Annotated in this window: 38 protein-coding genes and 5 pseudogenes; 21 read left to right on the top strand and 22 right to left on the bottom strand. The window is 69.3% G+C overall.

Annotation, left to right across the window (positions count from 1 at the left end):
- Nucleotides 1–468 (top strand): annotated as a pseudogene (locus ACWCQ1_RS44820) (hypothetical protein); the annotation flags it as partial.
- A 433-nt stretch (nt 469–901) separates the two neighbouring features.
- Here ACWCQ1_RS44820 and ACWCQ1_RS44815 read toward each other — a convergent pair.
- The 7 genes from ACWCQ1_RS44815 to ACWCQ1_RS44785 all read right to left on the bottom strand — a co-directional run bounded on the left by ACWCQ1_RS44815 (nt 902) and on the right by ACWCQ1_RS44785 (nt 7078).
- On the bottom strand, nt 902–1264 hold the full coding sequence (locus ACWCQ1_RS44815) for a DDE-type integrase/transposase/recombinase (protein WP_451029199.1): 363 nt from the start codon (nt 1262–1264) through the stop codon (nt 902–904).
- Nucleotides 1265–1444: 180 nt separating this feature from the next.
- Nucleotides 1445–2590 carry an LLM class flavin-dependent oxidoreductase gene (locus ACWCQ1_RS44810; RefSeq protein WP_451029198.1) on the bottom strand — a complete coding sequence of 382 codons (1146 nt, stop codon included), beginning with the start codon at nt 2588–2590 and terminating at the stop codon, nt 1445–1447.
- Between the two features lie 50 nt (nt 2591–2640).
- Nucleotides 2641–3825 carry an SfnB family sulfur acquisition oxidoreductase gene (locus tag ACWCQ1_RS44805; RefSeq protein ID WP_451029197.1) on the bottom strand — a complete coding sequence of 395 codons (1185 nt, stop codon included), beginning with the start codon at nt 3823–3825 and terminating at the stop codon, nt 2641–2643.
- Between the two features lie 5 nt (nt 3826–3830).
- Complete coding sequence (gene ssuE / locus ACWCQ1_RS44800; protein WP_451029196.1) at nt 3831–4388, bottom strand: NADPH-dependent FMN reductase; 558 nt, start codon at nt 4386–4388, stop codon at nt 3831–3833.
- 67 nt (nt 4389–4455) lie between these two features.
- On the bottom strand, nt 4456–5673 hold the full coding sequence (locus tag ACWCQ1_RS44795) for an acyl-CoA dehydrogenase family protein (RefSeq protein ID WP_451029195.1): 1218 nt from the start codon (nt 5671–5673) through the stop codon (nt 4456–4458).
- Between the two features lie 44 nt (nt 5674–5717).
- Nucleotides 5718–6842: a dimethylsulfone monooxygenase SfnG gene (sfnG, locus tag ACWCQ1_RS44790; protein WP_451029194.1), complete on the bottom strand. Its 1125-nt coding sequence runs from the start codon at nt 6840–6842 to the stop codon at nt 5718–5720.
- 158 nt (nt 6843–7000) lie between these two features.
- Complete coding sequence (locus ACWCQ1_RS44785) at nt 7001–7078, bottom strand: putative leader peptide (RefSeq protein ID WP_356777075.1); 78 nt, start codon at nt 7076–7078, stop codon at nt 7001–7003.
- Nucleotides 7079–7221: 143 nt separating this feature from the next.
- On the opposite strand from ACWCQ1_RS44785, the gene ACWCQ1_RS44780 reads away from it, so the two are divergent.
- Nucleotides 7222–8148, top strand: coding sequence for a LysR family transcriptional regulator (locus tag ACWCQ1_RS44780; protein ID WP_451029193.1), 927 nt, complete (start codon nt 7222–7224; stop codon nt 8146–8148).
- A gap of 287 nt (nt 8149–8435) precedes the next feature.
- Here ACWCQ1_RS44780 and ACWCQ1_RS44775 read toward each other — a convergent pair whose 3' ends face one another.
- The 4 genes from ACWCQ1_RS44775 to ACWCQ1_RS44760 form a co-directional block, all read right to left on the bottom strand.
- The gene (locus tag ACWCQ1_RS44775; protein ID WP_451029192.1) at nt 8436–9962 is read right to left on the bottom strand and encodes a flavin monoamine oxidase family protein; all 1527 of its coding nucleotides are present in this window, start codon (nt 9960–9962) and stop codon (nt 8436–8438) included.
- 520 nt (nt 9963–10482) lie between these two features.
- Nucleotides 10483–11484 carry a helix-turn-helix domain-containing protein gene (locus ACWCQ1_RS44770; protein WP_451029191.1) on the bottom strand — a complete coding sequence of 334 codons (1002 nt, stop codon included), beginning with the start codon at nt 11482–11484 and terminating at the stop codon, nt 10483–10485.
- 149 nt (nt 11485–11633) lie between these two features.
- Entirely contained in the window at nt 11634–15497 is a 3864-nt protein-coding gene (locus tag ACWCQ1_RS44765; RefSeq protein ID WP_451029190.1) for a S8 family peptidase, read from the bottom strand.
- A gap of 448 nt (nt 15498–15945) precedes the next feature.
- Nucleotides 15946–17901 (bottom strand): protein kinase domain-containing protein, encoded by a 1956-nt coding sequence (locus ACWCQ1_RS44760; RefSeq protein ID WP_451029189.1) that lies wholly within the window; start codon nt 17899–17901, stop codon nt 15946–15948.
- Between the two features lie 238 nt (nt 17902–18139).
- Between ACWCQ1_RS44760 and ACWCQ1_RS44755 the strand changes: the two are divergent.
- Nucleotides 18140–18364: pseudogene (locus ACWCQ1_RS44755) on the top strand (IS5/IS1182 family transposase); the annotation flags it as partial.
- A gap of 39 nt (nt 18365–18403) precedes the next feature.
- Here the strand turns inward: ACWCQ1_RS44755 and ACWCQ1_RS44750 are convergent.
- The 5 genes and pseudogenes from ACWCQ1_RS44750 to ACWCQ1_RS44730 all read right to left on the bottom strand — a co-directional run.
- Nucleotides 18404–18859: pseudogene (locus ACWCQ1_RS44750) on the bottom strand (carbohydrate ABC transporter permease); the annotation flags it as partial.
- A complete protein-coding gene (locus ACWCQ1_RS44745) occupies nt 18799–20082 on the bottom strand; it encodes an RNA-guided endonuclease InsQ/TnpB family protein (protein ID WP_451029188.1) in 1284 nt (427 codons plus the stop codon). The pseudogene ACWCQ1_RS44750 and the gene ACWCQ1_RS44745, both read right to left, overlap by 61 nt.
- Before the next feature lie 13 nt (nt 20083–20095).
- Nucleotides 20096–20602, bottom strand: coding sequence for a hypothetical protein (locus tag ACWCQ1_RS44740; protein ID WP_451029187.1), 507 nt, complete (start codon nt 20600–20602; stop codon nt 20096–20098).
- Nucleotides 20599–21546, bottom strand: a complete 948-nt coding sequence (locus tag ACWCQ1_RS44735; RefSeq protein WP_451029186.1) for a carbohydrate ABC transporter permease — start codon at nt 21544–21546, stop codon at nt 20599–20601. The genes ACWCQ1_RS44740 and ACWCQ1_RS44735 overlap by 4 nt, the downstream gene beginning before the upstream one ends.
- A gap of 467 nt (nt 21547–22013) precedes the next feature.
- Nucleotides 22014–22322, bottom strand: a pseudogene (locus tag ACWCQ1_RS44730) (IS5/IS1182 family transposase); the annotation flags it as partial.
- A 254-nt stretch (nt 22323–22576) separates the two neighbouring features.
- Between ACWCQ1_RS44730 and ACWCQ1_RS44725 the strand changes: the two are divergent.
- The 14 genes from ACWCQ1_RS44725 to ACWCQ1_RS44660 all read left to right on the top strand — a co-directional run bounded on the left by ACWCQ1_RS44725 (nt 22577) and on the right by ACWCQ1_RS44660 (nt 36191).
- Nucleotides 22577–23584, top strand: coding sequence for a lytic murein transglycosylase (locus ACWCQ1_RS44725; RefSeq protein WP_451029185.1), 1008 nt, complete (start codon nt 22577–22579; stop codon nt 23582–23584).
- Between the two features lie 114 nt (nt 23585–23698).
- Nucleotides 23699–24718, top strand: coding sequence for a sigma-70 family RNA polymerase sigma factor (locus ACWCQ1_RS44720; protein ID WP_451029184.1), 1020 nt, complete (start codon nt 23699–23701; stop codon nt 24716–24718).
- A gap of 306 nt (nt 24719–25024) precedes the next feature.
- Entirely contained in the window at nt 25025–25966 is a 942-nt protein-coding gene (locus ACWCQ1_RS44715; protein WP_133042204.1) for an ABC transporter ATP-binding protein, read from the top strand.
- Nucleotides 25963–26733 (top strand): MlaE family ABC transporter permease, encoded by a 771-nt coding sequence (locus ACWCQ1_RS44710; protein ID WP_133042205.1) that lies wholly within the window; start codon nt 25963–25965, stop codon nt 26731–26733. Before ACWCQ1_RS44715 ends, ACWCQ1_RS44710 begins: the two co-directional genes overlap by 4 nt.
- Nucleotides 26734–26736: 3 nt before the next feature.
- Complete coding sequence (locus ACWCQ1_RS44705; RefSeq protein WP_133042206.1) at nt 26737–27540, top strand: ABC transporter permease; 804 nt, start codon at nt 26737–26739, stop codon at nt 27538–27540.
- Nucleotides 27541–27545: 5 nt separating this feature from the next.
- A complete protein-coding gene (locus tag ACWCQ1_RS44700) occupies nt 27546–28778 on the top strand; it encodes an MCE family protein (RefSeq protein WP_133042207.1) in 1233 nt (410 codons plus the stop codon).
- On the top strand, nt 28775–29812 hold the full coding sequence (locus ACWCQ1_RS44695) for an MlaD family protein (RefSeq protein ID WP_133042208.1): 1038 nt from the start codon (nt 28775–28777) through the stop codon (nt 29810–29812). The genes ACWCQ1_RS44700 and ACWCQ1_RS44695 overlap by 4 nt, the downstream gene beginning before the upstream one ends.
- Before the next feature lie 263 nt (nt 29813–30075).
- Nucleotides 30076–31056 carry an MCE family protein gene (locus tag ACWCQ1_RS44690; RefSeq protein WP_451029202.1) on the top strand — a complete coding sequence of 327 codons (981 nt, stop codon included), beginning with the start codon at nt 30076–30078 and terminating at the stop codon, nt 31054–31056.
- Between the two features lie 8 nt (nt 31057–31064).
- On the top strand, nt 31065–32171 hold the full coding sequence (locus ACWCQ1_RS44685; RefSeq protein WP_451029201.1) for an MCE family protein: 1107 nt from the start codon (nt 31065–31067) through the stop codon (nt 32169–32171).
- Nucleotides 32168–33445 carry an MCE family protein gene (locus ACWCQ1_RS44680; protein WP_451029183.1) on the top strand — a complete coding sequence of 426 codons (1278 nt, stop codon included), beginning with the start codon at nt 32168–32170 and terminating at the stop codon, nt 33443–33445. Before ACWCQ1_RS44685 ends, ACWCQ1_RS44680 begins: the two co-directional genes overlap by 4 nt.
- The gene (locus ACWCQ1_RS44675; protein ID WP_451029182.1) at nt 33442–34719 is read left to right on the top strand and encodes an MCE family protein; all 1278 of its coding nucleotides are present in this window, start codon (nt 33442–33444) and stop codon (nt 34717–34719) included. The genes ACWCQ1_RS44680 and ACWCQ1_RS44675 overlap by 4 nt, the downstream gene beginning before the upstream one ends.
- Nucleotides 34692–35216 (top strand): hypothetical protein, encoded by a 525-nt coding sequence (locus ACWCQ1_RS44670; protein ID WP_451029181.1) that lies wholly within the window; start codon nt 34692–34694, stop codon nt 35214–35216. Before ACWCQ1_RS44675 ends, ACWCQ1_RS44670 begins: the two co-directional genes overlap by 28 nt.
- 41 nt (nt 35217–35257) lie before the next feature.
- Nucleotides 35258–35944, top strand: a complete 687-nt coding sequence (locus tag ACWCQ1_RS44665; protein WP_451029180.1) for a hypothetical protein — start codon at nt 35258–35260, stop codon at nt 35942–35944.
- 73 nt (nt 35945–36017) lie between these two features.
- On the top strand, nt 36018–36191 hold the full coding sequence (locus ACWCQ1_RS44660) for a hypothetical protein (protein WP_451029179.1): 174 nt from the start codon (nt 36018–36020) through the stop codon (nt 36189–36191).
- Between the two features lie 81 nt (nt 36192–36272).
- On the opposite strand, the gene ACWCQ1_RS44655 is transcribed toward ACWCQ1_RS44660, so the two are convergent.
- Both ACWCQ1_RS44655 and ACWCQ1_RS44650 read right to left on the bottom strand, forming a co-directional pair.
- Nucleotides 36273–37340 carry a pentapeptide repeat-containing protein gene (locus ACWCQ1_RS44655; RefSeq protein ID WP_451029178.1) on the bottom strand — a complete coding sequence of 356 codons (1068 nt, stop codon included), beginning with the start codon at nt 37338–37340 and terminating at the stop codon, nt 36273–36275.
- A gap of 81 nt (nt 37341–37421) precedes the next feature.
- Nucleotides 37422–37865, bottom strand: coding sequence for a hypothetical protein (locus ACWCQ1_RS44650; RefSeq protein WP_451029177.1), 444 nt, complete (start codon nt 37863–37865; stop codon nt 37422–37424).
- A gap of 930 nt (nt 37866–38795) precedes the next feature.
- Here ACWCQ1_RS44650 and ACWCQ1_RS44645 point away from each other — a divergent pair.
- The 4 genes from ACWCQ1_RS44645 (at nt 38796) to ACWCQ1_RS44630 (ending at nt 42986) form a co-directional block, all read left to right on the top strand.
- Nucleotides 38796–39713 carry an NADP-dependent oxidoreductase gene (locus ACWCQ1_RS44645; RefSeq protein WP_451029176.1) on the top strand — a complete coding sequence of 306 codons (918 nt, stop codon included), beginning with the start codon at nt 38796–38798 and terminating at the stop codon, nt 39711–39713.
- 156 nt (nt 39714–39869) lie between these two features.
- Nucleotides 39870–40100: a hypothetical protein gene (locus tag ACWCQ1_RS44640; protein ID WP_451029175.1), complete on the top strand. Its 231-nt coding sequence runs from the start codon at nt 39870–39872 to the stop codon at nt 40098–40100.
- Nucleotides 40097–40444 carry a DUF1003 domain-containing protein gene (locus tag ACWCQ1_RS44635; protein WP_451029174.1) on the top strand — a complete coding sequence of 116 codons (348 nt, stop codon included), beginning with the start codon at nt 40097–40099 and terminating at the stop codon, nt 40442–40444. The genes ACWCQ1_RS44640 and ACWCQ1_RS44635 overlap by 4 nt, the downstream gene beginning before the upstream one ends.
- A 40-nt stretch (nt 40445–40484) precedes the next feature.
- Nucleotides 40485–42986, top strand: coding sequence for a flippase-like domain-containing protein (locus ACWCQ1_RS44630; protein ID WP_451029173.1), 2502 nt, complete (start codon nt 40485–40487; stop codon nt 42984–42986).
- A 55-nt stretch (nt 42987–43041) separates the two neighbouring features.
- Here ACWCQ1_RS44630 and ACWCQ1_RS44625 read toward each other — a convergent pair whose 3' ends face one another.
- The 4 genes and pseudogenes from ACWCQ1_RS44625 to ACWCQ1_RS44610 all read right to left on the bottom strand — a co-directional run bounded on the left by ACWCQ1_RS44625 (nt 43042) and on the right by ACWCQ1_RS44610 (nt 46619).
- Complete coding sequence (locus ACWCQ1_RS44625) at nt 43042–43440, bottom strand: hypothetical protein (RefSeq protein ID WP_451029172.1); 399 nt, start codon at nt 43438–43440, stop codon at nt 43042–43044.
- Between the two features lie 8 nt (nt 43441–43448).
- Nucleotides 43449–44096, bottom strand: a complete 648-nt coding sequence (locus ACWCQ1_RS44620; protein ID WP_451029171.1) for a TetR/AcrR family transcriptional regulator — start codon at nt 44094–44096, stop codon at nt 43449–43451.
- A pseudogene (locus ACWCQ1_RS44615) lies at nt 44093–45943 on the bottom strand (CocE/NonD family hydrolase); the annotation flags it as partial. The gene ACWCQ1_RS44620 and the pseudogene ACWCQ1_RS44615, both read right to left, overlap by 4 nt.
- On the bottom strand, nt 45852–46619 hold the full coding sequence (locus ACWCQ1_RS44610; RefSeq protein WP_451029200.1) for a SpoIID/LytB domain-containing protein: 768 nt from the start codon (nt 46617–46619) through the stop codon (nt 45852–45854). The pseudogene ACWCQ1_RS44615 and the gene ACWCQ1_RS44610, both read right to left, overlap by 92 nt.
- Nucleotides 46620–47038: the final 419 nt, after the last annotated feature.

Here is a 47038-nt window from a genome sequence, read left to right as displayed (position 1 = left end):
GGCAATTCCAGCCGTTCGCACCGCCCGCAGCCCGATGACCTGCACCTTCAGCCCGCAAGAGCCTCCAAGGCGCTCGAATTACGTCGAACCCGGGACCAGGACCCGAAGGACACCGGTTGCTGGGACAGCTCCGCCTACGTGGCGAATCACGCCGAACTCCTGACCGCGGACAACCGCAGTGTGGGAACCATGCAGAACTGGTACTCGCCCCACTGCGGCACCAACTGGGCCCGGTTCGTACCCAACGGAAACACACCCACCGACGGCACGGCTCTCATGACGGTATCCGTCTGTCTCGGCGTGAACACGAGCAGCCACTGCAGCGACCAGTACAGCGTGTACCGCACAAGGAGCACGCAGCCGCCGTGGTCGAACATGATCTACGCGAAGACGACACCTGCCCAGGCCTACTTCGGGGTGTCCGACAACTACCAAGGATGGGGCTTGGAGGACAGCGTGGTCGCTTGACGCCTTCCGGGCAGGCCTGACAGCAGTAACTCAGCCGAATCGGAAACGTACAGGTCGAGCGGTTCCTTGACGAGTGATCCTCCGTCGGGAGGCGCATGACGGCAGGGCCTCCTGGCGGGTCGCTGACGGGATCCCGTTTCGAGCGTTTCCCAGGACGTGCCGACATGGCTTCGAGGGCGGGGCACACGGTCCGCGGCTACCAACACCGGCAATTGCTGCACGTGATCCGTTACATGGTTGCGGGCGGTGGTCTCGTGGCGGGTGCGGACCGCGGACTCCCCCGCAGGGAGCCGCGTTTCCGCCGTCCCCCGGCGTCGGCGCGAGCAGGGGCTGATCGCCGAGAGTCATGACGGGCTGCGCGGACGGGCACCTGCGCGCGAGGGTGCCCGGCCATCGTCAGCCGGCTAACCGCTGACGCGAGGTGACCCAACGCTCAGAACACGTTGATCGCAAGTGGTGCCCGCTTCGCACGCGTCAGGGCACGCAGCAGGGCCCGTTGGCCATGACGCCGGACGGTAAGCCCGGTCAGCAGCGCAGCCACGGGATCGAGGGACCGCACCCGGCAGATCCCGGCGCGCTGAGGCGTGGTTGGCGCCCTGGATCCGTATTGCGCTCCGTGATCGGAGTGGAATACCGCCCCGGCCAGGCCGCTGCGGGTCGCGGCCGCCATCGGCCGGGCGTCGGCGATCAGGTCCGTGCGCATGCCGTCGGCGAGGGACCAGCCGACGACCTTCCGGCTGAAGCAGTCCAGAACGGTGGCGAGGCGATGAGAAAGGCGATCGTGAACACGTGCCACCGCGGAAAGCGGCTGCCCACCGCCCCAAAGACCAGCGCCCCCGTGAGAGCGTGGATCCCGAATGCTGCGTTCAGCAGACCGAGATCGACGGCACCGTCAAGCTCCACACGGGCATGCACGGGCCGGAGCACCGCCCTACACCACGTCCGTGGACCTGACCACGCTTGGCGGGGTGCGGAATCAACCCGCGAACGGCACTTGAGCCGAAGGCACTTCCTGGTTCCCGGCCGGATGCCGCCACAGGTCCCGTGCGGCGAGCCGAGGCAACACTCCCTCCCCGAACCAGTATGCCTCCTCCAGATGCGGATACCCGGACAGCACGAACTCCTCGATTCCCAGCGCCGCGTACTCCTCGATCCGCTCGGCAACCTCGTCATGACTGCCGACCAGCGCCGTCCCCGCACCACCCCGTACCAGACCGATACCGGCCCACAGATTGGGGTGGATCTCCAGCGCGTCCCGGCTCCCGCCGTCGTGCAGAGCGAGCATCCGCCGCTGCCCTTCGGACTCGCTGCGCGCCAAGCCGGCCTGCACCGACCTCACGGTCTCCGGATCGAAGCCCGCCAGAAGACGGTCCGCTTCTGCCCAAGCCTGCTCGGAGGTGTCGCGTGTGATGACATGGAGCCGGATACCGAAGCGCGGCGTGCGCCCTTCCCTCGTCGCGAGCCCGCGAATCCAGGCGATCTTCTCCGCGACCTGCGTCGGCGGTTCGCCCCAGGTGAGGTAGACGTCGACGTACTTGGCGGCGACCTCGCCGGCGATGGGTGAGGAGCCGCCGAAGTACACCTCCGGTACCGGGTCGGGCACCCGGGCGAGCTTCGCGTCCTCCACCCGAAGGTGCTCTCCGGCCAGGTCGACGGCCTTGCCCTCCCACAACTCCCGTACGATCTGCAGAAACTCACCGGTACGGCGGTACCGGGCGTCCTTGTCGAGGAAGTCCCCGTACGCCCGCTGTTCGTGGCTCTCGCCGCCGGTGACGACGTTGAGCAGGAGCCGTCCGCCGGTCTGCCGCTGGAAGGTGGAGGCCATCTGGGCGGCGAGCGTGGGCGAGACGAAGCCGGGGCGGAAGGCGACCAGGAACTTCAGGCGTTCGCTCGCCTGGGCGACCATCGCGGTGGTCAGCCACGCGTCCTCGCACCAGGCCCCGGTGGGGGTGAGCGCGCCGACGAAGCCGAGATGCTCGGCGGCTCGGGCTATCTGACTCAGGTAGGCGACCGTCGGTGGCCGGTCCCGTCCGGCAGCGGTGGCCGGGGTGCCGTGGCCCCCGCCGACGACGTGCCGGCTGTCGCCGTTGGTGGGCAGGAACCAGTGGAAGGTGAGGGACACGGGGTCTCCATGAGGTGTTGTGTGGCCCGGGAGGCCGTCGCTGATGTCCTTCAGAGCAGGCCGTGGCGGGGCGGTCGGGCGCCGTTGAGTACGTATCTCCCGATGTGCTGGATCTTCCAGCGGGCAGGGTCGTGCAGGGTGTGGGCGCGGGCGTCACGCCAATACCTGTGCAGATTGAGGGCGTTGAGCGCCGACCGGGTGCCGGCCACCTCGAAGAGCGCACTCGCCACGTCCAATGCGGCCCTCGCTGCCTCCACCTTGGCGGCGGCCACCGCGATGGATGCCTCCGCGGCCGAGTCGTCGGTGAGGTCGGCTCGGGCCGCGTCGACAGTGCGGGCGGCCTCGCGCAGCAGCGCTTCGCACGCCCGTACCCGGAGGGCGAGTTCACCGAACTGCTGGATCAGCAACGGGTCCTCGGCCGCCGTCTCGGCACCGCTCTCGAACCACGGGCGGCTCTTCGTCCGTACGAACTCCGCAGCCTCTGACAGAGCGCCGCAGGCGATCCCGGTGTCGATGGCGGCGTGCAGCAACTGCGCGATAGCCCCATGGAGTTGCGGGCCCTGGAAGGTGAGGTGGTGGGGCAGAACCCGGTCCGCGGGTACCGGGACGGCCTCCAGACGGACGGTTCCGCTGGCGGTCGTCCGCTGACCCAGGCCGTCCCAGTCGTCGATCACCGTGAGGCCGGGGGCGTCCCGCGGCACGTACGCGACGTGCAGGTTGTCGTCCTCGGCTCTGGCGAGCACCGGAATCCAGTCGGCGAACAGGGCGCCGGTGCAGTAGTTCTTGACGCCGTCCAGGACGTACGAGCCGTCCGGCCGCGGTTGAAGCCGGGTGCGGATGTCCTGGACGTGCTTGGTGCCGGCCTCCGACTGGGCGTTGCCCAAGCGGCGGCCGGCGAGCAGCTCGGCGAAGAAGAACTTCTGCTGCCGTGCGTCTCCCTGACGTCGGATCACGTTGACGTAGGCGAAGTGGCTCTGTGGGATCTGGGCCAGGCTCGCGTCGGCCGTGGCGAGCAGCCTGAAAATCTCGGCGAGGGTCAGCGCGCTGACGTCCGCTCCGCCGTGTTCGGCGGGGACGGTGACGGCGAGCAGCCCGGAGGCGGAGAGCTTGTCCAACTCCGCACACGGGAGCCTGCGTTCGGCGTCCCGGCTGGAGGCGCCCGCGCGGAACTCGTCGGCCAGAGCGGCTGCGGCGGCGAGGGCCTCGGCGTCGTCGGCGATCACATGCACGGACATGACGCTCAGCTCGCCACGGTCAGGACCGGTGTGGTGCGACGGAGGGCCGCCGAGAACTGGGCGACCACCTGGCTGAGGGCCTCACCGGCGGTCGGCGTGACCGTCAGGGAGCCGTCCTCGTGCACGGTGAGGTCCTTGTCGAGGGTGAACCAGCCCTGCACGATGTGGGACGCGCCCATGGAACTGAGGACCGGGCGGAGGGCGTAGTCGATGGCCAGGACGTGGGCGATCGAACCACCGGTGGCGAGCGGCAGCACGGTCTTGCCCGTGAGGGCGTACTGCGGAAGCAGGTCGAGCAGTGCCTTCAGGACACCGGAGTACGACGCCTTGTACACGGGGGTTCCGACGACGACGCCGTCGACGCGGTCGAAGAGTTCGGTGGCCTCGATGATGGCGGGGTGGCGGAAGTCCGCTCCGAGGAGGGCCTCGGCGGGGATGGTGCGCACGTCGAGTGGGATCACTTCGTGGCCTTGCGCGCGCAGCCAGTCGTCGAGGTGGCGCAGCAGGCGGTGGGTGCGGGAGGTGGCGGAGGGGCTGCCGGAAACGGACACGACGGTGGGCATGCGGGCCTCTTTCTGGAAGCTGGGGGCGCCCGGCGACGTCGTGCCGGGCGCCCCCGGTCGGAGCGGGTCAGGAGTACCAGGTGGGTTCGGGCAGCTCGCCCTCGAGAACCCAGCGGCCGACCTCGCGCCGCTTGTAGGCAACCGGGTCGTGCAGGGTGTGGGTGCGGACGTTGCGCCAGAAGCGGTCCAGACCCTCGGCGGTGCTGGTGGAGCGGGCGCCGGTCACCTCGAAGATGCGGTTGCCTATCTCCAGGGAGACGTCGGTGGCGCGGGCCTTGATGGCGGCCACCCGGACCTCGAAGTCACCGCGGGTCTGTGCGGTGACCGAGTCCGGGTCGTCGTGCAGCTTCTGTCCCTCCGCGGCGACGGCATCGGCGAGCGCCTCGGCCGCCCAGAGCTTCGCGGTGAGGTCGCCGTAGATGTCGATGACGTAGGGCTCGTCGACCGCGCGCTCGTAGCCTCCGTGCAGCCAGGACCGGGACTTGGTACGGGTGTACGCAGCCGCCGTCTCCAGGGCGCCGCCGGCGATGCCCAGGTAGAAGTTGACGAAGACCAGCTGGATGGTGGGGACGTTGAGGGTGTTGTACGTCCGTGGCTGGAACTTCTTGTCGACGTAGCCGAGCGCGGACGACCACGGGGTACGGACGCTCTCGATGGTGGCGCCGCCGCTCTCGGTGAGCCGCTGGCCGATGTTGTCCCAGTCGTCGTGGAAGGCCAGTCCCTCGCTGTCAGAGGGCACGACGGCGAAGACGTGCAGTTCGGTGCCGTCCAGGACGCCTTCGAGAACGGTGACGTCGGAGACCTTGCTACCGGTGGAAAAGGTCTTGCGGCCGGTGAAGACGAGGTCGTCCCCGTCCTCGGTGACGATGACGTCCTTGTCGCGGGGGTTGACGGCCCCGCCGAAGAACCAGCGTTCGCGGGTGGCCTCGGCCTCGATCCGCTGCCACTGGTCGCGGGTGCCGACCAGGCGGGCGGCCCAGAACCAGAGGTAGTGGTAGCCGAGGAGCTGTCCGATGGATCCGTCGCCCTTGGCGACTTCGCGGACGACGCGGTAGGCGGTGGTCCAGTCCTGGCCTGCGCCGCCGTGCTCGGTGGGGCCGAGCAGGGTCACCAGGCCCGCGTCCTTCAGGCGCTGGACCTCGGCGTAGGGGGTGGCGCCGGCACGGTCGCGTTCGGCGGCGTCGGTGGCAAGGACGGCCGCGACCTCGGCGGCGCGCGCGATCCAGTCCTGGGCGGTCTGCGGGGCGGCGCTGCTGTGCCAGTCGGTGGACGTTGCGGTGCTCAAGAGTGTCAGCCTCTTTTCGCGTGAGGAACGCAGGGGACGAAGAGTCAGGCGTGCGCGGTAACGGACTCGGGCTCGGCGTCCGTTACCGGCAGCTGGGCCTCCAGTTCGCGGACCAGGGGCAGCACGCGCTTGCCGAAGTACTCGACCTCCTCGTGGTAGTGGAGGAAGCCGAGGAGGAAGAGGTCGACGCCGAGCTTCTTGTAGGCGACGATGCGTTCGGCGATCTGTTCCGGGGTGCCGATGAGGCCGGTGCGGAAGCCGTCGTTGTACTGGACGAGGTCCTCGAAGGCGGAGTCCTGCCACATGCCCTTGCCGTCGGCGGTGGACTGCCCGGCCTGTTTGACGGCGGCGCCGAACCCCTCGACGGCCTCCGAGTCCGCTTTGGCGACGATCTCCCGGAGCGTCTCACGGGCCTCGGCCTCGGTATCGCGGGCAATGAGGAAACCGTTGAGGCCGAACTTGGGTGCCGTGCGGCCGGCTTGGGCCGCAGACGTCCGTACGTCGTTGATCTGCTCCACGACTCCGTCGAAGTCCTTGCCGTTGGAGAAGTACCAGTCGGAGACCCGGCCGGCCATCTGCCGGGCGGCCGTGGAGTTGCCGCCCTGGAAGATCTCCGGGTGCGGGCGGCCGGGAGAGCTGAGAGGCTTGGGCTTGAGTGAGAAGTCGCGCACTCGGTAGAAGTCACCGGCGAGTTCGGCGTGGTCCTCGGTCCAGATCTGGCGCAGTGCGCGGATGAACTCCTCGGAGCGACGGTAGCGTTCGTCGTGCTCCAGCCAGGGCTCCCCCAGGGCGGTGAACTCGCCCTTGAACCAGCCGGAGACGACGTTGACCGCGAAGCGGCCGTTCGACAAGTGGTCGGCGGTGGCGCCGAGTTTGGCCAGCACGCCGGGGTGCCACAGACCGGGGTGGACAGCGGCGATGACCTTCAGGCGCTGCGTGGCCAGCAACAGGGCCAGGCTGAAACTGGTCGACTCGTGCTGGTATTCGGCGCCGTAGCTGGCCATGTAGCGGACCTGGCTGAGGGCGTACTCGAAGCCGTTGTTCTCGGCGAGGACGGCGAGTTCGCGGTTGTATTCGTATCCCCAGTCGGTGCGCTGCTCTATCTTGCTCGTGACCAGACCCCCACTCACATTGGGGACCCAATAGGCGAATTTCACGGGCGTGGGCATGCGGAACTCCTGTTGCGGAAAGATGTCTCGGACGCGCCGAATCCCGAAGGTGTGAAAGTGTGCGGAATTCAGGCGATGAAGAAAGTCGCGGGAAACACGGCACACAACCCGTCCGTGACAGGTGCGGCGTGGCGGAGGAGCGCGACGGATCCGGAGAGTCAGGCCGCGACGCAACAAGAGGCGCTGGAGACGCGCGCGAGGTCGACGTGGCGTCGCCGCGTGAGGTCCAGTCGCATCTTCATGTCATCGATCGTGACAGGGGGTGCTCCGGGCAGTCAAGGAAAACCCGACCGGTCTCGTATCGCGGACCATTGAATTTCACGAGGGTGTCACAGGGAAACCCTTGCACGACTGCAGCCGGTCGAAAAATGCTGTGCTCATGCGGACAGAACAGCTGGAGTACATCGCGGCCGTGACCAGACTCGGCTCCCTACGCAGGGCCGCGGAGGAAATGCGCCTTTCGCAGCCCGCGCTGAGCGAGACCGTCAGGAATCTGGAACGGGAACTGGGAGTCGATCTCCTGGAGCGCAAACGGACCGGGGCGACGATGAGCACGGAGGGCCGGGAGTTGCTGCCGCACATCATCAACGTGCTGGAGGCGGTGGACCGGTTGCGGAGCGCGGCCGGTGAACGGCACCGCATCAGCCGCATGATGCGGGTGGGCACGGTGAACGCCGCGACCGTTCCGCTCCTGGTTCCGGTGGTGAGGGACTTCCGCGCCGCGCATCCGGCCACCCAGGTCGAGGTGGTCGCCGCCCAGCAGACCGACATCAACCGGGGGCTGTCGGAGGGTGGTTTCGATCTGGGCCTCGTCAACCACCTGGACGGCGACGACATGCCCGCCGGCTTCGAATCCACGCAGTTGCTGCACGGCCGGCCAGTGGTGTGCCTGCGCCCCGACAGTCCGCTCGCGTCCCTGCCGGCGGTGTCGGCGGACGACCTGCTCGCCCAGCCGGTGATCGCCATGCGCTCCGGCTATGTGATGCACCGCTATGTCCACCGGCTCCTGGGGGGCCGCAGCCCATCCTTCTCGTACTCCACCGACGGCGCCGAGATGGGCAAGCTGATGGTTGCCGAGGGCCTCGGGGTGACGGTCCTGCCGGACTTCAGCGTCATCGGGGATCCGCTGGAGAGGCTGGGCACGATCACCTACCGGCCGATCGCCGGGGACATGACCCGGGTGCTGCTGATGCTGCAGCGACGCAAGGCCGAGTCCGTGCCGCAGGCGGCGCAGGATCTGCATGAGGTGTTCGTGCGCCGGGCGCGGGAACTGGGAGGACGGCTGACGGCCGAGCGGCCCGGCTGAGAGCAGCGAAGCCGGCGTGGCGCCGACCGGTCCTCCAGGAGCCGATCGGATTCCGGCGGACCGGACCCGGCTGCTGGGCGGAGACCACGTCCACTTCGTGTTCGAGCTGGTTATCACCGAGGACGCCCGGCTGCGCATCCGCCGTCTGACGCCCGCCACTTGGCGACGGCCTGGCACTGTGACCGCTCGTCCAGTGTTCCTCCTGCACAACGCGGTTCAGGGGCGTGAGCAATCCCGCTCACGCCCCTGAACAGCTGCCTTTTTTCGCCTTTGTCTGTGTGTCTGTGCTATTCCGACAGCACACGCGTGTGCAGGGCGGTCACGGCCTTGCGGGCCGAGGTGAACGCGCCGTGCTGCCAGGCGTCGGTGTAGCTGAGCCAGTCACCGGCGAAGTGGACCCGCCCGGAGGGCTCGTTCAGCGGCTTGTAGCGCGGGGCGTCGGGCCCGCCGGGCGTGTCGTGCCAGGCGGCCTCCAGGTGGGGTGTCTGGCGCCAGTGGTGGGAGAAGGAGGAGACGAGCTCTGTGCGGTACTTCTCGCCGTAGATCTTCACGCCGGCGGCCACCGCGCGCTTCTCGCGTTCCTTGGGGGCGAGCTTGGCGTACGAGTCGGCGTCGTCGCCGTAGTTGTAGTAGCCGATCATGATGCCGCGCTCGCCGTGGAAGCCGTACGAGGGGTGCCAGATGTGCACGACGTCCTGGTCGGTCTCGGTGATGCCGCCATAGATGTTGTGGTCCAGTTCCCACCAGCGGGAGCGGTACTCCAGGCCGATCTTGGCCGCGGACAAGGGGGTGATGGCCTCCAGCGCGCTCTGCACGCCGGAGCCCAGGTTGTGCGGGATCTTGGCGAGGATGTTGGGCGGCAGGGCGGCGACGCAGTAGTCGGCCTCGACGACCTTCGTACGGCCGCCCTGGGTGTAGGTGACCCTGACGCCGCTCCCGTTGTCGATGATCTTCCTGACGGCCGCCCCGGTACGGATGCGATCAGCGCCGACGGCCCTGGTCAGCGCTCTCGGTATCTGGTCCATTCCGCCGACCGGCTGGAACATCAGCATGGCCTGGTCGAAGCCGAACTCGAAGGAGAAGTAGCGGCCGACGCCGCTGGCGAAGACCTGGGAGGCGGTCGGGAGATCGCCGAGCAGGACGCCTGGAGTGCCGGCGGCTGCCGGGACGGCGGAGTATCCGCGGCGTTCACCGCCCTCGTACGTCAGCTTGTCGCCCAGTTCCCCCCAGTCCTGGAGGAAGTCGACGAGCCGTTCCTGGTCGTCGGCCGTCAACTCCTTGTCGAGCGCGCCCTTGTTGGTGGCCTTGGCGAGCAGTTCGGAGACGTAGCCGTAGACATCGGCTTTCGCGGTCCGGTACCGCACGGGCTTCGTCATGCCGGCCGACTCGTTGAAGAGGTAGGCGTCGGCGTTGACGTTGGTGAACACCTCGATGGGAACGCCGAGTTCACGGCAGTAGTCGAGGGTGACCATCCACTGCGGGATGCGGGCGGGCCCGGCGTTCATGTAGTGGCCCTCGGCGAAGCGGGCCCTCTGCCGGTTGCCGTACAGGTCGGTGGTGGAATCACCGCCGCGTACGGTGAAGTTGCGGCCGCCGGTGCGGTCTCTGGCCTCCAGGACCGTACAGTCGTAGCCGGCCTTGCCGAGTTCGTACGCGGTGGTCAACCCGGCAATGCCGCCGCCCAGGACGACGACCTTGGCAGCACTGCGACCGGTGAGGGTGAAGTCGCCCGCCCTGAGGGCACGGAACGGCTCTTCGTGCTGCGCCGCCTGTGCGGTCGGGGCGAGGCCCAGGGCGCCCATGGTGGCGAACATGGCACCGGCACCGCTGCTGAGACCGACATTACGCAAGAACGAACGCCGACTGGTGGTGGTCCGGCTGTGAGGCTGTGCCATGGCGTGAGGACTCCCTTCGTCGATCTTGAACGACCCGGGAAGCCTTCCAACCGCCGGTTACAGCCCATCGGTTACTCGTGTATCCACGCAGTTTCTGCAACCGCCCCCCCTTCCAGCGGGCACCGCTACCTCAGGTGGCGGCTGGAAGCCCGAGCCCGGTGCGGCAGACCTGACGCTGACCGGTTCGCTGACCGGTTGGTTCACGCTGAAGGACGCCGAGGGTACGACCACAACGTTCGCGAAGGTGGACTCGGCGACGACCTGGCACGTGTCCAGCACCTACCTGCCGACCGACAACTCCACGACCAAGGCAGTCTCGGAGTCCCAGACCGCGACCGACACCGCCACCGCCGGCCACGGTCGATGCCCGGCCTTCCCCGCACCGGACGGTGACCCACCAGGACTGACGAGCAGTCAGTTCACCTGGGAGCGGTGGGATTCAGAGCCAGCCGCGGCGAGCGGCCTGCCAGGCGAGCTGCATCCGCGTGTCGGCGCCGGCGAGTGTCATCATGTGCTGGATGTGGCGCTGCACGGTGCGCCTGCTCAAACCCATCTGACTCGCGATGGCCTTGTCGGCGACACCCGCCACGAGCAGCGAGAGCAGCCGACGGTCGGTCTCGGTCAGCGGGTCGGCGTCGACGACCCCGTCGCTGCCCTCCACCCCGCCGGAGGCGCTGACGTTCAGCGGGACCGCGGTCTCCCAGTAGCGCTCGAAGAGCGAGATGAGCGCCTCCAACAGGCTGCTGCCTCGCACCAGCGCGGCCGTCGCCACCTGGGGACTGCCCTGGGGCCCACCGGGGACCAGCGGGCAGATGGCGATGGCGCGGTCGGCCACGGCCAGGCGCAGCGGCAGGTGCGGAACCGACCGGGCCACCTCACCGGCGCGCACACCTTCCACGACGTTGTCGACGGCGCCCTCGTCGTCGAAGAAGGCCTGCTCGTACAGGACGCGATAGCGCACCCCGCGGGCGAGGGCGTCGTACTCGGCGCGGTTGCTGCCCGAGGGCATCGCCACGTACTGCGCCTTGCAGAACCAGAGCATCTCGTGGCGCGCATTGTCCTGCATCTGCCGCAGGTGCTGGCGCAGCGCCTCCGCTCCAGTGATGACCTCGATGAGCTGGCCGGGGTCGTGCCTGCGGCGCGTGCTGCGGTAGCTGTCGAGGAGGTCGGTGACGGCGGTACGGGCCTTGTCCAGCGCGTCGGCGTTGCGCTGCAACCGCGGCAGCAGCGCCACGTCGGGCGGTACGGCGGCGTAGTGCAGCGGATCGCGGTCGGTGGGGCTGGCGAGTCCCTTGCCGCGCAGGGCCGCGAGGACGGCCTCGGCGGAGTCGCGCGGGAGCCCGGTCCGGTCGGCGACCTCCTGGGCCGACGCGGTCGCGGTCCCGACCAGGAGCCGGTAGACCGTCTCCTCGATCGCCGTGAGACCTGCCGCCTCCAGCATGCCGTGCCCCTCCCTCGCCGCGGCCGGCCCCGAGCAGCGGAACGGCCCGTTGAAGTGTGCACCGCGAGCCACCACCGGGCAAGCAACGGCGGGTGCCGGGGCTTTTGCCCGGGCACCCGCCGTCATTCAGCCACTCGGCCGGGTCGACGTCACCACCCCGAGGAGGGGCCGTGGTGCAGGTAGGCGCGGTCGACGGTCTGCCGCACGCTGTTGCCCGCGGCGTCCACCGCGGTCACCCGCAGGCTGACGTACGCGTCCCCGCGCACGCCCGACGGCCGTTCGACCGCGGCGGTGAACCGTGTACCGCCGTGCCGCGCCGTACGGGCGGTGTGCGCGGTGTGCCAGGTACGGCCGTCGTCGTACGACGCCTCGACCTTGAGCGTGACCCCGCGCGGGGCGGCCAGGCCGTCCGGCATCCGTACGGTCAGCCCCAGCGTGTGCGACCGGCGCGGACCCACCACGTTGCGGAGGTCCACCGGCGCGCTGTAGTCGACCTGGAGCAGCGGCAGCAGCGTGGCCGTCGCCGCGGTGTCCGAGGCGAACGTCCAGGACGTCCTGGTGCCGGTGCCGAACTGCCAGTCGGCGGAGGTACGGGCGGTGGTGAGGTCCAGCCGGTAGCCGGCCTTGCCCGCGGGCACCTCGAATCCGCCCCAGGCCCCGGTGTCGGACTGCGCCACGAGCCGGCCGTTGCGGTACACCTCGGCGTGGGCCAGGTCGTTCGGGTCGCCCACCGCGGACACCGCGGCACCGGTGCCCACGCCGCCACCCAGTGAGCTGGCCTCCGCGAACGACCAGTGGCCGGCTTGGGAGTCGGTGAATTCCGGGATGTGCAGGGACAGGGTGTCGCCGTTGCGCACCGAGCCGGGCCAGCCCGTCACACCGTGCGGGATCGACGGGCGCACCGGCCCCGCGAACCACTTCTCCGCGGCGTGCTGTCCGGGCCGGTAGGTGTGGGCGGCGTCCCGCATGCCGACGCCCAGCTCGAGGTCGCGGTCCATGACGGTGTCGTGGTGCACGGTGTGGCGCCACAACGTGTCACCGGCCGTCACGTACTCGGTGCGCTGCTGTCCCACCGGCACGTCACGGGTGTACTGGTTCCAGGCGAACTCCTGGTAGGGGCGCCAGCCGAAACGCTGCTCGCTGGCCCAGGCCGAGGCGCCGGTGCGGGTGTAGGAAGCCTTCACCACCGCGCTGTTGCGTTCGCTGACCGTGTACACCAGCTTCTCGGGAACACGCTGCTGGGACACCTGCATCACGTCGTACAGGTAGGGGCTCTTCACCGTGCCGGAGAAGTCCACCGTGGTGGTGCGCTTACCGGCGCGGTTGAGCAGGTCGGTGCCCTCCGTCGCGCCGGCGCGCATGATCGGCAGCGCGAGGCGGTCGCCCTCCGGCTGCCAGCGCGTCCAGGGGAAGAAGCCCTCGGGCATGACGAGCATCAGCGCCTTGGCCCCGGCGTCCGCGGCGGCCTTCGCGAGCTCGGCGTCGTCGCCGAAGTCGTAGCGGACGACAGCGAGCTTCCCGCGCACGTGGGCGGCCTTGAGGTCCGCGGCGGTGCCCGCTCCGGCGTCCACCGCGGTCAGCCGGACGCCCTTGTCGTCGAAGACCGGAGAGGCCGGCAGGTAGTACGGGACGAAGGGCGCCGAGGTGCCGGACACCTTCGCCCGCAACTGCGGGGCCGTCATCTGCCAGCGCGAGGCGAACTCGAAGGTGCCGTCGGTGACCTGCGCGGTCGGGCTGACGTAGATGCGCTTGGCGATGTCGAAGAACATCACGCCCTGGATCAGGCCGTGACCCTCGATGCGCCGGTACGTCTGGTAGCTGAGGATCCCGCGCTGCTCAGCGGGCTCGGGCGTGCGGATCTGCACCTGGGTGACCTTGGAGGCGTCCAGCGTCACCGTGGTGTCCTTGGAGACCTTCACCTGCGGGTTGATCACCTCGACCAGTTCCTGGCCGTCCGAGGCGTTGTCCAGAGTGCTGAAGTCGACCTGGTAGGTGCCCTCCTCGACGACGGCCACCGCCGGGTCGGCGCTGGTGTACGAGACGAAGCCGTCCTGGCCCCAGATCGTCGGCAGCCAGCCCGGCAGCACCTTGCCCGCGCGGTCGCGGGCGATCACGGTGAGCCGGTGCTGCGGCGCGTGCACGACCAGGGAGAGCGTGGTGTGGGCGAGGACGGTGCCGTTCGCGCCGGTCGCGGTGGCGTAGCCGTAGTAGGCGCCGTGCTTGGCGTTCTTCGCGTCGGTGCTCAGCGGCACGTCGGCGGAGGCGCCGGGGGCGAGGTGGACGGTGCTCGCGCCGGTCGTGACGACACCGGCCGTCAGGGCCACGCCGTCGGAGTTGGCCAGGGCCACGCTCAGCTTCAGGTCCACTGCCTTGTCACCGGTGTTGGTGTAGTGCAGGGTCGCCGACTGCTGCTTGTCGCCGCCCACCTGGACGGCGGGCAGCAGCGCGCTGCCGGTGGCCGTGACCGCCCCCATGGCCGCTGCGACGTCGATCCGGCCGCCGCCCTGCTCGGTCACCTTCGTGCCCGGCACGGAGTGCGCGGTGCTGATCAGCGCGTCCTTCAACTGCTGGCCGGTCCAGCCGGGGTGCTGCTGGGCGATCAGGGCGACGGCGCCCGCCACGTGCGGGGTCGCCATCGAGGTGCCGGACGCCGCCGTGTAGTTCGCGTCGACCGGATCGCCCATGGTGGTGCCGGAGGCGCGCGCGGCGACGATGCCGACTCCGGGGGCGGTCACGTCGGGCTTGACGGCCTTGTCGCCGAGGCGCGGACCGCGGCTGGAGAAGGAGGCGAGCACGTCGTCGCGGTCCACGGCGCCCACCGTCAGCGCGGCGTCGGCCGCACCGGGCGAACCGATCGTGGAGTCCCCGCTCTGGCCCGCGTTGCCCGCCGCGACGACGAAAAGGGTGTCGCAGGTGGCGGACAGCGTGTTGAGGGCCTGGCTCATCGGGTCGGTGCCGTCGGTCGGCTCGTCGGAGCCAAGGCTCATGTTGACGACCTTGGCGTGCTCGGCGGCCGCCCACTCCATGCCGTCGATGACCTGCGACTCCGAACCGTAGCCGTCGTCACCGAGCACCTTGCCGATCAGCAGCTCCGCCTTCGGCGCCACGCCCTTGCGGGATCCGGAGGACGCCGCGCCCGTACCGCCGACGATCGACGCCACGTGTGTGCCGTGCCCGAAGTGGTCCGCGGTGTTCCCGCTGCCCGAGAAGTCCTTCGCCTCCGCGATCCGGCCCGCCAGATCGGGGTGGGCGGCGTCCACGCCGGTGTCCAGCACGGCCACCTTCACGCCCTGGCCCTCGTACCCGGCCTTCCACGCCGCCGGCGCGTTGATCTGCGCCGTGCTGCGGTCCAACACCGGCGCGACCCGGCCGTCCAGCCACACCCGCGGGGTCGCGGCGGCGCGCGCGGTGCCCTCGGCGTCGCCCGGGTTCAATGCCTTCCAGAAGGCGCCGAGGTCGTCGTCCGCGACGCGCAGCGACCGCGCTCCGATACTGGCGAGGGTCCGCACCGGGGCCGATCCCTCGTTGAACGCGGCGACCCGGTCCGCGACGTCGGCCGCGGCCTTCTCGCTCTTCGCGGTCGTCCGGGCGACGCCGCCGCGCGGGGAGGCGGAGACGATCAGCGGCAGCGTCGAGGTGCCGGCCTCGTCGTAGCCCTGGGCGATGAGGGCGGAGACGTCGAACAGGCGCCGGTCCAGCGTCCCGGCGGAGACCAGGTCCGCGGCGTCCGACGGCAGCACCGTCAGGTCACCGCCGTCCTCCTGGTACGTGCGGAAGACGATGCCCTTACGGCCGGGTCCCGGCTGGACCGAGGCGGCGCGGCGGCCGTCGGCCCCCGGCGTCACCGTCACGCGGTCGCCGGTCACCAGGCGTACGGTCACGGGCGGCGCGCCCTGGCCGCCGGCCGATCGCGCCGCGGTGTCCCGGGGCGTCCCGGCGGAGGCGGCCGGTACGCCTCCGGCGGCCAGCAGCAATCCTGTCGCTATCGCCGCCGTCAGGCGGATCCATGCCATCAGCCAAGCACCTCTCGTACAGCCGGGAATCACACGCTGTCCGACAGAATCTGCTGTGGCGGTGAGCATGTCACTGGCCACTGGTGTCACACCTGCGACATGTCCCAACGGCGCCACGAGGCGCGGCCGTTGCATCCCCCAAAGCGGATGAAGAGTCGTCCCGCAACACGGGGCACGTCCCCAGCCCTGCCGTGCCACCGACTCGTGCCTCTTTTTACGAGGGCCCAAGGAAAGGCACGCTGCACGGCGACCTGGAACACGCGCAGCCCGACGAAGACCCCGGATCCGTGGAGCCGGAAGGCTCCGGCCCCCTGCTGCCGACTGCATGACCCGGCCGGGGCTCTGTCAGCGGCCGGGAGCCCCGGCCGGTAGCGAGGAGATCTGCACTCCGAAGTACGCGGCGGCCTGCGCTGCGAGCGGGCTCAAGTAGACGTCGTCGACGCGGGCGTCACTCAGCCGGGGCGGCGTCGGCCGGTGGCGCGGTCTCGGTCCGTACGACCCTGACGGACTGCCGGGCCAGCACCTGGCCGTCACCGGCGGGCGGCAGCAGGATGACCTCCAGATCGGCCATGGTGGTCTCCTCCCCGGGCCGGCCCGCGGGCACCCGCAACTGCACGTAATAGTCGCGCCCCGGGTCGAGGGCGGTTCCGGCGCCGGCCTCGACGGGGTACTCGACGGTGTCGGGGCCGGTCGGGTAGCCGCGGTCGGTCACCTCCTCGACGGTCGGGACGACCTGTCTGAAGCTTCGCACCTGCCCGCCCGCCGCCGTGATCCGCAGCGCGAGCTCGCGGCCCGGCGTACCGGACAGCCTCTCCACGATCTTGATCAGGTCCTCCGCCAGATCCTCGGCGGGGCGGACGACGATGTCCACGCTGCCTCTCAGGGTGGTGGAGGCGATGGAACGCAGCTGGCTCACGGACCAGTTGCGGCCGATGCCGCGGACGTGGCACGGGAAGCGCTCGGCATAGGAGGTGAGAGCGGCGGCGAATTCCTCGGAGCTTTCGGCGTCCGCCCGCATGTCCGTGAGCAGGATCGCGCAGCGCGCCGCCTCGGGGCGGGCGGAGAACAGCCGGTCGGCCAGGCGCAGCCAGCGGCCCAGGGCCGCCGCCTCGATCGGCCTCAGACGGCCCAGCGCGGCGCGCGCCTCGGCCTTCGTCACTGCGTTGGCCGTCACCAGCCGCAGCGAGTCGGGATAGAGCGTCTGCGCATACGCGGAGCCCGCCACCACCGCGAACGAGACGCCGTCGTCGAGGGCGTCGATCGCGGCGGCGACAGCGGTCTTGACGGCGTCGAAGTCCTCCTCGGGCAGTTCCGTGGACATCCCGAGCAGGAACACGACCGCCGGCGCGGTGCCCGCCTCGACGGCCGCGCGGGTGGGTGTCGTGTCCGTCACCGTGACGACCAGGTGGAACTCCGTCGCCTCCGCGGCCAGGTTCCCGAGGTGGTACGTGGACAGCTCAACCCCCCGTGGAACGGTGGTGCCGCGTGGCGCGTCGGCCGGGTGTGGACCGGTGGGGTCCGTGACGCGGCCCACCGGGGCTGTCCGGTCCGGGAGCATGTCGGGGGCACGCCCTTCGCGCAGCGCCCTGAGCTGGTCGGCGACGGACCCCGCGAAGCGCGGACGCTCGGCGGGATCCTTGACCAGCAGCCGGGCCACCAGCCGGCCGATCCCGTCCGGAAGGTCCGCGCGCACAGAGACCAAGGGCGGGGGCGGCGTCTGTATGTGACGGAGCATCACAGCCCGGAAGTCCCCGTCCGCCGGAAACGGCGTCCGCCCCGTCAGCAGCACGAACAGCACACAGCCCAGGGCATAAAGATCGGCACGCCCGTCGACCCGCTCCCCCAGACACTGCTCGGGCGCCATATAGGCGGGCGTGCCAATGGCCGTGCCCTCCTGGGTGAGGTCGGAGTCGGCCTCGACGACTCCCGCAATACCGAAGTCGCAGACCTTGACCCGGTCTCCGGTCAGCAGCATGAGGTTGGCGGGCTTGATGTCACGGTGGACGACGTCCGCCCGGTGCGCGCACGAGAGCGCGTCGGCGACCTGCGCAGCCAGGTCCAGTGCCCTGTGCACCGGCAGGCCCGACGGGTGCTCGCGCATCACCTCGCCCAGGTTCCGGCCGTCCAGCAGCTCCATCACCAGGAACGGCTGACCGGCGTGCGTCCCGTAGTCGAAGACCTGCGCGATACCCGAATGCTGCAATCGGGCGGTCACCCGCGCCTCACGACGGAACCGCTCCATGTGCGGACCGCCGGCGGCCAGATGCGCCGGCAGGAATTTGATCGCGACCCGGCGGCCCAGCACCGGATCGACGGCCCGCCACACCTCCCCCATGCCGCCCCGCCCGAGCAGAACCTCCAGCCGATACCGCCCGGCGATCTCCGCCCCCGCGACGCTGCCCAAGGCGACTCCTCCCCTTCGATTCGTACCGGACAGCATCGCGTGTTCGCGGGCCGGGCGTCAGGTGCGTCAGTCGCGTGGGGTCAGTGCATTCCGTCCGGGCGCCTCAGGGCCCTGTTCGCCGTGCGCAGTCTGCGGCGTCAACCCGTCTGAGGCAGCCGGAGCGCGGCGACGGCTCCGCCGTCGTCGGCGATCGAGAAGAGCAGCACGAGCCGATGACCCGGTCCTGGCGGGACCGGTGGCCAAGGCGGACGACTCCCCATTGCTCGTGCCCACTCTCAAGGCCGCCGGCGAGCAGGTCGGCGGGGTCCCCGGCCAAGCCAACGTGAACCTGGACCGCGGCTACGACAGCAACAAAACCCGTTGCACGCTTGAGGAGTTGGGCTTTGCCGGCGAGACCGCCCGCAAGAGTGTTCCCGCCCCGATCCAGGCCGGCAAGAGGTGGGTGGTGGAGCGGAGCCGCGCCGGGCGGTGTCGTCAGTCGTACCGCCCACACTACTGTCCGTCACCCCTTGACCGCACCGGAGAGCATGCCCGCGATGAAGTGCCGTTGCAGGAAGACGTAGAGGGCGACGACCGGTAGGGCGACGATGATGGACGCGGCGGCCAGCAGCGAGTACTGCGTCGTGTGCTCGCTCTGGAAGAACGCCAGACCCAGCGGGGCGGTGCGCTTGTTCTCGTCGGTGATCATCACCAGCGGCAGCAGGAATTCGTTCCACGTCCACATGAACACCAGCATCGCCATGGTGAGGAGGGCGGGGCGGCCGACGGGGACCAGGATCCGCCAGTCCGAGGCGCCGTCGAGCCGGGCGGCCTCGATGATGCTGAACGGTACCGAGCGGAAGGAGTTACGCATCCAGAAAACGCTGAAGGCGAGGGACTGGGCGGTCTGCGGGAGGATCAGCGCCCAGTAGGAGTCGGTGAGTCCGGCGCCGCGCAGGTTGAAGTACAGCGGGTTGACTTCCTCCCCCGCCTAAAGGCGGGGATTCCAGCGGTCGCCCGCTGGGGTTCCTGCTTCACCGACGACCGCCCCGTCCGGGAGGACTCCCGTTGAGGTCTTACACCGTCTCCACAGGCAGACGCCGCCAGCCCGGCGGCCAGGATGTTGCGCGCCGCGTTCACGTCGCGGTCATGCACCGCGCCGCAGTGCTCGCACGTCCACGCGCGGACGTTGAGCGGCAGCTTCGCCGCGACCGTGCCGCAGGCCCCGCACAGCTTGGAGCTGGGGAAGTAGCGGTCGATCACGACGAGGTCGCGCCCGTACCAGGCGCACTTGTACTCCAGCATGGAGCGCAGGTCCGTCCAGGCCGCATCCGAGATGGCGCGCGCCAGGCGCCCGTTCTTCAGCAGATTGCGGACGGTGAGGTCCTCGATCACGACCACTTGGTTCTCGCGGACGAGTCGAGTCGACAGCTTGTGCAGGAAGTCCCGGCGCCGGTCAGCGATCCGCGCATGCACCTTGGCGACGCGCCGACGGGCTTTCTCCCGGTTCGCCGAGCCCTTCGCCTTGCGCGCCAGCTCCCGCTGCGCCCTGGCCAGACGGGCGCGATCCCGCCGCTCGTGCCGGGGGTTGGCGATCTTCTCCCCGGTGGACAGGGTCACCAGCGACGTGATCCCGGCGTCCAGGCCGACCGCATTCGTGGTCGCGGGCGCGGGCGTGATGGTGTCCTCGCACAGCAGGGACACGAACCAGCGTCCCGCCGCATCCCGGGACACGGTCACCGTGGTCGGCACCGCTCCCTCGGGCAGCGGACGCGACCAGCGGATGTCCAGGGGCTGCGCCATCTTCGCCAGCGTGAGCCGTCCCTCGCGCCAGGTGAAGGCGCTGCGGGTGTACTCGGCCGACGACCGGGACTTCTTCCGGCTCTTGTACCGCGGGTACTTCGCGCGCTTGGCGAAGAAGTGGGCGAACGCCGTCTGCAGATGACGCAGCGCCTGCTGCAGCGGGACGGAGGACACCTCGGCCAGGAAGGCGAGTTCCCCGGTCTTCTTCCACTCCGTCAGCGCGGCGGAGGACTGCACGTAGGAGATCCGGCGCTGCTCGCCGTACCAGGCCCGGGTGCGCTCCTCCAACGCCTTGTTGTACACCAGGCGGACACAGCCGAACGTGCGCGACAGCTCCGCCGCCTGCCCGTCCGTGGGGTAGAAGCGGTACTTGAACGCCCGCTTGACCTGCTCCGCCATACCTCACACCGTATCAGATTCCGTGTGAGCGCTGGGTGTCGGCCGGCTGCCGGCAAACGCCGGTCCGCCCCGGCGGCGAACCGGCTCTTCCTGCCCTGCTCCGCAGCATCTTCGTTTCCTCCCCCGGCTGAAGCCGGGGGTATCCACGAAGGAGAGCCCCGATGACGAAGGCCTCCGGCGGCACCATCAGTCCGACCAGGGTGACGTAGAACAGCAACTGCCGTCCCGGGTAGGTGAAGTGCGCGAAGGAGAAGCCGGCGAGGATCGCCAGCACCCCCGTCAGCAGGACCACCACCACCGCGACCAGCACGCTGGAGCGCAGATACGCGGCGAAGTGACCCTCGTTCCACGCGGTGGCGAAGTTGCCCCAGTCCAGGCTCTCCGGCCAGGTGAAGGACGGCGAGGACTGCGCGGCCGGAGTCAGCGCGGACGTCACCACACCGAGCAGCGGGACCATGGCCACAACGGCGAAGACCGTCAGGACGGCGTAGTTGAGCAGGCGTTCGCGACCCGAGATCACGTCCCGTCCTCCTTCGGCTGGAGCTTGGTGATCAGGATGGTGACGATCAGGATCAGCACGGTCAGGACGACGGCGATGGCGCAGGCGGAGCCGACCTGGCCCGTGCCGAAGGCCCGGTTGTAGACCTCGAACGCGGGCAGGCTGGTGGCGTTGCCCGGGCCGCCGTGGGTGGCGACATACACCAGGTCGAAGGTGCGCAGCGCGGCGATGACGGTGAGGGTGAGCGCCACCGTGATCTGCCCGCGCAGCCCCGGCAGGGTGACGGCGAAGAACTCCCGTACCACGCCCGCGCCGTCGATCCGGGCGGCCTCGTAGAGCTCGGCGGGGATCTGGCCGATGCCCGCGGTGAACAGCACCAGGCACAGGCCGATCTCCAGCCAGGTCCCGATGAGTCCGACGGCGGGCAGGGCGGTGGAGAAGTCCCCGAGCCAGGGGCGGGTCACGGCCTTCAGGCCGAAGGTTCGCAGGGCGGTGTTGAGGATGCCGTCGGGGGCGTAGATGGCCGTCCAGGCGGTGGCGGTGACGACCATGGCGACGACCTGCGGCAGGAAGATCACGGCGCGGAAGAACGACACGCCGCGCAGCCGGGAGGCGCGGGTGGTGACGGCGGCGAGCAGCAGGGCGAGCACGATGGGGAAGACCGCGAAGAAGAGGATGAGGACGAAGGAGTGGAGGAAGCCGGCGCGCAGTTGGGGATTGCGGGCGATCTCCGTGTAGTTGGCGAGTCCGGCCCAGGTGGAGGCGGACACGCCGTCCCAGTGGTAGTGGGAGATCTGCACCAGCTGGCCGAGCGGGACCAGCAGGAACGCGGTGAGGACGGCCAGGGCGGGCAGGGCGTAGAGGTAGCCCTTCCACTGGATGCGGCCGCGGCGCCGGGCCGGACGCCCACTGGGGGCGCCGGCCCGGCGGTTGCGGGCCGTCGGGCGGGGTGCGGTGACAGCCATGGGGGACGGCCTTACTTGCTCTGCTGGAACGAGGCGTAGTCGGACTGGAGTTGGTCGGTGAACTTCGCGGGGGTCAGTTGACCTGCCGTCAGCTCCTGTACGCCGGCGGTGAGCGTGTCGTAGAAGGTCGGGGTGGTGTAATCGAGGTAGGGCAGCAGGCCGTCCTTCTGGCTGACCGCCTTCCACTCGTCGAGGACACCGGCGTAGACGCTGTCGGCGGCGGGCTTGTAGTCGGCGGGCGGCAGGGCGGGGAGGTTGCCGTGGTCGGCGGAGGCCTGCATGCCCTGCTGGTCGACGAGGAAGTTGATGTAGGCGGCGGCCACGTCCGGGTGCTTGGACTTGGAGGTCACGGCCCAGGCGAGCCCCTCGCCGCCCTGGGTGAGTGGAGGCTGCCCGGCGGCGGGGCTGAGCGCGGTGAAGCCGACGTTCTGCTTCATCTTGGGCTCGACGACGGCGGCCTGCCAGGTGCCGGCCTGGCTCGGGGCGGGAACACCCTTGCGGGCGATCTCGCCGGAAAAACCCAACTCCTCAAGCGCACAACGGGTCTTGTTGCTGTCCTAGCCGTAGTACAGGTTCACGTTGGCTTGGCCGGGGATCCCGCCGACCTGCTCGCCGGCGGCCTTGAGAGTGGGCACGAGCAGTGGGGAGTCGTGGCGGTTGGCCCCGGCCGGGACGATGCCGAGCGGCACGCCGGTGCCCTCGGTGGCCACCGAGCGTTTCAGGCCCTGTTTGCCACGGTCCACCGGGAAGCGCCCGACGGCCCCGCCGCCGCAGGGGGGCACGTCGCCACCGCCGAGACGCTCGGCATGGCCGGTCACGTGCACACGAACGCCGAGGACACCGTCACCCGAATCACGGACTTCCTACGACTACCGAAGTGAGGCCGACCGGTCCCACTGGCCCTCTTCGCGCTCTCACCAACAAGTCCAGATCCACAGATCTTGACAATCACTCCGCACCGACGGACGTGCCGCCCATCCCCGTAGAGCAGTCGAGAGCAGCTCACCGCTCATAGAGAGGGGATCGGGACGTGGCAGAGCAGAGGGGCAGACGTGCCAGGGTTACGGCGGTCGCGGCGGCGGCGCTGGCAGCGCTGACTGCGTCGCAGGCGCCGGCGGCGACCGAGGCGCGGGCCGCCGTGCCGGCTCCGCAGAGCGCGGAGCACGGGCCGAGCGTGTCCGGTGACACTCCGTACCGCACGGATCTTCCACCGCTCACACGCAGGCACAAGGGCACGGGCACGGCATCGGCGGCGACGGGCGGCGCGGTGCCCGCCACCGTCTTCGCCGCCTACCGGCACGCCGAGGCCGAGCTCGGCCGCACCGCTCCCGGCTGCGGGCTGCGCTGGCAGTTGCTGGCCGCGATCGGTCAGGTGGAGTCGGGGCAGGCGGGAGGTGGGCGGGTGACCTCCGACGGTACGACGGTGACGCCGGTCCTGGGTCCGCGGCTGGACGGCGGTGCCTTCGCCGTCGTGCGGGACACGGACGGTGGTGCGTACGACGGGGACGCGGTGTACGACCGGGCGGTGGGGCCGATGCAGTTCATCCCGTCGACGTGGGCGCGGTGGGGTGCGGACGGGAACGGCGACGGGCGGTCCGACCCCGACAACGTCTTCGACGCGGCGCTCGCTGCGGGCCGGTATCTGTGCGCGGCCGGGCGCGACCTGTCCGAGGCCGCCGGGCTGGATCGTGCGATCCTCGGCTACAACCACTCGGCGGCGTATCTGCGGACGGTGCGGGCCTGGTACGCGTACTTCCTGGAGGGGCATCGGGTGGTGCCGGACGGTTCGACGAGTACGGCGGATCCGGCGGTACGAACTTCGACGGGCACCGAGCCCTCGCGGCCCAAGCCGACACCGAAACCGTCCCCTCGCCCGAGCACCACCCCTTCCCCGGCCCCGACGCCGTCCGTCTCCGCCTCGCCAGCCCCCTCCAACTTCCGCCCGGCGAGCGGGAGTACGGCGGAACCGGTCATCCCCGTACCCACCCCGAGCATCGACCTCCCCGTCGGTGACGTGCTCCCCAGCACCGGCCTGTGACCAGTAACGGCGCGGATTCGATGGCCTCCTCCCCCTCCACAACCACGGCTACCCGGCGGTAATGTCGCAACCCGCCGGACCGGGACACCGGCGAGTGAGCGCGAAGGGGCCCTCATGGCGACGGAGATGCCTGCGGAGACGGACGCCGCCGACGAGCGTTGGCGGCGCATGTGGAGCCACCGCGAGCAGTTGCTCAAGGTGGCTCGGCGCAGGTCGATGAGCCAGGAGGACGCGGAGGACGCCGTGCACGACGCGATGTTGCGTGCGGCGGAGCGGCCGGATCTCGATGAGGAGCGGCTCGGTGCGTGGCTGACGACGGTGACGATGCGGCTGTGCGTCGACCGGTACCGGCAGGTCAACCGCGAGGCCGAGGTCCGCGTCAGCCCGAGGTTGATCGCGCCGGGTCCGGTGCCGGTGGAGGAGGCGGTGTGCGACCGGGCGGAGGCGAAGTGGCTTGCGGTGCGCAGCGGTGAGCTGCCCGCCCGGCAGGCGGAGGCGCTGTGGCTGAAGTCGGAGGACCTGGACGTCGGCCAGGTCGCCGTGAAGATGGGACTGAGCTACCGCACCGTTGAGTCTCTGCTCGCCCGGGCCCGCCGAACCCTGCGTAACTCTTTGGCCGCGACCCTCGGTTTTGTGCTGTTCGTGCTCGGTCGCGGGCGCCTCAAGGCCGGCGGCAAGGCACAGGCTGTAGCGGTCGCGTCGACGGCGGCGACGCTGGCGGTGGCGGGGTTCGTGCTGCCGTACACACTGGACGGGGGCGGCGGCACCACGACGGCTCCGCATCCGTCGGTGACGCCCGGCGCGGGAGCGGTGCTGACCGACAGCACCGGCACGGGCCGGGCCCGGCAGGCACCGGCCCCGTCGGCCACGTCGACCACTCCCCCGGCGGCCGGGTCGCCGAGCGACGGAACGCAGGTGGTACCGCTGCCGGTCCCGCCTCTGCCGCAGGTTTCGGCGCCGACGGTCCCGAAGGTGCCGGGCGTACCCAGCGTGCCCAGGGTGTCCGGACTGCCGACGGTGACGGATCTTCCCGACCTGCCCACCACGCCGGTCGAGTCCGCTGTCCCCACCCCCGCGGTGCCGTCCGCCTCACTGCCGACCTCCACCCTGAGCGCGCTCCCGTCGGTCCCGTAGCCCCACCCGGAACAGGGCGCCGGCCCGCCTGAATCCGCCCCGCGAGCCACCCCTGCCTGCATCAAGAGCACAAGGTCACCCGAACCGCCCCTGCGGGCCCGCTCGAACGGTCCCGCGGGCCGTGCCCGAGCCGACCCGCGGAGCCCCTCAGACCCCACCCATCTCCGCCGCGAGACCCCTCAGACCCCACCCAGACTCCGTCCCGCAGACCCACCCGAAAAAAAATCTCCTCCCGAGCGACGGACCGCCCGCCCCTCCCCGTAGAGCAGATGTCGGAGCAGCTCCACGGGCCGAGAGGTGGACCGGATGGGTGTCGAGATCTGTGTGGAAGGGCTGAGCAAGTCCTTCGGTCACCAGGTCATCTGGCAGGACGTGTCGCTGACGCTGCCCGCCGGGGAGGTGTCCGTCATGCTCGGCCCTTCTGGCACGGGCAAGTCGGTGTTCCTCAAGACGCTCGTCGGGCTGTTGAAGCCGGACCGCGGCAGCGTGCGCATCGCGGGGCGGGACATCACGAAGCTGCGCGAGCACGAGTTGTACGAGGTGCGGAAGCTGTTCGGCGTGCTGTTCCAGGACGGCGCACTGTTCGGCTCGATGAGCCTCTACGACAACATCGCGTTCCCGCTGCGCGAGCACACCCGCAAGTCCGAGAGCCAGATCCGCCGCATCGTGCTGGAGAAGATGGACATGGTCGGGTTGATCGGGTCGGAGGCGAAACTCCCCGGCGAGATATCCGGCGGGATGCGGAAACGGGCCGGGCTCGCACGCGCCCTCGTCCTCGACCCCGAGATCATCCTCTTCGACGAACCAGACTCCGGCCTCGATCCCGTCCGAGTCGCCTATCTCAACCAGCTCATCGTCGACCTCAACGCGCAGATCGACGCGACCTTCCTGATCGTCACCCACGACATCGCCTCTGCCCGCCAGGTCCCCGACAACATCGGCCTGTTGTTCCGGCGCGAGCTGGTCATGTTCGGGCCGCGGGAAGAGCTGCTGACCAGTGACGAGCCGGTCGTGCGGCAGTTCCTGAACGGGCGTATGCAGGGCCCGATCGGCATGGCGGAGGAGAAGGACGCCGCCCAGGTCGAGCAGGAGCTGGCCCAACTGGGCAACGGCACACAGACTCCCGGCAGCCAGGCTCTGACTCCCCGCCTGCTGCCGGGCCCGGGCATCCTGCGACCGCCCCGCTGGGACGCGATCGCCGAGCGAGAAGCGGAGTTGCGGCGGCGCAAGGCGGTGGCGGACCTATGAGACTGTCACCGACCGGTGCGCTGCGGCAGTCGGGGAACCTGTTCGCGATGGCGCTGGACGTCGTGCGGACGATGCCCCGACGGCCGTTCCAGGGACGGGAGTTCATTCAGCAGGCCTGGTTCATCGCGAGCGTCACCATCCTGCCGACCGCCCTTGTCTCCATTCCCTTCGGCGCCGTGATCGCGCTGCAGATCGGCAGTCTGACGCGGCAGCTCGGCGCCCAGTCCTTCTCGGGCGCCGCCTCGGTCCTCGCCGTCCTGCGCGAGGCCTCGCCGATCGTCACCGCGCTGCTGATCGCGGGTGCGGGCGGCACGGCGATCTGTGCGGACCTCGGGGCACGGAAGATCCGCGAGGAGATCGACGCGATGCAGGTCCTCGGCATCGACCCCGTCCACCGGCTGGTCGTGCCGCGGGTGCTGGCGTCCATGGTGGTCGCCGTCCTGCTCAACGGTCTGGTGTCCGTGGTGGGCGTCGCCGGCGGCTACTTCTTCAACGTCGTTCTGCAGAACGGCACTCCGGGCGCCTACCTCGCCTCCTTCACCACCCTCGCCCAGCTCTCCGACCTGTGGGCGGCCGAGATCAAGGCACTCGTCTTCGGGGCGATCGCGGCGATCGTGGCCTCGTACAAGGGGCTTACCGCGAAGGGCGGCCCGAAGGGTGTGGGCGACGCCGTGAACCAGTCCGTGGTGATCACCTTCATGTTGCTGTTCGTGACGAACTTCGTGATGACGGCGGTGTACTTCCAAGTCGTCCCGCAGAGGGGCTGAGGCATGGCGCTGTTCGACACTCTCGAGGCGCTGGGGCGCCAACTCTCCTTCTACGGCCGCTCATTGGCCTGGACGGGCCGGACGCTGCGGCGCTACAAGAAGGAGATCCTGCGGCTGCTCGCCGAGGTGAGCTTCGGCCGCGGCGCGCTCGCGGTCGTGGGCGGCACGGTGGGCGTCATCGCGTTCCTGTCGTTCTTCACCGGAACGGAGGTGGGCCTGCAGGGATACGCCGCACTGAACCAGCTGGGCACCTCCAACTTCGTGGCGTTTCTGTCGGCGTACTTCAACACGCGGGAGATCGCCCCCCTGGTGGCCGGACTCGCGCTCTCCGCGACCGTCGGCGCGGGTTTCACCGCCCAGCTCGGCGCGATGCGGATCAGCGAGGAGACCGACGCCCTGGAGGTCATGGGCGTGCCCTCGCTGCCGTTCCTGGTGACCACGCGGATGATCGCCGGCTTCGTCGCCGTGATCCCGCTGTATGTGATCGGCCTGCTGTCCTCGTACCTGGCCGCCCGCACCATCACCACCGGCTACTACGGCCAGTCGGCCGGCACCTACGACCACTACTTCTCCCAGTACCTGCCGCCGGTCGATGTCCTGTGGTCCTTCGGCAAGGTGCTCGTCTTCGCCATTGTGATCATCCTCGTGCACTGCTTCTACGGCTACTACGCCAGCGGCGGCCCGGCGGGCGTCGGCGTCGCGGTGGGCCGCGCGGTGCGGACCTCGATCGTGGCGATCAACGTCCTCGACTTCTTCCTGTCGCTCGCGATCTGGGGCGCCAACACGACTGTACGGATTGCGGGGTGAGCCGTATGAGGGTGCTGAGACTGCGGCTGTACGGCGTGGTGTTCCTCGCCGTCCTCGCCCTGTTGCTGTCGCTGTCCGTCGCGGTGTACCGGCAGGCGTTCACCCCGGTCGTGCGGATCAAGCTGGAGGCCGACAGCATCGGCAACCAGCTCGACCCGCGCGCCGACGTCAAGCTGCGCGGACTGCTGGTCGGCGAGGTGCGCTCGGTGCACGCCGACGGGACGAAGGCGACGCTCGACATCGCGCTCAGACCCCAGTACGTCGCCGACATCCCCTCCGACGTGCGGGCACGCCTGCTGCCGAAGACGCTGTTCGGCGAGAAGTACGTCGACCTGGTCGCGCCCGCGCACACCTCGGCCCGGTCCATCCGTGCCGGCGACGTCATCACCCAGGACCGCACCCGCGTCGGCATCGAGGTGCAGCAGCTGATGAACGACCTGCTGCCGCTGCTGCGGACCGTGCAGCCCGGCAAGCTCAACGCCACGCTCTCCGCTTTCGCAACCGCCCTCGAGGGCCGCGGCGACCGGATCGGCGACAACCTCACCCGCGTGGAGGCCTATCTGCACCGCCTCAATCCCCATCTGCCGTCTCTGACCGAGGACTTCGCCCGTCTGGCCGACGTCGCCGAGGTGTACGGCGATGCGGCCCCCGACTTGATGGAGATCCTGCGCAACACCGTCACCACCAGCCGCACTCTGGTCGAGGAACGGGACCGGCTCGCGAACGCGCTCACCACGACGGCGACGGTCGCGGACACCGCGGACGGCTTCCTCGACGCGAACGGCGACCGGTTGATCACCCTCGGCCGGGTCTCCCGCCCCACACTGGAGCTCTTCGCCCGCTACTCCCCCGAGTACCCGTGCCTCCTGGCCGGCCTGGTCCACGAGGAACAGGCCTCCGATCAGGCCTTCCGAGGCGGCAGGATGCACATCACGCTCGAAGTCGTACGGCAGCAGGGCGCGTACCAGCCCGGGGAGGAGCCGCACTACGGCGAGCACTCGGGGCCGAACTGCCGTGACCTGCCCAGCCCGCAGGTACCGTCCCCCGGAACGCACCTCAACGACGGCTCCAAACAACGGACTTCGTCCCTGCCCGGCGTCTCCGCCACCCGGGCCGAGCAGCGGGCCGTCGGATCGCTGGTGTCGCCGGTGATGGGCGTGCCGGCCGACGAGGTGCCGCCGGTCGCGACGCTGCTGTTCGGGCCGATGGCGCGCGGAACGGCGGTGAGTGTGGCGTGAGGACCACCCCGGCCCGGCAGACCGCGGCTCCCCTCGTCAAGTTCAGCGTCTTCGCGCTGGTCACGATCGCGGCGACGGCTCTGCTGGCCGCCACCATCGTCAACATCTCCTTCACCCCCGAGCGCACCTACCGTGCCGTCTTCAGCGATGTCACCGGCCTGGAGAAGGGCGACGACATCCGGGTCGCCGGGGTGCGGGTCGGCGAGGTCGAGGGCATCCGGATCAAGGACCGGACGCTGGCGGAGATCACCTTCACCGTCGGCGCGGACCGGCCGCTGCTCACCAGCACCCATGCGGTCATCCGCTACCGCAACCTGGTCGGACAGCGGTACGTCGCCCTGACCGAGGGCGCGGGCGACGGCACCCGGCTGAGGCCCGGGGCCACCATCCCGCTGAAGCGCACGCAGCCCGCGCTGGACCTCAACGCCCTGCTGAACGGCTTCAAACCGCTGTTCGCCGCGCTCAGCCCGCAGGACGTCAACCAGCTCGCCACCGAGATCATCAAGACGCTGCAGGGCGAGGGCGGCACCGTCAACAGCCTTCTGGTGCACACGGCTTCGCTCACCACGACGCTCGCCGACCGCGACAAGCTGATCGGCTCGGTGATCGACAACCTCAACACCGTGCTGGGGACGCTGGACAAGCGCGGCACCCGCTTCTCCGGGCTGCTCAAGCAGCTGCGGCGGGTGATCTCCGGACTGTCCGCCGACCGCAAGCCGATCGGCGAGTCGCTGGTGAACATCGGCGATCTGACGGACGCCACCTCGGGGCTGCTGACGGACGCGCGGCCGCCGCTGAAGACCGACATCGCCCGACTGACCGATCTGACCGGGACGCTGAACGACAACGAGAAGACCGTGGAGGGCGTGCTGAAGCGGCTGCCGAACAAGCTCAACGCACTGACGGGGACCGCGTCGTACGGCTCGTGGTTCAACTTCTATCTCTGCGACTTCGACGGCCGGATCGTGCTGCCGAAGACGAAGCAGGTGCTGAGCCCCGACATGCACGTGGCGAAGGCGAGGTGCGGATCGTGACGCGCAAGCAGCGCCCGGAGCCCCTGATGAAGGTGCGCATCGACCCGCCGAAGCTGCCGACCCTGCGGCTGCCTCGTCGAGCACCTCGCCCCAGCAGGCCGGAACCCCTGATGAGGGTCCGCATCGACCCGCCGAAGCTGCCTCGACCACGGCTTCCCCGGCGAGCATCACGCCCCGGCAAGTCGCAGACGAAGCGTCAGCCGATGATGAAGGTCCGCATCGACCCGCCCAGGCTCCCGCGCATACGGCTGCGGCGCCCTCGCCTGATCCCCTTCCGTGAGCGCAACCCGGTCGTCATCGGTGCCGTGGGCCTCACCGTCCTCGCGCTGCTGACGGTGGCCGCGTTCAACGCCGACAGCCTCCCCTTCATCGGGGACGGAAAGACGTACAGCGCGGCCTTCTCGGAGGCCGGCGGTCTCAAGCCCGGCGACGAGGTGCGGATCGCCGGGGTGAAGGTCGGCAAGGTCGAGGATGTCGACCTGGACGGCGACCACGTCAAGGTGACCTTCAAGGTCAAGGGCGACCCGGCTTTCGGCACGGAGACCGGTGCGTCGATCCGGGTCAAGACGATCCTCGGCGCGAAGTACCTGGCCCTGCAGCCGAAGGGGCCGGGCCGGTTGAGCCCCGGCAGCGAGATCCCGCTGCGGCGCACGGTGGCGGCGTACGACGTCGTGCAGGCCTTCAGCGACCTCACCACCACCTCGGAGAAGGTCGACACCGGGCAGCTGGCGAAGGCCCTGGACACCATCTCCACGACCTTCCAGGACTCGCCCGCCGAGGTACGCGCCTCCATCAAGGGCCTGTCGCGGATCTCCCGCACGGTGGCCTCGCGCGACAAGGCCCTCGGTGAACTCCTCGACCACGCGAACGGCACCACCGGTGTACTGGCCGACCGCTCCAAGGACTTCACCGCCCTCGTCAAGGACGGCAACAGCCTTTTCCAGGAGATCAGCAAGCGCCGTACGGCGATCCACAAGCTGCTGAAGACCTCGGCCACGCTCGGCATCGAGCTCTCCGGCCTGGTCGACGACAACGACAAGGAGATCGGGCCCGCCCTCAGGGGCCTGAACCGGGTGGTGCAGATGCTCGAACGCAACCAGTCCAGCCTGGACCGCAGCGTGAAGCTGCTCGCGCCGTATGTCCGGGTCTTCACCAACACCCTCGGAAACGGCCGCTGGTTCGACTCCTACGTCCAAAACCTCGTCGCCGCTCCGGTGGTCCCCAAGACGGGAGGCGGGCAGTGAGGAGGAACCTGGTTCTGGTCACCGTAGTGGCGCTGATCGCCGCGCTCACCTACGCGCTGTGGCCGCGCCCCGGGAAGATCCACGTCACCGCGTACTTCCCGCGCACCGTCGGCATCTACCCCGGCTCGGACGTCCGTGTCCTCGGCGTCCGCATCGGCGAGATCCAGAAGATCACTCCCGAAGGCAGCCGGGTGCGCGTCGAGTTCGAGTACGACGAAGGGCGAAAGGTCCCCGCCGACGCGAAGGCCGCGATCATCAACTCCTCGGTCGTCAGCGACCGTTACCTGCAACTGCTGCCGGTGTACCGGAAGGGCCCGGTCCTGCACAACGGCGCCGTCATCCCCGAGAAGCGCACCGCCGTACCCGTGGAACTGGACCGCGTCTTCGACAGCCTGCACACCACGGCGGACGCCCTCGGTCCCAAGGGCGCCAACAAGGACGGCTCCCTGTCGCGGCTGCTCGGCGTCAGCGCCGACAACCTCGACGGACAGGGCGAGAACCTCAACCAGACGGTCCAGGACCTCTCGCAGGCGGTCACCACACTGTCCAACGGGCGCACGGACCTGTTCGGCACGGTAAGGAACCTGCAGGTGTTCACGGCGGCGCTGGCGGCCGACGACAACAGCGTGCGGTCGTTCAACACCAGCCTCGCCACGGTCGCCGAGCAGCTCTCGGGCGAGCGCAAGGACCTCGCGGCGGCGCTCACGAACCTCGCCACGGCGCTGGGTGACGTGTCCGCCTTCGTGAAGAAGAACAAGAAGTCGCTGACCTCGGACGTGAAGGGCCTGAGCAAGGTGACCAAGGTGCTCGTCACCCAACGGGCCGCGCTGAACGAGCTGTTGACGGTCGCACCGGTCGGTCTGTCCAACCTGAACAACGCCTACAACCCGTCCTCCGGCACCCTCGACACCCGCAACAACGCCCAGCAGGCCCAGGATCCGGCCTCGCTCCTGTGCTCCCTGCTCAGGACGACGGGAGACGAAGGCGGCAAGAACCCCGACTGCAAGGAGCTGACGAAACTCTTCGACTCCCTGCCCGACCTTCCTACGCAGGGCACCGCGGTGACGGGCACGACCGACAGGACGCTCGGCGGGATCCTGGGGGCGAGCGCATGAGCATACGACGCTCGGCGGGAGCCTTCGCCTGGGCGGCGGCCGGCTCGCTGCTGCTGTCCGGCTGCGAGTTCAACGGCTGGTACGACGTCCCGCTGCCCGGCGGTGCCGCCGACGACGGGCACGCGTACCACGTCACCGTCGAGTTCCGCGACGTCCTGGACCTGGTGCCGCAGTCGGCGGTGAAGGTCGACGACGTGACCGTGGGCGCGGTCGAGAAAGTGCAGCTGGACGGCTGGCACGCGCGTGTACGGCTACGGGTTGCCGACTCGGTGAAGCTGCCCGCCAACGCGGTCGCGGAACTGCGGCAGACCAGCCTGCTCGGCGAGAAGTACGTGGCGCTCGCCGCCCCGACCGGCACGGCCCCCGTGGGCCGGCTGCGCGACGGTGACCGCATCCCGCTGTCCCGCAGCGGCCGCAACCCGGAGGTCGAGGAGGTGCTGTCCGCGTTGTCCGCGCTGCTCAACGGCGGTGGGGTGGCCCAGCTCAAGACGATCACCGTGGAGTTGAACAAGGCCCTGGACGGCCGGGAGAACCGGGTCCGGTCGCTGTTGAAGGAGCTGAACACGTTCGTCGGCGGACTGGACGAGCAGAAGGCGGACATCGTCCGCGCGATCAAGGCCGTCGACCGGCTCGCGGGGCGGCTCGGCAAGGAGAAGGAGACCATTGCCCAGGCCGTCGACACGATGCCGCCCACGCTGAAGATCCTGGCCGGCGAGCGGCGCAACCTGACGAAGATGCTCACCGCCCTGTCGAAGCTCGGCGAGACCGGCACCAAGGTGGTCGAGGCCTCGCACGACGACACGGTCGCGAACCTCAAAAACCTCCGGCCGATCCTGCGGCAGCTGAACAAGGCGGGCAGCGACCTGCCCAACTCCTTGGAGCTGCTGACCACTTACCCCTTCCCGCGCAACGCCACGGAGGCGGTCAAGGGCGATTACGTCAACCTCCACCTCACCGCGGACCTCGACCTCGCGGACCTGTACGGGAACGTGGCGGGAGGACACTCCGGTGGGGGCAAGGGTGGTTCGCAGCCGCCGGGCACGCCCGACGTGCCGGATCTCCCGGACGTTCCGGACGTGCCTCACCTGCCGAGCGTCCCCACGCCGACCGCGCTGCCGAGCACGCCGGGCCTGCCGACCCCCTCGGCCTCCTCGGGCGGCGGCGACGTGCTGTGCCCGCCCGTGTGCACAAGCGCCTACTCCACCGGCGCCCGCGCACCCGAGGGGATCGACCTCGCCCTCGCCGAGCTGATGCTGAAGGGGGTCCAGCCGTGATCACCCGTACCGTCAAGGCACAGTTGCTCGCCTTCGCCGCCGTCACCGCTGTCGGGGTGTCGTACGTCGGCGCCGAGTACACCGGCCTGGTGGACAGCCTCCTGGACCGCGGCTACACCGTGCGGGCCGACTTCGCCGACTCCGGGGGCATCTTCCCGGGCGCCGAGGTCACCTACCGCGGGGTGCCGGTGGGCCGCGTGGGCTCGCTGGGACTGACGGGCGACGACGGTGTGTCGGTCGCCCTCGACATCAAGGGCGGGGCGCCGCGCATCCCGGCGGACACCCTCGCCGTGGTCGCCAACCGCTCGGCGGTGGGTGAGCAGTACGTCGACCTGCAGCCGCGCACCGCGCACGGCCCGTACCTCCTCGACGGCAGCGCGATCCCGCGGGGCAGCACCCGGGTGCCGCTGCCCACCACCGACCTCGTCCTCAGCCTGGACCGGCTGGTGAACTCCGTCGGCCGGGACGATCTCCGGGTCACCGTCGACGAGTTGGGCAAGGCCTTCAACGGCACCGGCCCCGACCTGAGCCGGCTGGTGGACTCCGGCAACGCGCTCGTCGAGTCCGCGTCCGACTCGCTGCCCCAGACGATCTCGCTGATCGAGGACTCCCGGAAGGTCCTCAAGACGCAGGCCGACCAGGGCTCGTCGATCAAGTCGTTCGCGCACGACCTGGCGCTGCTCACCCGCCAGTTGAAGTCGAGCGACGGGGACCTGCGCAAGCTGATCGGCAATGCCGCGCCGGCCGCGCAGGAGGTCAACTCCCTGCTGAAGTCGACCGGTCCGCAGCTTTCGGTCCTGCTGGCCAACCTGATCAGCGGCGGCCAGGTCACACTGGCCCACCTGCCCGGCGTCGAACAGTCGCTCGTCACCTTCCCGGCGCTGGTCTCGGGCAGCTACACGGTCGTCCCGGGCGACGGAACCTTCCACTTCGGCCTGGTGGTGAACGCCGACGACCCGGCGCCGTGCACCCAGGGATACGGCACGACCCGACGGGACCCCTCGGACACCGGCACGCGCGCGGCGAACACCGACGCGCACTGCACCGCTCCACGCGGCAGCAAGACCTCGGTACGGGGCGCGCAGAACGCCCCCGGCGCACGCTCAGCTTCGGGCGGCGCGAACCAGGCGGCGTACCTCACGCCGTACGACCCGGAAACCGGCACCGCGACCGGCCCGGACGGAAGGCCCGTCGAGATCGGCTCGACGGGCGGACAGCAGACGGTGTTCGGAAAGGAGTCCTGGCAATGGCTGCTAGTCGGTCCTATGGCCTGACCGTGAAGGAACTCGGCGGGAACGGGAAGGCACTCACGGTCGGACTCGTCGTGGCGACCCTCCTGACCACGGCAGCCGCTCTCTGGCTGAGCCTGCGCCTCTACGACCAGCACGAGAAGGACACGCGGCGCCAGGACATCCTGTCCGCCGCCCGCCAGTCCGCCCTGAACTTCACCTCGCTCGACTACCGGCACTACGACCGGGACAGCGCCAACGTCCTCAAGAGCGCCACCGGCGACTTCAAGAAGCAGTTCAGCGCGCAGACCCAGGACCTGACCAAGCTCGTCGCCGAGAACAGGTCGGTCTCCGAGGGGCAGGTCCTCGACGCCGGCATCGTCCGCTCCGACGCGCACTCGGCCCGCGTCCTGGTGGTCGCCGACAGCAAGGTCACCAACACGGCCGTGCCCAAGGGGGAGGCACGCACCTATCGGCTGCAACTCGACCTGGTCCACCGGGACGGGCGCTGGCTGACCTCCGACGTCGAGTTCGTGGGCTGACCCGCAGCAGCGGTCGCACACCACCTGTGAGGAGTACGACGATGGCGAACCCGACAGCCCGCAGCCGCGCGATGAACGCGGCCGCCCGTGCGGCGGCCAAGCGCACCCGGCGGGTCGAGGACCCGAAGCAGCCCGAGGAACCCCTCACCGGGCGCACCCTGACGATCGACCCGCCGGCCGCGGACGGCTGGGAGGACCCGCCGGAGCCGTCACCCGAGGGCCTGACGGACGCGGCGCCGGCCCGCCCGTCCCGGCGATGGCTGCTCACCGCGGCGCTCGGCGCCCTCCTGGTCATGGGCCTGGTCGCGGTCTCGGTGCTCGGCTGGCACTACGGGCAGGAGCGGCGTGCCGAGAGCGCCCGGGCGCAGGCTCTGACGGCCGCGCGCAAGGCGGCGCCGGTCGTGCTGTCGTACGACTACCGGCATCTGGAGCGCGACTTCACCCGGGCGCGTGATCGGCTGACCGGGCACTTCCGGGACGAGTACGGGAAGACGACGGCGAGTGTGGTCGGGCCGACGGCGAAGAAGTACCACGGGGTGGTGAAGGCGTCGGTCACCGCGGCCTCCGTCGTCTCGGCGGCACCGGACCGGGTCACCGTCCTGCTCTTCGTCAACCAGGTCACGCAGAGCACCCAGGTCTCAGGCTCGCGCCTGGACCTGAACCGGGTGCGGATGACGATGAGCCGCACCTCCGACGGCTGGAAGGTGATCGCCGTGGACGCGCTCTGATCAGCCCCTTCGGCCGGCCGAAGAACACCACATGTGCCTCGTTCACCAGGCCCGACATCCGCTTGCGTCGTCGGTGGACAACGACATCGAGATCGTCGGAGGCAACCCGGACGACACCCTCGTCTACGACCGCGAAGTCTCCATCGAGGGCCTGCGCCGGCGTGACCTGCATGCCTGGTGGCAGGAGGCCCCGGGGGGTCCAGCAGCGAGGCTGCGGCCAGAGGGGCCCTATACCAACGACTCCTGACGAACCTAGAAGTCAACCGCTGAGGTGACCTCGATCGCTGCTCACTGGCCGAAGCGTCTCCGAGCAAGAATCGCACTGCGATCATCGATCGCCCGCCTCGCACATCGCGATACGGTTCTGGACCTCGGCCTTCCCGGCCACTGCTGCCGGCAGCCTCGTGGACCGGTAGATTCGCGCTTTGGTGACTTGAGTGGGTTCCAGATATCCATGCTGGGACTGCCTGTTGGTCACGGCAAGGTCTGCCTCCCTCAGGTCCGCGCGCATAAGGTCCGCGTCGCTGAGGTCCGTGTATAGGAAGCTTGCTCCACGGAGCACGGCACCGCTGAGCTTGGCTTCTCGAAGATCAGCTGCCTCCAAGTCTGCGACCTGGAGGTCGGCACCCCTCAGGTCCGCGCCACGCAGATCCGCGCCTCTCAAGTCGGCGAAACGAAGATTTGCCCCGCGAAGGTCCGCCATGCTCAGCACGGCACCGCGAAGGCTGGTCCCTTCGAACTTGGCCTCCCTCAAATCTGCAGCTCGCAGATCTGCCTCACGCAGATCACCTCCCCGGAAGTCCATATTGCGCAGATCGACCCATTCATCGGACAGGTTTCGTTTTGGCCTTCTGGCGATCACCGACAATGCCGCCCTCACGTCCTCGGACAGGAGCACCGACGGGGAATCCGCACGTGCGTTCGCAGAGTCCGTCAACTGGTCATCTGCCGCGGCCTGGTAGGTCCGTATGTACGCGGCAAGGACGCTGACGATCGTCGTGTGGTCTTTCGCGGAGTCGTGCATAATGCGCTGCAGGGCATAGATCCCGCCGAGCCGTTCGGTGCGGTTGTCGGACCCCAGCAGTTTGATCGCTTCCACGTAGCGATCGGTGACCTGCCCTTCGCGTTCGATCTCGGCTTGCACTCGGTCTTTGTCCCGCGTGTGCTGAAGCGTTCGATGCGTGTAGTACAGGCCGACCGCGGCTAGGACACCGGCCCCCAGGGCAGCCAGAGTGGTGCGGAAGCCGGTGATCACCACGCCGTCTGCCGGCTCGAGGCCCCGCGTGCGCAGATGACTTCCGTCCAACCACCAAGGGCCACGCCATAACAGCAGCGAATAGCCAAGAACCACAGTGCTGACGAGTAAAACGCCCCCGAGCCGCTTCACCAACTTCATGACGGACATCATGTCGGCGTCATGTCTCCGACGGGATCGGTTCCCCCGCATCCACACGAACGCAGGGGCTCGGGGGTCGGTTCAGCTGATCGCAACAGGCACGGGATCCAGGCGCAGCTTGGTCCGGCATGAGTGGACGGCCCGCGCCACCCAGGCGGTCACAGCGTCGCGATCGGCGGCGATCGCGTGGAGCTCACGCGCCTTCTCCTGGGCTTCGACCATCCACGGAGCCAGCGCCTCTTCTCGAAGGACTCGTTCAAAGTGATCGCGGGCCGTATCCGGGTCGCCAACCAGGGCGGCTGCGATCCCGGAGTCGAAGCTGTCCCACAAGAATCCCCGCCGCTCCGGCCTGGACGTCAGGTACCGGGCGACGTCCGGCAGAGACGAGAACTGCTCCCTCAGTGCGGCCATGTTCGCCGCCGCCTGCCGGCTGAGTTCGCGCGCCAGCGGCGTGAACTGGTCCTCGGTGCGAAACAGCTCGGAGCCGACCCGGACTGCGTCCACATGGAAGGCCAAGTAGTCCACGTCGTGCCACAGCCATCGCACCGACGTGCAGACCGCTACCGGCAATCCGCGACGGGGCGAACTCCACAACTCCCAGCCACCACCCCTGATCATCAATCCACAGCCGCGACCGCCCGCACTGGACCAGGCCAACCGGCTTCAGGCACTCACGCGCCGCCGAGGTGATGATCCGGAGCACCGGACTGCAATCCGCCATGACAGGCATTATCGACCGCCCCACCGACACACCGCCGGTTATGGCGTCAGGCCAACCGTGAGACCGACCACCTCCCCGACCATGCACCGATCCAACCCGTCGACGGGCAGCTACGCAAAAGCGACAGTCGCCCACCGGATTGCGCAGGCTGACTGTCGAGATGGCCGACACGGTCCGCCTCGCGGCACGAGCTGTCCTCGTTGAACAGGCTCCCGAAGACGCCTGCAGGGGGAGCCGTCCTTCCCGCGTAGCGGGATCACAGTGTCGTTGGGCCAGTGCTGGGGCTGCCAGCCGTGGCGGCCGCGGTCGGTGGCACCGCCGAATGCTTCTCGGGTGCAGCGTCGATGATCCAGACGTTGCGCTGCCGGTCGGCCAGGAATGCCGAAACGGCCAGGAGGAGGGCTCCCGCTGCAACGATAAGAGCGACCAGGAGAGCGCCATCGACGCCATGAGAGTCTGCGAGGCTACCGGAGTGCGGCGTCGTTGCGCACGCCGACCGCAACGCTTCCCACGTCCTCGCCCGCAGGGGCGAGGACGCGTGGACCGGGCGTGAGTCACGCGTCCCTGCCACCCCATAGGGGTGTATGGACGGAGGAGCCCACCCAGCAGCCAGCTGGGCGCTACCTCCAAACCTGGTGAGGGACCTTGTTGTCGTTCCCCTGTGGGCCCATCAGCCCACTCCATGGCTCGGGCGGCGCACAGAGCCGGCGGGCACGAGATATGCGGAGGTGCCAGTGAAGGCAATCGTCGCGACGGATCCGGCCGCGGAAGCAGCCGGGATCACACTCGCGGAGCGGCCTGAGCCGACGCCGGCGATCAACGACGTCGTCGTGGAAGTCCATGCGTCGGGCTTCGTCCCCGCGGAGTGGAAGTGGCTCTCGACGTGGGTCGACCGCGCCGGTCGCGATCGAGCCCCGGCGATCATCGGTCACGAGTTCGCCGGAGTGGTCACCTCCCTGGGCTACGGCACGACGGGGCTCTCGCTTGGACAGCGGGTGTTCGGGATCACGGACTGGCACCGCGATGGAACCCTGGCCGAGTACGCGGCCGTGGAGGCGCGCAACCTGGCGCCGCTGCCGGGGAACGTCGACTTCAGGGTGGGTGCGAGCCTGCCGATCTCCGGTCTGACCGCCTGGCAAGGTCTGTTCCAGCACGGTCGTCTTCAGGCGGGGCAGAGCGTCCTCGCCCACGGCGCCGCCGGCGCAGTCGGCTCTGTGGTAACGCAGCTCGCCCGGGAGCTCGGCGCCTACGTCATCGGTACCGGGCGGGCGGCGGACCGCCAGGCGGCGCTCGACTTCGGCGCGAACGAGTTCCTCGACCTCGCCACCGAGGATCTCGACGACATCGGCGGGGTCGACGTGGTCTTCGATGTCCTCGGCGCTGACATCCAAAGGCGCTCGGCGAGAATCATCCGGCCTGGCGGGACGCTGGTGTCGGTGGTCGGGCCTGTTGAGGCTCGCCCTGTCGACGGATTGGCGGTCGACTTCGTCGTCGAGTCCGTTCCGAGTCAGCTGGTGGAGATCGTCGACCGGGTGCGGGACGGGCGCCTTCGCACGCACATCGGAACCGTCGCGACCCTCGACGACGCCGTCCCTGCGCTCAACCCGACCGAGCGGCGCAAGGGCAAGACCGTCATTCGCGTGCGCTCCTGAGCGCCCTGGAACGGGCCAACAGCGGTGGTGGCTGGACGACGGTCGCCGTGCCGTCTTCCTGGTGCAGACGCAGGGCTCTCGTCTGTCCAGCCAGTACTCATCGCGGCGCCGTACGCCGACGGCGATTCCTTGTCGGACACCGGGCAGGGAGAGGCCATGGGCAGGGCGCCGAAGCGGCCGGGCGTTCGGATCGTCAACGAACAGGACGTTCTCGCGGGGATGCGTGCGACCCAGGACAAGATCGCGGACGGGATCACCGCCTTCTCCGGGACCATGACGTTCGTGTATCTGCATGCCGCGTGGTTCACGGTGTGGATCGTGTGCAACGAGGGGGTCTTCGGGGACGGAGCGATCTGGGACCCGTTCTCTTCTGACTGCTCACCATGATCGTCAGCCTGGAGGCGATCTTCCTGCCCACCTTCGTCATGGTGAGCCAGAACCGCCAGGCCGCCCGCGAGAACGTCCGAGCCGACCTGGACTTCGAGACCAACGTGCGCTCGGAGGTGTGGTCCATCCACATGAGCCGCGCCCTCGGCGTCGACCCCGTTGAGGTCGAGCGCCGCGTCCAGGAGATGCTTGCCGAGAACCGCCTGCCTGGACGGCGCCGCCCGGCCTTCCACGGGAGGCTGAAGGTCCCGGATCCCACTGCATCGTCTCCCCTACGCGGACCACGGTCGCGTGGAAGCATGGAGGCATGTCCGGCCGAGCCGGACTTGTGCCCGAGGGAGTGAGCGCATGCGTCGTTCTCGCACCTCAGCCGGGGGGCCGGCCATGACCGACCACCACGGCCCGGTGCTCTCCTCCGACCTCGTGGGCACGTCGGAGAGCGGGGCCCAGCCCGACATCGACGTCGCCGCGCCGCACGATGTGCGCCGGGCGGCCGACCTGCTGCGCCTGCTGGTGTCCCTTGCCGCGCTCGGAGTGACGGTGCTGCTGGCGGTCGCCACCCGCGACTTCGCCCGCAAGGCCCAGCAGGGCCTGCTCTCCGCGGCCACTGCGCTGTCACCGGGGTTGCGCGACGGCCTCGTCGGCACGGTCCAGGTGATCGCCATTGTGGCGCCGGTCGCCGCCTTGGTCGTTCTCGTCGTACAGCGCCGCGTGGACGCGGTGTTGCGCGTGCTGCCCGCCGCAGCCCTGGGCGCGGCGATCGCCTGGACGCTCACCCGGCTCGCGCTGTCCGACAGCCGCCCCGAGCTGTGGCCGGAGGTCCTGGTGGGCCGCGGTGGGCTGGTGCACGCGGGCTGGCCGTCGGCGGTGTACCTGGCGGCCTGCGCCTCGGCGGTCATCGCCGCCGGACCGTGGCTGCTGCGGCCGTGGCGGCGGGCGCTGTGGGCCCTGGCCGTCGGCTGCGCCGCACTCGGCGTGCTGGCCGCCTCGCTCGTCCCGCTGGACGCGGTGGGTGCCCTCGCCGTGGGCGGCACCGCGGGATCGGCGGTCCTGCTCATGGCGGGCGGTCCGGCCGACCGCCCGCCACCCCGGGCCGTCGCGGATGCGCTCGTCGCCTGCGGGATCCCGCTCGCCGCCCTGCGCCAGGCGCCCGCCCAGCGGCAGCTCAGGGGCGAGGGGATGCTCTACGGCGCCGAGACCACCGAGGGTGCGCGGCTGACCGTCCGCGTCCTGGCCGCCGAGGACCGCAACCGCGACCTGTTTTTCCGGCTCGCCCGGCGCCTGCTGCTGCGGCATCCCGCCGACCCCGGCGAGCAGACGGCGCTTGGCGCTGCCGAGCACGAACTGCTCATGCTGGTCTTCGCCGGCCGTACCGGCGCCCGGGTCGCCGAGCCCGTCATCGCCTACCCCGTGACCGGCTCGAGTGCGCTGCTGGTGACCGTCGGGCAGGATGTCCCCATCCCGGACGAAGAATGGACCGATGCGCTGCTCGGCGCGGCGTGGACGTCGGTGGCCCGCCTGCAGGAACACCGGCTGGCGCACCGGGCGTTGCGCCCCGAGCACATTGTGCTCGCCCCGGACGGCAAGCCGCGTCTGACCGCCTTCGCACGGGCGCAGCTCAACGCGCCGCCCGAGGTCCTCGGTGCCGACCTGGCCGAACTCCTTGCCACGACCGCGGTACGGGTGGGACCGAGCCGGGCCACGGCCTGCGCGCTGGCCGGGCTTGGCCCCACGGTGCTGGCGACCGCCCTGCCGTATCTGCAGCCGCTGGCCCTGGTCGGCCCCGCGCGACGCGAGGTGGCCCGTTACGACCAGGCCCGCGCCGGCGAGGCCGCGCAGGGGGGCCGGCGTCGCACCTTGCGCCCGGGTGGCCGGCCGAACCTGATGCACGACCTCGCGGAGGAGGTGCGCACGGCGTGCGATGCCCCGGCGGCCAAGCCGGCCCAGCTCGCGCGGTTCACCTGGAAGAGCGTCCTGGGCCTGCTTGGCGCGTTCCTGGTGCTGCACCTGGTGTTGCCGCAGTTGGCCAACGCTCCGGCCGCGTTTGACGCATTGCGTGACGCCGAGTGGTGGTGGCTGCTCGCGGTCATGCCTGTCACGTTCGTCTCGCAGGCGTTCTCGACCTGTCTGCAACTGGGCAGTGTCCCCGGGCGGTTGCCGTTCTGGCCCACGTACCAGGTGCAGTTCGGGAGTTCGTTCCTGAACCGGATCACCCCGGGCAACGTCGGCGGCATGGCGCTGAATCTGCGCTATCTACAAAAGACGGGCATCGAGACGGGGGCGGCGACGGCCTCCATCGGGGTGCAGAGCCTGGCCGGGGCGGTCTCCAACGCGGTCGTCGCCGCCGTGTTCTTCGCCGCGGCCGGACAGCACCACGGCGGGGTGCACCTGGACCTGCCCGCAGGCAAGTACGCCCTGCCCGTGATCGCGCTTGTGCTGGCCGCCGGAGGGCTGCTCGGCCTCACCCCGCCGGGCCGGCGCTTCCTGCGGGAGAAGGTCTGGCCGTTCCTACGCGCAGCCGGGACGACCCTGACTGGCATCGCCTCCGACCCCGCCAAGATCGCGATCGGCGTCGTGGGTGCGCTCGGCCTGCCGCTCGTCCAGGTCGTCGGCCTCGCGCTGAGCCTGCACGCGCTCGGCGGCGACCTTCCCTTCGTACAGGTGGGAGCCGCCTACATGGCGGCCCGTCTGCTCGCCAACGCGGCGCCCGTCCCCGGCGGCCTGGGCGCCCTCGAGGCCGGCTTGATCGCCGCCCTCACCGCATTCGGCGTCCCCGCCGGCCCGGCGACCTCCGCGGTCCTGGTCTACCGGCTGCTCACCTTCTGGCTGAACGTCCCGCTGGGCGGGCTCGCCCTGGGCTTCGTACGGCGACGCGGCTATGTGTGAGACGTACGAGCGCCGCCCCTGGCCTCCCTGAGTGCGCTCCCGCGGCAGGCTGTCGTCAGGGGCGGCAATGCCGAAACTCCGCCACGGCCTTTCCGAGGTCGTGTTCGAGTTCGCCAGGCTTTTGGAGACCGCGGTCGGCCAGGTAATCCAGGCGCTCGCGCGTTTCGGGCAGGGCGTTCAGACCCTGAAACGTGGCGGCGTCGGAGCGCACGTGTGCGTGGTCCGCCGGCGTCAGGTCATTGATGGCGCGCTTGGCTGCCCTGATGCCCTCGGGCGGGAAGCCGGCGATGCGCTTGGCCAAGCGATCCACGAAGTCGTCCAGTTCGGTGTCGGGGCAGGGCACACAGCCGATGCCGCGCTCCTCCAGCGCCGCGCGCACTCTTGGGCTGACGCCGTAGACCTCGTCACCCGTGACCCGGCCGACGCGGTGTCCGGCATCCCAGCCGGTCCGCATGATCGGCCTCAGGACCCCGGCCCCCGGCCCAACTCCGTGTCGATGAAGTGACGCAGATGCCGCCGCGCGTCCTCCACCGTCAACGGCGGTGTCTGGCGCAGGCGTTGCAGGGCCAGGCCGTCGGCCAGGGCGGCGAAGCGGACGGTGAAGCCGTCCAGGTCCGCACAGGTGAAGTCGCCCTCGGCGATGGCGCGTTCGGCGAGGGTTTTGATCTGCCGGTGCCAGCTCTCGTAGCGGCGGTCCTGGCCGCGGGCGAACGCCGGGTCCGGGTGGTGCTCGCCGACGTTCCAGTACTCGAACCACATCCGCCAGTGCCGGTCGGTGTCCTCGGTGAACAGCGCGTCGACCAGCAGCCGCAGCCCCTCCGCCCCGCTGGTGGCCCGGTCCGCGGCCTCGCTCAGACCCGTGTAGTACCGCTCGATCTGCAGCACCATCGCCTCGGAGAGGATCTCCTGCACGCTGCCGAAGTGGTAGGTGACCGTGCCGACGGACACCCCGGCCGCGGCGGCGACGTCCCGGACCCCGACCGAGGCGTAGCCTCGCTCGGCGATCAGCGGGACCGCCGCCTCGACGATGAGCTTGCGACGCACCTCGGTGGGCTGCCGGGTGCGGTCGGCGGCGGCGACGGCGCGGCGCGGGCTCTTCTCGGCCTTCATCCCGACGTCCTCGGGGTGGTGCGGTGCCATGCGCGCTTGGCCACTGTCTCTCCGTTCGCCCGTGCTTCGAGGTGACTGTCCATGACGAACTCCGTGGCCGTGGCCCGCAGTTCCGTCCGTGCGACGATCTCCGCGTCCCATGGGGCCCCGTCCTCGCCGCGGGTCAGCCGGATCGTCCACTCGGAGACGGCCGAGGCCGAGAGGGGGTCGTCGCTGCGGATACGGTACGTCTCCCGGGCGTTCTCCTCGTATCGCAGTCCGTCGGGGTAGGTGCGGGAGCCGCCGTAGCGCGGGTCGACCTCCAGGGTCCACTCCCCCGCCGCCACGTCATGGGTGACCAGGCGTTCCGGGCGCGGCTCGGACTCGACGTCGTAGGTCACCGGGAGCGGGGGCGCCTGTTCCGGTTCCTCGAAGCGGATCGGCGGCCCCTCGCCGGGCGCGCGGACGGGCAGCACAAGGGCGCTGTGCGCCGGCAGCAGGGTCAGCTCGCCTCGTTCTCCGTGCGGCCACACCCACGGCCAGTACGTGTCCGATACGGCGACCCGGATGCGGTGGCCGGGCGGGAAGGCGTACCCGGTCGCGTTCAGCTCGAACTCGACGTCCTCGTACGTGCCCGGCGTCCACTCCACCGCCTTGTCCCGTCCGTGCCGTGCCAGCAGGTTGAGTACGCCCCGGGTGACGAGGGTCGACGAGCCGTCCGGGGCGACGTCGCACACGCGGGCGATCACATGGGCGCGGGGGGTGGCGCTGTCCAGGCGCAGCCGGACGCGCGGGCGGCCCAGGATCTCGACGCGTTCGGTCAGCGGCGCCGAGTCCAGGCAGACCGAACGGCCGTCCTCCTCCCGCTGGTCGGGCGCCAGATCGCTCGCGTTGCCGAACGGGAAGAAGCGGCCCGCGTCGATGCCGGTGTGGTGCGGGGAGCGGATGATGGCCCTTGACCCGCCCTCCACGCCCAGCGAGCGCTGCTGCCAGGTGACCCGCGACGACGGCCACTCCGTATCGCCGACCCACCGGCCCGGCATCTCCTTGTACGACGTCGCGGGCGGGACCGGGTCGTTGACCCAGGCGCGCAGCAGCGGTTCGCTCATCGCGCCTGTGTCCTCGCCTTTCAGCCAGTGGTCCCACCAGCGCAGCGTCTCCTGAAGGAAGCCGATCGCCGGGCCGGGCGGCAGGCCGCGGTCGGGGTATTGGTGGGACCAGGGTCCGATCAGGCCGCGTACGCGGTCGTGCGGCAGGTGCTCCACCAGCCGCAACACCGTGTCGCGGTAGGGGTCGTTCCAGCCGCCCACCGCCAACACCGCGGCCTGTACCGCGCCGTAGTCCTCGCACACGCTCCCGTGCCGCCAGTACTCGTCACGCTGCTGGTGGGCGAGCCACGTGTGCAGGAACGGGTCGAGGGCTTCGAGGCGCTCGCGCCACATCGGCAGCCAGCGGTCGGCGCCGACGTTCGCCGGGTCCGGCGGGCGGGCGGCGAAGGCGAGCATGGTGCCGGCCCAGGCGAGCATGTCGATGCCGAGGACGGCGCCGCCCATGTAGTGGACGTCGTTGTCGTAGCGGTCGTCGGTGGAGCAGACGGTGACGATCGCCTTGAGGGGTTCGGGGGCCAGGGCGGCGATCTGGAGGGAGTTGAAGCCGCCCCAGGAGATGCCGAACATGCCGACCTTGCCGGTGCACCAGGGCTGCCGGGCGAGCCAGTTGACGACGTCGACGCCGTCCGCCAGCTCCTGCGCGTCGTACTCGTCGCCCGGTGTGCCCTCACTGTCGCCGTGGCCGCGGATGTCGACGCGGACGGAGGCGTAGCCGTGGCCGGCGTACCAGGGGTGGCGCTGGGCGTCGCGCGGGGCCGACTATTGCACGGATCTTAGATGCTGCAGTCCCATTCATTTCTAAAACTTTCTTCTCCGCAGTCTTACCATTGGCCATTAACAAGTAGTCCATTTTTAATGTTCCTTTTAAAACTCTTCCTCCAGCAGATAATGAAGTTAAGTCTACCCCTAGCTTGTGAATTTTTGCTATTTTAATCTTAGCAACATCATTTGTATACCCTTCGCTTACAAGCCATTTTTTAATATTAATCAGTACAGTGTTATCTGCATCTGCCTCCTTAAGTGTGTTCCACCATGTATCCGCTATTGCCAAATTCAATGTAGCGGGCAGTTGCTCTTGTTTCAGTTGAATCGACCATGTGAATTTGTCCTTTGTTGCAGGGTTAAAATCAAATGTATCCTCCTTAACTGCGAAGTAAGATAATGCTGCACCACCCCATACACTGCTATTTAATTCTGTCCAGCCTCCATTACTTGCAGAAAACACGGCATCTATTAATGCTCCATTATATTTTATTACCATTCCTTCTGTTTCCTTAACAGCAGTATCCGATCGAGCATGATTTGCCGAACTTCCTCCATATACTTGCTTTGCAATCGTATCTACCATATTACTATCATTCATATGTTTAATTGCATACGTTCTTGCAGCAACGGTTTGTGCCTTAAGTGCCTCCATACTCCAAAGCGCAGGCATTTCTTGAGGAACCACTCCTCTTAAATATGTTTCTATATCGACTTTGTTAATTGGACGAACATATAAATTACCGTTTTTTGTATCTTTTTCGATAACAAATTGAAAGGAACCATTGTATTTGCGACCATTAACAGAAAGAGTTCCATCCGTTTTAACAGGAGCTGCAGAAATGCTACTTTCCTTTTCTATCAATACCTGTCCTTTGCTTGTTTCCATACTCAACTTACTGTTACTAAGCTTTATGACAGCTTCTGTTCCTGAAGTGACCTTTACACCGTTCGAAAGCTTATATTCTCCATTAAAAACTACCGTAATGGACGTTTTATTACCAAGATAATTAACTAATTTCACTTCAATTGTTGGTATAGTTGATGCAGCCCTTATCTTTTCAGGATAAATAGCTGCTCCAAAAAATAATG

It is taken from the genome of Streptomyces sp. NPDC002144 (genome assembly GCF_053593695.1).
Note: the sequence above shows the minus strand (reverse complement) of the source record. Positions and strands in the feature narration are given on the sequence as shown.

Excerpts from the sequence above, each read along its gene's own strand:
- ACWCQ1_RS44805 (WP_451029197.1), bottom strand. The coding sequence starts at position 3,825 with ATGTCCGTGCATGTGATCGCCGACGACGCCGAGGCCCTCGCCGCCGCA.
- ssuE (WP_451029196.1), bottom strand. The coding sequence starts at position 4,388 with ATGCCCACCGTCGTGTCCGTTTCCGGCAGCCCCTCCGCCACCTCCCGC.
- sfnG (WP_451029194.1), bottom strand. The coding sequence starts at position 6,842 with ATGCCCACGCCCGTGAAATTCGCCTATTGGGTCCCCAATGTGAGTGGG.
- ACWCQ1_RS44785 (WP_356777075.1), bottom strand. The coding sequence starts at position 7,078 with ATGCGACTGGACCTCACGCGGCGACGCCACGTCGACCTCGCGCGCGTC.
- ACWCQ1_RS44780 (WP_451029193.1), top strand. The coding sequence starts at position 7,222 with ATGCGGACAGAACAGCTGGAGTACATCGCGGCCGTGACCAGACTCGGC.
- ACWCQ1_RS44775 (WP_451029192.1), bottom strand. The coding sequence starts at position 9,962 with ATGTTCGCCACCATGGGCGCCCTGGGCCTCGCCCCGACCGCACAGGCG.
- ACWCQ1_RS44770 (WP_451029191.1), bottom strand. The coding sequence starts at position 11,484 with ATGCTGGAGGCGGCAGGTCTCACGGCGATCGAGGAGACGGTCTACCGG.
- ACWCQ1_RS44765 (WP_451029190.1), bottom strand. The coding sequence starts at position 15,497 with ATGGCATGGATCCGCCTGACGGCGGCGATAGCGACAGGATTGCTGCTG.
- ACWCQ1_RS44745 (WP_451029188.1), bottom strand. The coding sequence starts at position 20,082 with ATGGCGGAGCAGGTCAAGCGGGCGTTCAAGTACCGCTTCTACCCCACG.
- ACWCQ1_RS44735 (WP_451029186.1), bottom strand. The coding sequence starts at position 21,546 with ATGGCTGTCACCGCACCCCGCCCGACGGCCCGCAACCGCCGGGCCGGC.
- ACWCQ1_RS44720 (WP_451029184.1), top strand. The coding sequence starts at position 23,699 with ATGGCGACGGAGATGCCTGCGGAGACGGACGCCGCCGACGAGCGTTGG.
- ACWCQ1_RS44715 (WP_133042204.1), top strand. The coding sequence starts at position 25,025 with ATGGGTGTCGAGATCTGTGTGGAAGGGCTGAGCAAGTCCTTCGGTCAC.
- ACWCQ1_RS44710 (WP_133042205.1), top strand. The coding sequence starts at position 25,963 with ATGAGACTGTCACCGACCGGTGCGCTGCGGCAGTCGGGGAACCTGTTC.
- ACWCQ1_RS44705 (WP_133042206.1), top strand. The coding sequence starts at position 26,737 with ATGGCGCTGTTCGACACTCTCGAGGCGCTGGGGCGCCAACTCTCCTTC.
- ACWCQ1_RS44700 (WP_133042207.1), top strand. The coding sequence starts at position 27,546 with ATGAGGGTGCTGAGACTGCGGCTGTACGGCGTGGTGTTCCTCGCCGTC.
- ACWCQ1_RS44680 (WP_451029183.1), top strand. The coding sequence starts at position 32,168 with ATGAGCATACGACGCTCGGCGGGAGCCTTCGCCTGGGCGGCGGCCGGC.
- ACWCQ1_RS44670 (WP_451029181.1), top strand. The coding sequence starts at position 34,692 with ATGGCTGCTAGTCGGTCCTATGGCCTGACCGTGAAGGAACTCGGCGGG.
- ACWCQ1_RS44665 (WP_451029180.1), top strand. The coding sequence starts at position 35,258 with ATGGCGAACCCGACAGCCCGCAGCCGCGCGATGAACGCGGCCGCCCGT.
- ACWCQ1_RS44655 (WP_451029178.1), bottom strand. The coding sequence starts at position 37,340 with ATGAAGTTGGTGAAGCGGCTCGGGGGCGTTTTACTCGTCAGCACTGTG.
- ACWCQ1_RS44640 (WP_451029175.1), top strand. The coding sequence starts at position 39,870 with ATGGGCAGGGCGCCGAAGCGGCCGGGCGTTCGGATCGTCAACGAACAG.
- ACWCQ1_RS44635 (WP_451029174.1), top strand. The coding sequence starts at position 40,097 with ATGATCGTCAGCCTGGAGGCGATCTTCCTGCCCACCTTCGTCATGGTG.
- ACWCQ1_RS44630 (WP_451029173.1), top strand. The coding sequence starts at position 40,485 with ATGACCGACCACCACGGCCCGGTGCTCTCCTCCGACCTCGTGGGCACG.
- ACWCQ1_RS44625 (WP_451029172.1), bottom strand. The coding sequence starts at position 43,440 with ATGCGGACCGGCTGGGATGCCGGACACCGCGTCGGCCGGGTCACGGGT.
- ACWCQ1_RS44620 (WP_451029171.1), bottom strand. The coding sequence starts at position 44,096 with ATGAAGGCCGAGAAGAGCCCGCGCCGCGCCGTCGCCGCCGCCGACCGC.
- ACWCQ1_RS44610 (WP_451029200.1), bottom strand. The coding sequence starts at position 46,619 with ATGCCTGCGCTTTGGAGTATGGAGGCACTTAAGGCACAAACCGTTGCT.